General features: G+C 71.7%; 39 protein-coding genes and 2 pseudogenes. 14 read left to right on the forward strand and 27 right to left on the reverse strand.

Annotated features, from left to right (window positions below):
* A partial coding sequence (locus NP777_RS42205) for an SDR family NAD(P)-dependent oxidoreductase (RefSeq protein ID WP_449343560.1) occupies positions 1–9,331 on the forward strand: 9,331 nt, incomplete at its 5' end.
* Between the two features lie 58 nt (positions 9,332–9,389).
* Positions 9,390–10,583 carry a cytochrome P450 gene (locus tag NP777_RS48330; RefSeq protein WP_256655496.1) on the forward strand — a complete coding sequence of 398 codons (1,194 nt, stop codon included), beginning with the start codon at positions 9,390–9,392 and terminating at the stop codon, positions 10,581–10,583.
* A gap of 124 nt (positions 10,584–10,707) precedes the next feature.
* Here the strand turns inward: NP777_RS48330 and NP777_RS42215 are convergent, their stop codons facing one another.
* From NP777_RS42215 to NP777_RS42240, 6 genes are all read right to left on the reverse strand, one after another.
* Complete coding sequence (locus tag NP777_RS42215) at positions 10,708–11,139, reverse strand: hypothetical protein (RefSeq protein ID WP_256655497.1); 432 nt, start codon at positions 11,137–11,139, stop codon at positions 10,708–10,710.
* A 65-nt stretch (positions 11,140–11,204) separates the two neighbouring features.
* Positions 11,205–11,840 (reverse strand): DUF1775 domain-containing protein, encoded by a 636-nt coding sequence (locus NP777_RS42220; RefSeq protein ID WP_256655498.1) that lies wholly within the window; start codon positions 11,838–11,840, stop codon positions 11,205–11,207.
* 142 nt (positions 11,841–11,982) lie between these two features.
* Complete coding sequence (locus tag NP777_RS42225) at positions 11,983–12,492, reverse strand: pyridoxamine 5'-phosphate oxidase family protein (protein WP_256655499.1); 510 nt, start codon at positions 12,490–12,492, stop codon at positions 11,983–11,985.
* A gap of 44 nt (positions 12,493–12,536) precedes the next feature.
* Positions 12,537–14,021, reverse strand: coding sequence for an MFS transporter (locus NP777_RS42230; protein ID WP_256655500.1), 1,485 nt, complete (start codon positions 14,019–14,021; stop codon positions 12,537–12,539).
* Between the two features lie 130 nt (positions 14,022–14,151).
* Positions 14,152–14,640: a MarR family winged helix-turn-helix transcriptional regulator gene (locus NP777_RS42235; RefSeq protein WP_256655501.1), complete on the reverse strand. Its 489-nt coding sequence runs from the start codon at positions 14,638–14,640 to the stop codon at positions 14,152–14,154.
* Positions 14,641–14,748: 108 nt separating this feature from the next.
* A complete protein-coding gene (locus tag NP777_RS42240) occupies positions 14,749–15,603 on the reverse strand; it encodes a LysR family transcriptional regulator (RefSeq protein WP_256655502.1) in 855 nt (284 codons plus the stop codon).
* Positions 15,604–15,671: 68 nt separating this feature from the next.
* On the opposite strand from NP777_RS42240, the gene NP777_RS42245 reads away from it, so the two are divergent.
* Entirely contained in the window at positions 15,672–16,613 is a 942-nt protein-coding gene (locus NP777_RS42245) for an EamA family transporter (RefSeq protein ID WP_256655503.1), read from the forward strand.
* 164 nt (positions 16,614–16,777) lie between these two features.
* Here NP777_RS42245 and NP777_RS42250 read toward each other — a convergent pair whose 3' ends face one another.
* From NP777_RS42250 to NP777_RS42280, 7 genes are all read right to left on the reverse strand, one after another.
* Positions 16,778–17,548 carry a nucleotidyltransferase domain-containing protein gene (locus NP777_RS42250; protein WP_256655504.1) on the reverse strand — a complete coding sequence of 257 codons (771 nt, stop codon included), beginning with the start codon at positions 17,546–17,548 and terminating at the stop codon, positions 16,778–16,780.
* Positions 17,549–17,714: 166 nt separating this feature from the next.
* A complete protein-coding gene (locus NP777_RS42255; RefSeq protein ID WP_256655505.1) occupies positions 17,715–18,797 on the reverse strand; it encodes an SDR family oxidoreductase in 1,083 nt (360 codons plus the stop codon).
* Positions 18,798–18,845: 48 nt separating this feature from the next.
* Complete coding sequence (locus NP777_RS42260; RefSeq protein WP_256655506.1) at positions 18,846–19,304, reverse strand: MerR family transcriptional regulator; 459 nt, start codon at positions 19,302–19,304, stop codon at positions 18,846–18,848.
* Positions 19,305–19,436: 132 nt separating this feature from the next.
* On the reverse strand, positions 19,437–20,939 hold the full coding sequence (locus tag NP777_RS42265; protein WP_256655507.1) for an MFS transporter: 1,503 nt from the start codon (positions 20,937–20,939) through the stop codon (positions 19,437–19,439).
* Positions 20,936–21,577, reverse strand: a complete 642-nt coding sequence (locus NP777_RS42270; protein WP_256655508.1) for a TetR/AcrR family transcriptional regulator — start codon at positions 21,575–21,577, stop codon at positions 20,936–20,938. Before NP777_RS42270 ends, NP777_RS42265 begins: the two co-directional genes overlap by 4 nt.
* Before the next feature lie 138 nt (positions 21,578–21,715).
* Entirely contained in the window at positions 21,716–22,174 is a 459-nt protein-coding gene (locus NP777_RS42275; RefSeq protein ID WP_256655532.1) for a DUF6010 family protein, read from the reverse strand.
* 294 nt (positions 22,175–22,468) lie between these two features.
* The gene (locus NP777_RS42280) at positions 22,469–24,868 is read right to left on the reverse strand and encodes a beta-L-arabinofuranosidase domain-containing protein (protein WP_256655509.1); all 2,400 of its coding nucleotides are present in this window, start codon (positions 24,866–24,868) and stop codon (positions 22,469–22,471) included.
* Between the two features lie 182 nt (positions 24,869–25,050).
* On the opposite strand from NP777_RS42280, the pseudogene NP777_RS42285 reads away from it, so the two are divergent.
* Positions 25,051–25,758 (forward strand): annotated as a pseudogene (locus tag NP777_RS42285) (class I SAM-dependent methyltransferase); the annotation flags it as partial.
* A 198-nt stretch (positions 25,759–25,956) separates the two neighbouring features.
* Here NP777_RS42285 and NP777_RS42290 read toward each other — a convergent pair.
* Positions 25,957–26,703, reverse strand: a complete 747-nt coding sequence (locus tag NP777_RS42290; protein WP_256655510.1) for an SDR family NAD(P)-dependent oxidoreductase — start codon at positions 26,701–26,703, stop codon at positions 25,957–25,959.
* Positions 26,700–27,017 carry a hypothetical protein gene (locus tag NP777_RS42295; protein WP_256655511.1) on the reverse strand — a complete coding sequence of 106 codons (318 nt, stop codon included), beginning with the start codon at positions 27,015–27,017 and terminating at the stop codon, positions 26,700–26,702. Before NP777_RS42295 ends, NP777_RS42290 begins: the two co-directional genes overlap by 4 nt.
* A gap of 70 nt (positions 27,018–27,087) precedes the next feature.
* On the opposite strand from NP777_RS42295, the gene NP777_RS42300 reads away from it, so the two are divergent.
* Both NP777_RS42300 and NP777_RS42305 read left to right on the forward strand, forming a co-directional pair.
* Positions 27,088–27,987, forward strand: a complete 900-nt coding sequence (locus NP777_RS42300) for a LysR family transcriptional regulator (protein ID WP_256655512.1) — start codon at positions 27,088–27,090, stop codon at positions 27,985–27,987.
* Between the two features lie 37 nt (positions 27,988–28,024).
* Positions 28,025–28,879: a hypothetical protein gene (locus tag NP777_RS42305; protein ID WP_256655513.1), complete on the forward strand. Its 855-nt coding sequence runs from the start codon at positions 28,025–28,027 to the stop codon at positions 28,877–28,879.
* Between the two features lie 156 nt (positions 28,880–29,035).
* Here the strand turns inward: NP777_RS42305 and NP777_RS42310 are convergent, their stop codons facing one another.
* Positions 29,036–30,673: a glycoside hydrolase family 43 protein gene (locus NP777_RS42310; protein ID WP_256655514.1), complete on the reverse strand. Its 1,638-nt coding sequence runs from the start codon at positions 30,671–30,673 to the stop codon at positions 29,036–29,038.
* A 338-nt stretch (positions 30,674–31,011) separates the two neighbouring features.
* On the opposite strand from NP777_RS42310, the pseudogene NP777_RS42315 reads away from it, so the two are divergent.
* A pseudogene (locus tag NP777_RS42315) lies at positions 31,012–32,073 on the forward strand (pectate lyase family protein); the annotation flags it as partial.
* A gap of 19 nt (positions 32,074–32,092) precedes the next feature.
* Here NP777_RS42315 and NP777_RS42320 read toward each other — a convergent pair.
* A complete protein-coding gene (locus NP777_RS42320) occupies positions 32,093–33,295 on the reverse strand; it encodes an FAD-dependent monooxygenase (protein WP_256655533.1) in 1,203 nt (400 codons plus the stop codon).
* Positions 33,296–33,449: 154 nt separating this feature from the next.
* Here NP777_RS42320 and NP777_RS42325 point away from each other — a divergent pair, with 154 nt between their 5' ends.
* Entirely contained in the window at positions 33,450–33,968 is a 519-nt protein-coding gene (locus NP777_RS42325; RefSeq protein ID WP_256655515.1) for a MarR family winged helix-turn-helix transcriptional regulator, read from the forward strand.
* On the opposite strand, the gene NP777_RS47920 is transcribed toward NP777_RS42325, so the two are convergent.
* From NP777_RS47920 to NP777_RS42340, 3 genes are read right to left on the reverse strand one after another with little or no spacing between them, the layout of a single operon-like run.
* A complete protein-coding gene (locus NP777_RS47920) occupies positions 33,919–34,863 on the reverse strand; it encodes an FAD-dependent monooxygenase (RefSeq protein ID WP_308405377.1) in 945 nt (314 codons plus the stop codon). The genes NP777_RS42325 and NP777_RS47920 overlap by 50 nt on opposite strands.
* Positions 34,860–35,012: a hypothetical protein gene (locus NP777_RS42335; protein WP_256655516.1), complete on the reverse strand. Its 153-nt coding sequence runs from the start codon at positions 35,010–35,012 to the stop codon at positions 34,860–34,862. The genes NP777_RS47920 and NP777_RS42335 overlap by 4 nt, the downstream gene beginning before the upstream one ends.
* A complete protein-coding gene (locus NP777_RS42340; RefSeq protein WP_256655517.1) occupies positions 34,997–35,206 on the reverse strand; it encodes an FAD-dependent oxidoreductase in 210 nt (69 codons plus the stop codon). Before NP777_RS42340 ends, NP777_RS42335 begins: the two co-directional genes overlap by 16 nt.
* On the opposite strand from NP777_RS42340, the gene NP777_RS42345 reads away from it, so the two are divergent.
* Positions 35,205–35,696 carry a TetR/AcrR family transcriptional regulator C-terminal domain-containing protein gene (locus NP777_RS42345; RefSeq protein WP_256655518.1) on the forward strand — a complete coding sequence of 164 codons (492 nt, stop codon included), beginning with the start codon at positions 35,205–35,207 and terminating at the stop codon, positions 35,694–35,696. The two genes, NP777_RS42340 and NP777_RS42345, sit on opposite strands and share 2 nt — an antisense overlap.
* 12 nt (positions 35,697–35,708) lie before the next feature.
* Here NP777_RS42345 and NP777_RS42350 read toward each other — a convergent pair whose 3' ends face one another.
* The 5 genes from NP777_RS42350 to NP777_RS42370 form a co-directional block, all read right to left on the reverse strand.
* Entirely contained in the window at positions 35,709–36,182 is a 474-nt protein-coding gene (locus tag NP777_RS42350) for an SRPBCC domain-containing protein (RefSeq protein WP_256655519.1), read from the reverse strand.
* A 166-nt stretch (positions 36,183–36,348) separates the two neighbouring features.
* The gene (locus tag NP777_RS42355; RefSeq protein WP_256655520.1) at positions 36,349–37,095 is read right to left on the reverse strand and encodes a succinate dehydrogenase/fumarate reductase iron-sulfur subunit; all 747 of its coding nucleotides are present in this window, start codon (positions 37,093–37,095) and stop codon (positions 36,349–36,351) included.
* On the reverse strand, positions 37,092–39,050 hold the full coding sequence (locus tag NP777_RS42360; RefSeq protein ID WP_256655521.1) for a fumarate reductase/succinate dehydrogenase flavoprotein subunit: 1,959 nt from the start codon (positions 39,048–39,050) through the stop codon (positions 37,092–37,094). The genes NP777_RS42355 and NP777_RS42360 overlap by 4 nt, the downstream gene beginning before the upstream one ends.
* A 2-nt stretch (positions 39,051–39,052) precedes the next feature.
* Positions 39,053–39,781 (reverse strand): succinate dehydrogenase, encoded by a 729-nt coding sequence (locus NP777_RS42365; protein WP_256655522.1) that lies wholly within the window; start codon positions 39,779–39,781, stop codon positions 39,053–39,055.
* Positions 39,782–39,916: 135 nt separating this feature from the next.
* A complete protein-coding gene (locus tag NP777_RS42370; protein ID WP_256655523.1) occupies positions 39,917–40,498 on the reverse strand; it encodes a TetR/AcrR family transcriptional regulator in 582 nt (193 codons plus the stop codon).
* A gap of 258 nt (positions 40,499–40,756) precedes the next feature.
* Between NP777_RS42370 and NP777_RS42375 the strand changes: the two genes are divergently transcribed.
* Both NP777_RS42375 and NP777_RS42380 read left to right on the forward strand, forming a co-directional pair.
* Complete coding sequence (locus NP777_RS42375; RefSeq protein WP_256655524.1) at positions 40,757–42,583, forward strand: flavin-containing monooxygenase; 1,827 nt, start codon at positions 40,757–40,759, stop codon at positions 42,581–42,583.
* A 60-nt stretch (positions 42,584–42,643) separates the two neighbouring features.
* Positions 42,644–44,269, forward strand: a complete 1,626-nt coding sequence (locus NP777_RS42380) for a hypothetical protein (protein WP_256655525.1) — start codon at positions 42,644–42,646, stop codon at positions 44,267–44,269.
* 46 nt (positions 44,270–44,315) lie between these two features.
* On the opposite strand, the gene NP777_RS42385 is transcribed toward NP777_RS42380, so the two are convergent.
* Complete coding sequence (locus tag NP777_RS42385; RefSeq protein WP_256655526.1) at positions 44,316–45,278, reverse strand: zinc-dependent alcohol dehydrogenase; 963 nt, start codon at positions 45,276–45,278, stop codon at positions 44,316–44,318.
* A gap of 208 nt (positions 45,279–45,486) precedes the next feature.
* On the opposite strand from NP777_RS42385, the gene NP777_RS42390 reads away from it, so the two are divergent.
* Complete coding sequence (locus tag NP777_RS42390) at positions 45,487–46,116, forward strand: malonic semialdehyde reductase (protein ID WP_256655527.1); 630 nt, start codon at positions 45,487–45,489, stop codon at positions 46,114–46,116.
* A 494-nt stretch (positions 46,117–46,610) separates the two neighbouring features.
* Positions 46,611–49,493: a helix-turn-helix transcriptional regulator gene (locus NP777_RS42395; RefSeq protein ID WP_256655528.1), complete on the forward strand. Its 2,883-nt coding sequence runs from the start codon at positions 46,611–46,613 to the stop codon at positions 49,491–49,493.
* Positions 49,494–49,520: 27 nt separating this feature from the next.
* Here NP777_RS42395 and mhpA read toward each other — a convergent pair whose 3' ends face one another.
* Positions 49,521–51,071, reverse strand: coding sequence for a bifunctional 3-(3-hydroxy-phenyl)propionate/3-hydroxycinnamic acid hydroxylase MhpA (mhpA, locus tag NP777_RS42400; protein ID WP_308405378.1), 1,551 nt, complete (start codon positions 51,069–51,071; stop codon positions 49,521–49,523).
* A gap of 249 nt (positions 51,072–51,320) precedes the next feature.
* On the opposite strand from mhpA, the gene NP777_RS42405 reads away from it, so the two are divergent.
* Positions 51,321–55,017: AMP-binding protein (locus NP777_RS42405; protein WP_256655530.1), on the forward strand; the 3,697-nt coding region annotated here is incomplete at its 3' end.

Genomic DNA, 55,017 nt, shown 5'->3' on the forward strand with positions numbered 1-55,017 from the left:
GGGTTTGTCGCTGGAGGACGGTGCGCGGGTGGTGGCCTTGCGGAGCAGGGCGTTGCTGGCTCTGTCGGGTCGGGGTGGGATGGTGTCGGTTCCGGTTTCCGCCGACGTGCTGCGTGACCGTCCGGGGTTGTCGGTGGCGGCGGTGAACGGTCCGGTGTCGACGGTGGTGTCCGGGTCTGTTGAGGTGCTGGACGCGGTGCTGGCGGAGTTCCCGGGGGCCAAGCGGATTCCGGTGGATTACGCCTCGCACTCCCCGCAGGTGGCCGAGATCCAGCGGGAACTGGCGGACGCGCTGGCGCCGGTCCGGCCGCGCGGTGGACAGGTGGCGTTCCACTCGACGGTGACCGGACGGCTCACCGACACCTCCGAACTCGACGCCGACTACTGGTACCGCAACCTCCGGCACACGGTGGAATTCCAGAGCACCGTCGAAGTCCTGATGAACCAGGGCCACACCGTGTTCGTCGAGGTGAGCCCGCACCCCGTGCTGACCATCGGCATCCAGGAGACCGCCGAGACCGCCGATACCACGGACACCACCGACACCCCCACCGACATCGTCGTCACCGGATCGCTGCGCCGCGACGACGGTGGCCCCGCCCGCTTCCTCACCGCCCTCGGCGACCTCCACACCCGGGGCGTGGACGTGGACTGGCGCCCGCTCTTCGCCGGAGCCCGGACGGTGGACCTTCCCACCTACGCCTTCCAACGGGAACGCTTCTGGCTGAAGCCCGCGCGGCCGGTGACCCAGGCGTCGGGGCTGGGCCTCGGCGATATCGAGCACCCCCTGCTGGGCGCGGTACTGCCCCTGCCCGGGGACGAGGGCGGTGTGCTGACCGGACTGCTCTCCCTGGACGGACAGCCTTGGCTGGCCGACCACATGGTGCGGGACACGGTGGTCTTCCCCGGCACCGGATTCGTCGAACTCGCCCTTCAGGCCGGTCAGCACTTCGGCCACTCGGTGCTGGAGGAGTTGACCCTGCACACCCCGCTGGTGGTGCCGGACCAGGGCGGGGTCCAGGTACAGGTGGCCGTCTCGGCGGCGGACGAACGGGGCCGGAGGCCGGTCACGGTGCACTCGTGCCGCGCTGGGGAGTGGGTGCTGCACGCCTCGGGCACCCTCGGCGCCACCGGAGCCCCCGACATCACCGGGCCGCGCCCCGCCGAGGTGGCCCGGCTCATGGAGATCTGGCCGCCCGAGGGCGCGCGGAGCCTCGATGTCTCGGGGATGTACGCGGCGATGGCGGAGCGCGGCTACGGGTACGGTCCCGCTTTCCAAGGGCTGCGCGCCGCGTGGTCACGGGACGACGAGATCTACGCCGAAGTGGCTCTGGAGCCGGAGGCACAGGACGTGGCGGCGCGGTGCGGTGCGCATCCGGCCCTGCTCGACGCCGCGTTGCACGGCGTGGGGCTCGGCCGCTTCCTCACCGACCCCGGCCAGGCGTATCTGCCGTTCTCCTGGAGCGGGGTGGCGCTGCACGCGGTCGGCGCCTCCGCCATCCGCGTGGTGCTCTCCCCGGCCGGTCCGGACGCGGTGTCGCTGGAGGTGACGGACCCGGCGGGAGCGCCGGTGCTGTCGGTGGCGTCGCTCTCGTTGCGTCCGCTGTCCAGCGGGCGGATCGCGGACACCCGAGGGGTGGACCAGGACTCGCTGTACCGCGTGGACTGGGTCGAGATGCCGCTGCCGACTGCCCCGGCAGGCTCGGCCCCGGCCGAGACTGGCACGCCACCGACGTTCGACGCCCTGGTCGAATACGACGTTCTCGGCCCCGACACCCCCGTGCCCGACATGGCGGTGCTGCCGTGTGAGTCGGCCGGTGACGCGGTGTCCACCGTCGTGTGCCGGGCGCTCGCGGCGGTACGGCGATGGCTCGCCGACGAGCGCTGTGCCCGGTCCCGGCTGGCCGTGCTGACGCGCGGTGCGATGGCGACCGCTTCCGGCGAGAGCGTCGAAGACCTCGGCGCGGCAGCGGTCTGGGGCCTGCTCCGCAGCGCACAGGCCGAGCATCCGGACCGCTTCGTCCTCGTCGACCACGACGGCCACCAGGATTCCCGTACGGTGCTCGCCGCCGCGCTGTCCGCCGCGGCGGACGGTGGCCATGCGCATCTGGCGCTGCGCCGCGGCCGTGTCCTGACGCCTCAGCTCGCTCCGCTCCCCCCGACCGCGATCGCCCTGTCGGCCACCACACCGCCCGCCGCCGCCCCGACCCCGGAGGACGGGACACCGTGGCGGATGGACGTCACCAGTCAGGGCACGCTGGAGAATCTGGCCGCCGTCCCCTGCCCGGAGGCCGCCGGTGTCCTCGGCGCCGGACAGGTGCGGGTGGCGATGCACGCGGCCGGGGTGAACTTCCGGGACGTCGTCGTCGCCCTCGGCATGATCCCCGGCCAGGACGTCATCGGCAGCGAGGGTGCCGGCGTGGTGCTCGACATCGGCCCCGGTGTGTCCGGCCTGGCGCCCGGCGACCGGGTGATGGGTCTGTTCTCCGGGGCGTTCGGCCCCGTGGCGATGACCGATCACCGGCTGTTGGCGCGGCTGCCGGAAGGCTGGTCGTTCGCCGACGCCGCGGCCACGCCGGTGGTGTTCCTGACCGCCATGTACGGGCTGATGGACCTGGCCGGTCTGCGCCCCGGTGAAGCGGTGCTGGTGCACTCGGCGGCGGGCGGGGTGGGCATGGCCGCGACACAGGTGGCCCGCTGGCTCGGCGCCGAGGTGTACGCCACCGCGAGCCCCGGGAAGTGGGACGCGCTGCGCGCCGGAGGAGTGGCGGACGACCGGATCGCCTCGTCCCGCTCCCTGGAGTTCGCCGACCGCTTCGGCCGGGTGGACGTGGTGCTGAACTCGCTTGCGGGCGAGTATGTGGACGCCTCGCTCGGCCTGCTCGCCGACGGTGGCCGTTTCCTGGAGATGGGCAAGACCGACATCCGCGACGGTGAGCTGGTGGCCGCGGAGCACGGGGTGCGGTACCGGGCGTTCGACCTCATGGACGCGGGGCCCGACCGGGTCGGGGAACTGCTCCGGCTGCTGGTGTCGCTCTTCGAGCGAGGGATCTTCACCGCACTGCCGACCCGCGCCTGGGACGTCCGGCAGGCGGGTGACGCGCTGCGCTTCCTCTCGCAGGCGCGCCACATCGGCAAGCTGGTGCTGTCCATTCCGCAGCCGCTGCGGGAGGGGGACACCGTGCTGATCACCGGCGGCACCGGCACACTGGGCGGGCTGGTCGCCCGTCACCTGGTCGAACGGCACGGAGTACGGGACCTCGTCCTGGCCGGCCGGCGGGGGCCGGACGCCCCGGACACGGCCGAACTCGCCGCCGCCCTGCGCGAATACGGCGCCCAGGTGCGGGTGGTGGCCTGTGACGTGGCCGACCGGGACCAGCTGGCACGGCTGCTGGACACCGTCCCCGGCCTGCGGATGGTGGTGCACACCGCAGGTGTGCTCGACGACGGGGTGATCGAGTCGCTCACCCCGGAGCGGGTGCGCGAGGTGTTGAGGCCGAAGGTGGACGCCGCCTGGTATCTGCACGAGCTGACGGCCGGTCGTGAGCTGGCGGAATTCGTGGTGTTCTCGTCGGCCGCGGGTGTTCTGGGAAGCCCCGGGCAGGGCGCCTACGCGGCGGCGAACGCCTGGCTGGACGCGCTGATGGCGCACCGCCGGGCCGCCGGGCTGCCGGGCCTCTCCGTGGCCTGGGGGCTGTGGGCCGAGCGCAGCGGGATGACCGGCCATCTGTCGGACCGGGACCTCGCCCGGATGGCCAGGGCCGGTGCCACGCCTCTCACCACCGATCAGGGGCTCCGGCTCCTGGACAGTGCCAGGGCGGCCACCGAGGCGCTCGTGCTGGCCACGCCGCTGGACGCCGCGGCGCTGCGGGCACAGGCCGACGCCGGGGCGCTGCCCGCGCTCTTCCGCGGTCTGGTCCGTGCGCCGATCCGCCGCGCGACCGGCGCGGGCCCGGTGGAGGACGAGTCGTCGCTGCGGGGCCGGATGGCCGCGATGCCGGTCGCCGAGCGCGAACAACTGGTGCTGGACCTGGTCCGTACGCAGGTGGCGACCGTGCTGGGGCACGGCACCCCCGCCGCGGTCGACACGGCGCGTACCTTCGCGGAGACCGGCTTCGACTCGCTCACGGCCGTCGAGCTGCGCAACCGGCTGCGCACCGCCACCGGGGTCGGGCTGTCGGCCACCGCGATCTTCGACTATCCGACACCGGCGGTCCTGGCCGGCCATCTCCTCCGGGAGCTGGACGGCACCGTCGGCGAGGCCGTGGCACGGCCCGCCGCCCCGGCCGCCGCCACCGACCGGGACCCGATCGTGATCGTCGGAATGGCCTGCCGCTATCCGGGCGGAGTGACGTCGCCCGAGGAGTTGTGGGAGCTGCTCGCCACCGGTCGTGACGCGGTCGCGGATCTGCCGGACGACCGGGGCTGGGACCTGGACGGCCTGTACAGCGCCGATCCGGACAGCTCGGGCACCTCGTACGTCCGCGCCGGTGGCTTCGTGTACGACGCGGGCGAGTTCGACGCCGGCTTCTTCGGCATCTCGCCGCGCGAGGCGCTCGCGATGGATCCGCAGCAGCGGTTGCTGCTGGAAGTGGCCTGGGAGGCGGTGGAGCGGGCCGGTATCCCGGCGGCGTCGTTGAAGGGGAGCCAGACCGGGGTGTTCGTCGGTGCCGCCGCACAGGGCTACGGAACGGGGGCCGGGCAGGCGGCGGAGGGATCCGAGGGCTACTTCCTGACCGGTGGCGCGGGCAGCGTGGTCTCCGGCCGGCTCTCGTACACCCTCGGCCTGGAGGGGTCGGCGGTCACCGTGGACACCGCCTGCTCGTCGTCGCTGGTCGCGCTGCATCTGGCGGCGCAGGCCCTGCGGTCCGGCGAGTGCTCGCTGGCACTGGCCGGCGGGGTGACGGTGATGGCCACCCCGGGCATCTTCGTGGAGTTCTCCCGGCAGCGCGGACTGGCCGCCGACGGCCGCTGCAAGGCGTTCGCCGACGCGGCGGACGGCACCGGCTGGGGCGAGGGCGTCGGCATGCTGCTGCTGGAGCGGCTGTCCGACGCCCGCCGCAACGGCCACCGGGTCCTGGCGGTCGTACGCGGCTCCGCCGTCAACCAGGACGGCGCCTCGAACGGCCTGACGGCGCCGAACGGGCCCTCGCAGCAGCGGGTGATCCGGGCCGCGCTGGCCAACGCCGGGCTGGCCGCGTCGGACGTGGACGCGGTGGAGGCACACGGCACCGGCACCAGCCTGGGCGACCCGATCGAGGCACAGGCGCTGCTGGCCACCTACGGGCAGGAGCGCGAACGGCCGCTGCTGCTGGGCTCGATCAAGTCGAACATCGGGCACACCCAGTCGGCCGCGGGAGTGGCCGGTGTGATCAAGATGGTGCTGGCGATGCGGCACGGGGCGCTGCCCCGGACCCTGCACGTGGACGAGCCGTCAACCCATGTGGACTGGTCGGCCGGTGCGGTGGAGCTGCTGACCGAGCCCGCGGAGTGGCCGGGGACCTCCCACCCCCGCCGGGCCGGGGTGTCCTCGTTCGGGGTGAGCGGGACCAACGCCCATGTGATCCTCGAACAGCCACCCGTGGAGTCCGGGCCCGACCCGCGGCCGGTACCCGAGCGGGCCCCGGCGGTGGTGCCATGGGTGCTCTCCGGCCAAGGCGAGCGCGGACTGCGGGCGCAGGCCGCCCGGTTGCGGACCTTCCTGGCCGCGCGCCCCGAGTCCGACCCGGCCGACGTGGGCTGGTCGCTGGCCGCCACCCGTTCGGCGCTTTCGCACCGGGCCGCGGTGGTCGGGGCGGACCGGGCGGAGCTGCTGGACGGACTGGCCGCGCTGGCGGCCGGCGAGCCCGCGCCGGGCGTGGTCCTGGGCACCGCGGATCCGGGCCGGGTGGGCGTGCTGTTCGCGGGCCAGGGGACCCAACGGGTTGGTATGGGAAGGGAGTTGTACCAGGCGTTCCCGGTGTTCGCGGCGGCGTGGGACGAGGTGTGCGCCGCGCTCGACCCGCATCTGGACCGTCCGCTCGACGAAGTGGTGACCGACGCCACCGGCGCGCTGGACGCCACCACGTACACGCAGGCGGGCCTGTTCGCCCTCGAAGTGTCGCTGTTCCGGCTGGTGTCCTCCTGGGGCGTGCGGCCGGACTATCTGCTGGGCCACTCCATCGGCGAGCTGGCGGCCGCGCATGTGGCCGGTCTGTGGTCGCTGGAGGACGCCGCCAAGGTGGTGGCGGCCCGGGGCCGGCTCATGGGCGCGCTGCCGCCGGGCGGGGCGATGGTGGCCCTGGCCGCGCCGGAGGACCGGGTACGGCTGTTCCTGACCGACCGGGTCGCCCTCGCGGCCGTGAACGGGCCGTCGTCGGTCGTGGTGTCCGGGGACGAGGACGCGGTGCGCGGTGTGGCCGAGGCGTTCGCCGCCCGTGGGGTGAAGACGCGGCGGCTGCGCGTCGGCCACGCCTTCCACTCGCCGCTGATGGACGGGATGCTCCTCGCGTTCGCCGAGGTACTCGACACGGTGGACTTCCGCACCCCGCGGATACCGGTGGTGTCGAACCTCTCCGGTGTGGTGGCGGGGGAGGAGCTGTGCTCCCCCGCTTACTGGGTGCGGCAGGTGCGGGAGACGGTGCGGTTCGCCGCCGGGCTGGAGCGTCTGCGGCAGCTCGGCACGGGCACCTTCCTCGAACTCGGGCCGGACGGCACCCTCACCGCCTTGGCCCAGGCCCAGGTCACCGGGGCGGACGCCGAGTTCATCCCCACTCTGCGGGCCGACCGGCCCGAACCGGTCACGGTCACCACCGCCCTCGCCCAGTTGCACACCCACGGTGTGGAGCCGGACTGGTCCGCGGTCTTCCCCGGTGCCCGCCGGGCCGAGCTGCCGACCTACGCCTTCCAGCGCTCCCGCTTCTGGCTCGAGCCCTCCCGTGCCCCCGGCGACGCGGCCGACTTCGGGCTCGGCGCGCTGGACCATCCGCTGGTCGGTGCGAGGGTGCCGCTGCCCGACGCGGACGGTGTTCTGCTCACCGGCCGCGTCTCCGCCGACGACCACTCGTGGCTGACCGGTCGGCGGACGCTGGGGGTGCCGCTGTTCCCGGCGACCGGCTTCCTGGAACTGGTGCTCCAGGCGGGGCTCCAGTGCGACTGCCGGACGGTGGACGAACTCACCATCCATGAACCGCTCGTCCTCCCCGAGCGGGGCGGGGCCGAGGTGCAGGTGTCCGTCCGGGGCGCCGACGAGTCCGGCCGCCGTGCGGTCACCGTGTACTGCCGCCGCGACCAGCGGTGGGTCCGGCATGCCACGGCCGTCCTCGGCGCGGACCGGCCGCCCGCGCCGGAGCGGCGCCCCGAGCCCTGGCCGCCCACCGGTGCCCGGCCGCTGGACTCCGGCGGGACACCGGCGTGGCGCCGTGACGACGAGGTCTTCCTGGACATCGAGCTGCCTGATGAGGCCGCCGGGGCCGGGGCCGAACGCTGGGCACTGCATCCCGCCCTGCTCGAACAGGCGTTGCGCGGGGAGGCGCTGACGGGCCTGGTCACCGCGGCCGAGGGGACCCATCTGCCGTTCTCCTGGGCGGGGGTCACCCTGCACACGACCGGTGCCACGAGACTGCGAGCCACCCTCGCGCCCGTCGGCCCGGACACGGTCTCGCTCCACGTGGCCGACGCCGCCGGAACCCCCGTGCTGTCGGTGAACTCGCTGGTGCTCCGCCCGGTGTCCGGGCATCGGCTGCGCCAGGCCAACGCGGCACTGTTCCGGCCGGTGTGGGCTGCTTGCCGTACGCGGGCCGAATCGGACGCCGGCCCCGTCCGGTGGGGGCTCGTCGGCGACCCGGACACCTGGAAACCGGATACGCTCGGCACGCCGGTCGCGCTGTATCCGGAACTGTCGGCCATCGAGGACGTGCCGGACGTCATCCTCCTCCCGTGTGTATCCGAGGGCGGGACGGCGTCCGAGGCGGCCGTCCGCGTAGCCGAGGCCGTGCGGACGTGGCTGGCCGGGGAGCGGTTCGCCACCTCGCGTCTGGTGCTGGTGACCCGGGGCGCGCTCGCCACGGCGGCCGGTGACGATGTCGAGGACGTGGCCGCGGCCGCGGTGTGGTCGCTGGTCGAGCCCCTCCAGGCGGCCGGGGCGGGACGGCTGACGCTCGTCGACACCGATGTGTGCGATCTGCGGTTGCTGCCCGCCGCGGTGGCCGTGGGGGAGGACCGGGTCGCGGTCCGGGCGGGAGCGGTGCTGGTACCGGAGCTGGTACCGGCCCTGGTCACGCCGGTGGCCACCGAGCAGGATCCGCCCGCTTGGGGCCCGGGGACGGTGCTGGTCACCGGTGGGTCGGCCATGGCTGTCTCGCGGCATCTGGTCGCCGAACACGGTGTGCGCGACCTGGTCCTGGCCGGGGACGGCGACGCGGCCGAACTGACAGCGCTCGGAGCCACGGTCCGGCTCGCCCCGTGTGATCCGGCGGACGGTCAGGCGCTGGCATCGCTGCTGGCGGAGATTCCCGGACTGCGGAGCGTGGTGCACACCGCGGCCGACGCCCCGGAGCCGACCCGAGCCGGTGCGCTCTCCCCGGAATCCCTGCGGCCACAGCTGCGGTCGGGGGTGGCGGCGGCCTGGAACCTGCACCTGGCCACGCGGGGCCTGGAATTGGACCGCTTTGTGCTGCTCACTTCCGCCGACGCGGCGTTGTCCCCCGCGTACGCCGACGCGCTGGCCGCACACCGGCGGGCCGGCGGACTGCCCGCGGTGTCCGTCTCCACCGATCTGGGCCTCGCCCTGTTCGACGGGGCATGCGCCGCACCCGGGGAGGCGGTCCGGGTCACCACCGAAACGCCGGTCCCCGCACGCACCGCAGCGGGCCCGCGGCCGGTGGAACAACCCCCGGCGGCCGAGGCCTCCGCGGCCACGCTGCTGGAACGGCTGGCCGGGCGGACGGAGGACGAGCAGGACGAGATCCTGCTGGAGCTGGTCCGTGGCCAGGTCGCCATGGTGCTCGGCCATCCCGACGCCACCATGGTCGACCCGGACCGAGGCTTCGTGGACCTGGGCTTCGACTCGGTGGCGGCCGTGAAGCTCCGCAACCAGCTGGCCGGAGCCACCCGGCTCGAGCTGCCCGCCAGCCTCACCTTCGACCACCCCACGGCTGTCGACCTCGCCCGCCATCTGCGCGCCGAAATGCTGCCCGACGACGCGGCGGCCGCCATTCTCGTGCTCGAAGAGCTGAACAAACTCGACGATTCGATCCTCGTGCTCGACCCGGCAAGCGCGGCACGGGTGCGGATCTCCACCCTGCTCCAGGACCTGGCCGCGAAATGGGTCGAGCCGACGGATCGTCCATGACCACACACAACCACTTGACCACGCACAATCACTTGACGCGCATACGAGGGAGTCAGCAGTGAGCGAGACCTTGTCCCTTCCGGGGACCGTGAAGGCCGAGCGGCGTTGTCCGTACGACCCGCCGGAGGCACACCGCCGACTGCGGGACGCGGGCGAACTGGGCAAACTGGAGCTGCCCGGCGGTCTGGTGATGTGGTTCCTGACCAAGCACGACGACATCAGGGCCATGCTGGCCGACTCCCGGTTCAGCGGTGCGAGGGTGCCGTTCCCGGCGATGAACCCGGAGATACCGGCGGGCTTCTTCTTCTCCATGGACCCGCCGGACCACACCCGCTACCGCCGCACCCTCACCGCCGAGTTCTCGGTGCGCGGTGCGCGCGAACTGACCGGCCGGATCGAGCGGCTGGCCGACCGGCACCTCGATGCGATGGAGGCGGCGGGCACGAGCGCGGACCTCGTGGCGGCCTATGCCAGTCCGGTGCCCGCGATGGTGATCTCCGAGATCCTCGGCGTGCCGTACACCTACCACCAGAAGTTCGACCACGAGGTACGCACGCTCCGGGAGACCGGCGGCGACGATCAGGCCGTCGGCGCGATGGCGACCGCGTGGTGGGACGAGATGCGCGGATTCGTGCGTGCCAAGCGGGCCGAGCCCGGGGACGACATGATCAGCAGGCTGCTGCACGATGAAGTCGAGGGCGGTGCGCTGACCGACGAGGAGGTGGTCGGCATCGCCATGACCATCATTTTCGCCGGTCATGAACCCGTGGAGAACCTGATCGGCCTCGGCATGCTGGCGCTCTTCCAGGACCGTGAGCAGCTGACCCGGCTGCGGGAGAACCCCGACCTCATCGACAGCGCTGTGGAGGAGTTCCTTCGCTACTTCCCGGTCAACAACTTCGGCACCGTGCGCACCGCTACCGAGGATGCCGTGATCAATGGTCATCCCATCGCGAAGGGCGAGATCGTGGCCGGTCTGGTGTCCACCGCCAACCGGGACCCCGAGCGGTTCGCCGACCCCGACCGCCTTGTCCTCGACCGGTCGCACACCTCGCACCTCGCGTTCGGGCACGGTGTGCACCAGTGTCTGGGCCAGCAGCTGGCGAGGGTGGAACTGAAGGTGCTCCTGCAGCGGCTGCTCGTCAGGTTCCCCGCTCTGCGGCTGGCGGTGGCCCCGGAGGAGATCAGGTACCGGGAGAACACCTCGTTCTACGGTGTCCACGAGCTACCGGTGACCTGGGCGGCTGAGTAGCCGCAGCCGGGGCCGTAGGGCACGGTGCGGTCGGTGGCCGCGGGGTCCGGCGCGAATGGTCGCCGGATACCCGGCCACCGGCTCATCCGGTCCGGGGGACGGCCGTGCTGTGCGGCCGCGGATCTCAAGAGCCGAGCCGGCCACCGGTCAGCCGTGCCAGCGGGCGGCGACGACGAGCCGCGCGCCTGCGCAGGACGATCGCGGTGGTGGCGCCCGCCGCGGCGGCACCGGCACCGGCGACGGCTGCCAGGACCTTCCGGGCCTTGATCATCATCCAGGCCGAACCGGCCGCGGCTGCGGCCTTCTTGGGCGCCTCGGCGGCCACGGTACGACCGGTGGTCACGGCCTTCCCGGCGGCCACTTGAGCCTTGTCGGCGGCGACATGCGCGGTGTGCGCCGCGGTCGTCGCCGCGCCGGCCGCGGCGGTCTTCGCCGTGGTCTCCGCCTTGCCCGCGGTGTCCTTGGCCTTTTCCGCGGTCTCCTTGGCCTTGGTGGCGGTGGCCTTCGCGTTCACGGCGGTGCTCCGGGCAGTGTGTGCGTTCTTCTTCTGGGTCATGTTCACCGCGTTACCACTCGACCCGACAGCAAACCCGCGCCCTGGGGGGCATCGGCGCACTCGGCTCATTCGGTGTCCGAGCCACCCGAGTCGCCCGCGCCGCGCCGCTGCTGGAACAGCACAAAACCTCCGGCCAGGGCGAACAGGCAGACGCCGATGATGATGCCCACGGCGGGCCACGCGGAACCGCCGTCGGATGCCGCGGCCTCGAGCTTCAGCAGTGGCGCGGGATTCTCCGGCTCCGGCTCCCCGGCGCGGGCCACCTCGATCCACCGGGACACCTTGCCGCCCTCGTAGGTGTCCACGGTTTTGAGGGCCAGCGACGTGGTCTCGGGCAACTGCCGTACGACGACGCTGTGTTCGGCGTTCTCGCCGGGCGCGAGTGCCGGGCCGCCGACGGAGTAGCCGTCATCGGTGGGCTTCAGCTTCCAGCCCTTCGGGGCCCGCTTCAGCTTCACATCGCCGGGTTCGATGCCCTTGGGCAACACGGTCCGGATCTCGGTGAAACCGGCCGCCTCGTCCTCCGCCTCCGACTCGAACGTCAGCGTGACGTTCTTCGCCAGGGCGCGGGAGTCGGAGGCGCTCACCTCGGTGTGGGCCAGGGCGGGGGCCGCCGTGGCGAGGACGAACGCCGAGGCGGCGACGGCGAGTGCGCAGATCCGCCGCGGCCGCGGACGGGACGGCAGACGATGTGCTTTCACGGTATCTCTCCTCGTCCAAGGGGCGGCCACCCGAGCCCTCCTCACCGGTCACCCGGCGCGCTCACCAGGTGCGTTCACACTCCCCGGTACGTACGGTCCGGGCGCGATGTTCATCGTCGCCCAGCCGGTGGTCAGGTGGTGGTCAGGTGGTGGGCATGTCGAGGGCCGTTCCGTACAGACGGGACACCCGGATCCTGATCACGACCCGCCGGTCCGCCACCAACTGCTCCAGAAAGGCCGTCTCGTCGTGCGGTTCGGCGAAACCGGGCGTCATGGACAGCAGCTCCCGTCCGACCGGGTCCCCGGGGACGGCCGTCACCTCCGACACCTCCGCTTCGCCCTCGGCGACAGCGAACGACCAGCCGTCCGGGGCACCCACATGCACGGCGACATGAGGGTCGCGGCGCAACTGGCGCACCTTGAGCCGGTCGGCGGTCGAGGAGATGCGCAGCACGCGCTCCTCGGGGCTCCACTGGTGGATCACGGTCGACAGATGGGGGTGGCCGCTGCGCTTGACGGTGGCGAGCACACTGAACCGCTGGTCCCGCAGTGTCCGGGACAGCTCCTCCTCGGTGAGCACCCGGGGCGCGGGTCCGGCACCGGGCTTCGTCCCGGCGCCGTTGGCCGGGCTCTTGTCGTCGGTCGTCGTCATGAGGGTGAACCTTTCGCTGGTGGGGGTGGTGGCGGGGGAAGGGATCAGGCGGCGGTGACCGGTGTGGCGGGCGGTTTGGTGTCACGCGGCACGGCGGGGGGTTTCGGCGCACGCCCTCGCAGTACGGCGAACGCCACCGCGAAGGCCGCCACGATGAGCCCCGCTCCGACGGCGAAGGCCAGGTGATAGCCGCCGGTCAGCGCCTCGGCCCGCCCCTTGCCCCGGGCGAGCAGGGCATCCGTGCGGGAGGCGGCCAGGGTGGACAGCACCGCGACGCCCAGCGCCATGCCGATCTGCTGGGTGGTGTTGAACAGCCCGGAGACAAGCCCGGCCTCGTCCTCCTTCGCACCGGACATTCCGAGGCTGGTCAGCGCCGGGAGCGCCAGCCCGAAACCGGCGGCGAGCAGCATCACCGGGAGGAGGTCGGGGATGTAACGGGCGTGCACGGGGACGCGGATGAGCAGGCCGAGGACGCCGGTCAGGAGGACCAGCCCGGTCAGCAGCACCGCGCGGTCGCCGAAGCGGGCGCTGAGCCGCGCCGAGACGCCGAGGGACACCGCGCCGATGGCGAGGGCGGCCGGGAGCATGGCCAGACCGGTCCTGGTGGCGTCGTACCCCAGCACATTGCGCAGATAGAGGGCGACGAGGATCTGGAACGAGAAGAGCGCGGCCACCATCAGGAGCTGGACCAGATTGGCCCCCGCCACCCCGCGCGACCGCAGGATCCGCAGGGGCATCAGCGGGGTGCGGGCAGTGGCCTGGCGGACCAGGAACAGGGCGATCAGGAGGATCGAGACGGCGCCGAGGCCGAGCGTGTGCGCCGCCGCCCAGCCGTAGTCCGCCACCTTGACCACCGTGTAGATGCCCAGCATCAGCCCGGCCGTGACGAGCAGGGCGCCGAGGACATCGGCACCGGCCGCGAGGCCGGGTCCGCGGTCGGCCGGGAGGGCGGGTACGGCGACCGCGAGCGTCAGCAGTCCGATCGGCAGATTGATCAGGAAGATCCAGTGCCAGCTGAGCGCGTCGGTGAGAAGGCCGCCGAGCACCTGGCCGATGGATGCCCCGGCGGCGCCGGTGAAGCTGAACACGGCGATCGCCTTTGACCGTTCGGCGGGTTCGGTGAAGAGAGTGACGAGGATGCCCAGGCTGACCGCCGAGGCCATAGCGCTGCCGACCCCCTGGAAGAACCGTGCGGCGATCAGCGTCGCGGGGGAGGTGGCCACGGCCGCGAGCAACGAGGCCGCGGTGAACACCGCGGTGCCGGTCAGGAACACCCGCTTGCGGCCGATGAGATCGCCGATGCGGCCCGCGAGCAGCAGCAGACCGCCGAACGCGATCAGGTAGGCGTTGACGACCCAGCTGAGCCCGGCGGGGGAGAACCGCAGATCGCTCTGGATGGCGGGCATGGCCACGGTCACGATGCTGCCGTCGAGGATCACCATCAGCATGCCGGTGGCGATGACCCCGAGGGCCAGTTGGCGTGCCGGGGGGACGCGGGGAGACGTCGGGTCGGACGAGGTGGCGGACATGCGGACACTCCTGTCAGTAGGCGCGACAGGAGTGACCGTAGCAGATGGTTTTGTTGCAGACTATTTGTTTCGGCTCTACTTATGGCCGCACGGCGGGCCGCATGACGGTCCGCGCGGTGGTGTCTCCGCTCTACTTCTCGCGCTGCCGCGCCCTCCGGGCCGGGCGCGGGCTCTCGGCGGGCGTGGCCAGATGCCCCTCGGACAGTCTGGTCAACGCCCTTAGCAGCGCGGCGCGTTGGGTCTCGGGGAGCGTCGCGAGCGCCTCGCGGTGGACGCTGTCCACGATCTCCTGGCTCCGCTCGGCGATCCGCGCGCCCTCCTCGGTGACCGCGATGATCCGGGCCCGGCGATCCTGGGTCGAGGCGCGCCGCTCCGCGAGGCCCGCCTTCTCCAGGGCGTCCACCGTCACCACCATCGTGGTCTTGTCCATGTCGCCGATCTCGGCGAGCTGCGCCTGGGTGCGCTCCTCCTCCAGGGCGTGGACCAGTACGCAGTGCATCCGCGCGGTCAGCCCGATCTCGGCGAGCGCGGCCGACATCTGGGTGCGGAGGACGTGGCTGGTGTGGTCGAGGAGGAATGACAGGTCGGGTTCGGTCTTGGTGGGCGCCATGGCGGTCATGTGGCCCAGGGTAACAATTCGATCCGTACTGGATTATCCGGAACAGTCCATCTGGGGGTCCGAAGCGCCGGGGGTCCAAAGGGCCGGGGGTCCGGAGGGCCGGGTGGGTCAGCCGTTGCGGTAGAGGGTGGTGAGCAACTCGACCGCGGTCTGGGTGGCGGGGTGCGGGTCGTCCCGCCACCAGGCGAGGCGTACCGCGATCGGCTCGGCGTCGCGGACCGGCCGGTAGGCGATTCCGGGCCTCGGGTACTGGTTGGCGGTGGACTCCGCCGTCATGCCGACGCAGCGGCCCGCGGAGATCACGGTGAGCCAGTCCTCCACGTCGTGGGTCTCCTCCGTGGCCGGCCGGGAGTCGGGCGGCCACAGCTCCGCGGTGGTGGTGCCGGTCCTGCGGTCGACCAGCAGGGTGCGTCCGCTGAGGTCGGCCAGCCGGACCGAGCGGCGCCTGGCGAGCGGGTCGTCGGCGGCCACGGCGCACAGCCGCCGCTCCAGCCCGACGATGGCGGAGTCGAAGCGGCGCTCGTCGAGCGGCCTGCGCACCACCGCCAGATCGCAGGCGCCCTCCGTCAGCCCCGCGGTGGCGGAGTTGACGCGGACTAGGTGCAGCTCCGTCTCGGGGTACGCCTGCGCCCAGCGGCGCTGGAAGGCGGGGGTGTGACGGCCCAGCGCGGACCAGGCGTAACCGATCCGCAGATGGGCGTGGCCCGATACGGCCTCCCGGATCAGCCCGTCCACCTCGGCCAGCACCCGCCGGGCGTGTGCCACCACCCGCAGCCCGGTGCCCGTCGGGGTCACCTCACGGGAGGTCCGCCGCAGCAGCCGTGTGCCCAGGGCCCGTTCGAGCGCGGCCAGAGCCCGGGACACGGCCGCCTGGGAGACGCCGAGCGCGATGGCCGCGTCGGTGAAGGTGCCCTCGTTGACGATCGCCACGAGACAGCGCAGTTGCCGTAGCTCCACATCCATACGTTCAGCGTATAGATGGAGCGGCGAACGCATTTTGCGCATGCATGGGCCGGGCGCACGATCGACGCATGCGACTCGCCCCCGCGTCACGCACCCCGTCCATACGAGCGACGGAAACCGCACACCGGACCGCGCCGGCCCCTGCCGACTCCGACCCGGGCCTTGATCAACAGCCGACGGGACGGCGGTTCGCCGGGGTGGCCACGATGATCGGCAGCGGGCTGTCCAACCAGACCGGCGCCGCGATCGGGTCCCAGGCCTTCCCCGTCATCGGCCCGGTCGGGGTCGTCGCCGTCCGCCAGTACGTGGCCGCGATCGTCCTGCTGGCCGTCGGCAGGCCCCGGCTGCGGAGCTTCACCTGGTGGCAGTGGCGGCCGGTGGTGGGGCTCGCCGTGGTGTTCGGCACCATGAATCTGTCCCTGTACAGCGCCATCGACCGCATCGGCCTCGGCCTGGCGGTGACCCTGGAGTTCCTCGGTCCGCTCTGCATCGCGCTGGCCGGCTCACGGCGCCGCGTGGACGCCTGCTGCGCGCTGGTCGCGGCGGCCGCCGTGGTGACCCTCATGCGGCCGCGCCCCTCGGCCGACTACCTGGGCATGGGGCTGGGGCTGCTGGCCGCCGTGTGCTGGGCGTCGTACATCCTGCTCAACCGCACCGTGGGGCGGCGGATCCCCGGCGCCCAGGGGTCGGCGGCGGCCGCGGGGATCTCCGCGCTGATGTTCCTGCCGGTCGGGATCGCCGTCGCCGTCCACCAGCCGCCGACAGTGAGCGCCGCGGCGTACGCCATCATCGCGGGCGTCCTCTCCTCGGCCGTGCCGTACCTCGCCGACCTGTTCACGCTGCGCCGCGTGCCCGCCCAGGCGTTCGGGCTCTTCATGAGCGTCAACCCCGTCCTGGCCGCGCTGGTCGGCTGGGTCGGCCTGGGGCAGAGCCTGGGGTGGACGGAGTGGATCAGCGTGGCGGCCATCGTCGCGGCCAACGCGCTGAGCATTCTCACCCGGCGCGGCTGAAAGACCGGCGGGGGTGGCCCGGCGCGCCGGATGGCCTGGGGCCGGGGGCTCGCTGGACCTGAAAGCTGGACCCGGGGGACTGGACCTGGAGGATTGGACCTGGGGGCTGGACCTGTGGGCGCTGGACCCGGGGGCGGAGGCGTGCTCCGCCCCCGGGTCACCGCTCAGCCCGCGGCTGCGAACAGCGCCTCCGCGGCGGCGACCGCCTCGGCCACGGCGGTGGGCTCCGGCCGCAGCCCCGCCACGATCGCGTCGATCGCGCGCAGGTCCGCCCGCTGGAGGAGCCGCTTCTCGTTGGTGACCCACTCACCGCGCGCCGCCAGCACCGCGTGTGCCGTCTGCAGGGCGGCGGTCGCCACCGCCCCCGCGACCTCGGTGGCCTGGCCACGTGCCACGTACGCGGCCGAGGCGTACCGCAGCGTCAAGGCCGCGCGCCCCCGCCACACCGGGGGCGCCGCCTCGCGCAGCGCCTCCGGGTACTCGGGCCGGGGCAGAGTGCCCCGCAGCACCTGGTTGAGGGCGAGTTCGGCCACCACCAGATAGCTGGGGATGCCCGCGAGGTGGAACATCAGGGGCTCCCAGTGGAAACGGCCCTGCCGCGACTCGGCGAGTTCGTGCTCCACCACCTCGAGATCGCGGTAGTGGATGTCCACCCGCCGTCCGTTGATGGTCAGCCAGGCGCCCCCGTTGAAGACACCACCGCCCCACTCGCCGAGCGCGGAGACCTCGCCGTCCCAGCCGACGGCCCGCAGCGTGGCCGGGTCGAAGCCGCCCCGGTAGTAGAGGGCCAGGTCCCAGTCGCTCTCCGGGGTGTGGGTGCCCTGCGCACGCGAGCCCCCGAGGGTGACGGCGCGCACGGCGGGCAGGGCGGCGAGTCGCTCGGCGACATCGTCGAGGAACATGTCGTCGGTCATGCGGAACATGTCGTCGGTCATACGGATCCGATCGTGTGAAGTGGATGACGGGTGCCGCGGGCACACCGAACACCCGCCGGAGCACAGGCTCTGACGGCGGCGTTCATACGGATCGGTGTGCCGGGTCATCACTCCATGACGCCGACCTTACCGCCCCCGTCAGAGGGCGGCAGCGGCCAGGGGCGGATCAGCCCTTCACCAGGCCCAGGCGGAACAGGCTCTCCGCGGTGTCGAGGATGGTCGTCACCGGGTCGCGCGGGGTCCAGCCGAACACGGAACGCGCCTTCTCGGTGCGCAGGATCGGCACTCGCTCCGTCACGCCGACCGCTTCCCGCGCTCGTTCGTCGTCGAACTCCCGCGTGGGCACCCGGGCGGCGCGCTCGCCGAGGTGCTCGGCCAGCACCTGGGCGATCCACAGGAAGCTGACGGCCCGGTCGCCGCTGGCCAGGAAGCGCTGTCCGGCCGCGGCGGGACGGGCCATGGCCCGGAGGTGGAGCTCGGCGACATCGCGTACGTCCACCAGGCCGAAGTGTGCGCGGGGGACGGCCGACATCGCCCCCTCCAGCATCGCCCGGATGTGTTCCGTCGAGGCGGACAGCCTGGGGCCGAGTGCCGGACCGAAGATCCCGGTCGGGTTGATCACCGTCAGTTCGAGGCCGTCCCCCTCCTTCGCCACGAAGTCCCAGGCGGCCAGCTCCGCGATGGTCTTCGAGCGGATGTAGGGCGGGTTGTCGTCCTCGGGGTCGGTCCAGTCGCTCTCGTCGTACTCGTCACCGTCCTTGCGGCTGTAGCCCACCGCGGCGAACGAGGACGTCATCACGACCCGCTTCACACCGTGGTCCCGTGCGGTCCTCAGCACCCGAAGGGTCCCGTCGCGCGCGGGGACGATCAGGTCGTCGGCGTTGTCCGGCTGGACGGAGGGAAACGGTGACGCGACGTGGTGGACGTGCGTACACCCCGCCATCGCGTCGTCCCAGCCGTCATCCGTGGTCAGGTCGGCGCTGACGATGTCGAGCCGCCCGCCGGGATCGACACCGGAGGCCGCGACGGCCGACCGGACGCTCGTGGCGGCGCCGGCGGCGGCGCTCGTGGCCGGGCCGTGTGGACGGACCGTGGTGCGGACCCGATGGCCGCTCCGCAGCAGGCCGCTGATCACATGGGTGCCGACATAGCCGCTGCCTCCTGTCACCAGGACGAGTTCGCCACTATCGGCGTCGTCATGGGCGTCGGCGCCGGTATCAGCGGACACGGGGGTTGTCTTGCTTTCCATGGGGTGCTTCGGATTCCTTCCCGAGTGTGTTTCCGGCAGCTGTGTTTCTCACGGCTGCAGCGCGTCGATGACGTCCGTGAGTTCGTCGATCGCCCGGTACTCGGCACCGGCGTCGGCCCGCTCCCGCGCGTCCCACAGGTCCGACTTGAGCCGCAGATAGCGCAGGCGGACCTCCATGAGCGCCATCTCCCGCTCCAGGCGGTCCGCGTTGCGTTGGAAGAGGTCACGCAGGGGAGCCGCGCCCCGCGCGCCCTCGTCGAGGTGGCTGAGGTAGGCACGCATGTCCCGCACGCTCATACCGGTGGATCTCAGGCACCCCAGCGCCTTGATCGTCTCCACCACGCGCGGGTGATAGCGCCGGTGGCCACTGTCCCGGTCGCGGTCCACGGCGGGGATCAGGCCGATCTTCTCGTAGTAGCGCAGTGTCGGCTCCGAGAGGCCACTCAGCCTCGACACCTGCTGGATGGTCATCGGGGAGCCTCGGACCTCGGTCTCTGTCTCCGTCATACGACGAGCATCCGACACTTGAAGCGCTTGAGGTCAAGTGGGCGCTTGAAGTCATTGAGGCCGGCTGAGCGCTCGAGACTGGCTGCGCGCTCGAGACCGGCTGCGCGCTCGAGACCGGGTGGACGCTTGCGATCAAGCGTCCTGATCGGCCTTCCGCGCCGCCGCGGAGACGGCGGGCGGGGGAGTGGGCGCGCCGGGGCCCTTCCCGGCCGTGGCGATGGGGATGTCGCGCATGAGGAGCAGCGCCCCGAGGGCGAGCAGCCCGGCGGCGCCGCCGCTCCAGGCGACGGTGGAGCCGATGGCCGTGGCGGTGGGCGCGGCCGCGCCGGAGTGGCCGATGAGGGACTGGGCGCCGGCCAGGCCGACCGCGCCCCCGATCTGCTTGGTGAGCGCGGAGCCCGCGGTGGCGGTGCCCATGTCGGCGCGCGGGACGGCGTTCTGGGTGGCGATGGTGAGCCCGCCCATGGCCGGTCCGGCGCCGAGCCCGACGAGCAGCAGCAGAACGGACGTCAGCGCGAGCGGGGTCGTGGCCCGCAGGGCGACGAACGCGGCGGTACCGGCGGTGAGCAGCCCCGCGCCGATCAGCAGGACCGGCTTGACGTGCCCGCTGCGCAGCACGGTGGCGGCGGTGAGCCGGTTGCCCAGGGTCATGCCGATGAGCAGGGGGAGCAGCAGCAGACCGGAGGCGGTGGCCGAGTGGCCGCGGATGTGCTGGAAGTACAGCGGCAGGAAGATCCCCACCGGCAGCGCGGCGACCTGGAAGAAGAAACCGGCGGTCAGCAGGGCCGGGTAGGTGCGGTGCCGGAACAGCCGCAGGGGCAGCACGGGGACGGCGGCCCGCCGCTCCACCGGTACGAGCGCGGCGAGCAGCGCCAGACCGCCGAGCAGACAGCCCAGCACGGCCGGGTCCGTCCAGGAGGGCGTGTGTCCGGCGGTCGCGTTGCCCTTGAGGCTGAGGCCCGTCAGCGCGAGCGAGAGCCCGGCGGCGAGCAGGAGGATCCCCGCCACGTCGAGTCGGCCGGACGGCGGGGTGGCGGGACGGCGGTCGGGCAGGGCCAGGGCGATGATGGCACCCGCGGCCAGCCCGAGCGGGAGGTTGAGCCAGAACGCCCAGCGCCAGCCGATGTGATCGGCGAGTAACCCGCCGAGGAGCGGGCCGCCCACCATGCCCAGGATCATCATGGCGGCCATCGCCGTCTGCATCCGGATCAGGCCCCGCGGGCGGGACGGCGGGTGGAGGTCGCGGACCAGTGCCATGCCGAGGGTCAGCAGGGATCCGGCACCCAGGCCCTGGAGCGCGCGGGAGAGGATCAGAGCGGGCATCGAGGTGGACAGGCCGCAGGCGACCGAGCCGATCAGGAAGACGGCGAGCCCGCCGATCAGCAGCCGGCGGCGGCCGTGGAGGTCGGAGAAGCGGCCGTAGACCGGCACGCTGACCGAGGAGGTCAGCAGATAGGCGGTGACGAGCCAGACGTACCAGGAGTCCCCGCCGCCGATCTGCTCGACGATGCGGGGCAGCGCGGTGCCCACCACGGTGCCGTCCAGCATGGCCAGGAAGGCGCAGCCCAGCAGGGCGAGGGTGACCAGGGTCCGGCGGCGGGGCGGGAGCGCTTCGTACGCGTCGGGTCCGGTCACCGGGTCTCCCCGGGCGCCGCGAGCGCACCGTGCAGGAAGAGGTCCACGACTTCCTCGGTGGTCAGCGGGTCGGGGGCGCCCAGCCGCCCGGCCGACATCAGCGTCAGCTGGAAGGCGTCCGCGAGCCGTTCCGGGGCGAGCCGCAGGCGGTCCCGGTCGGGCTCGAACAGCGCGGCCAGCGCGGCACGCGGCCGGGCCAGGCTCGCCTCGCGGTCCGGGAGGCGCCCGTCCTTGCCGGGTTTGGGCGCCGTGCGCTCCAGCCGCCCGGCCGCCGCGAGCGCTCCGGCCACCGCGCCGATGCGCGCCATGTGCCCGCGCACCACATCGGCCGCCTCGGCGAGCCGGTCGGCCAGCGGCTGGTCCAGGGCGATCGACTCCAGATGGGCCACGGTGTCATCGGGCCGTACGGCCTCCGCCATACAGGCCGCGAGCAGGGCGTCCTTGTCCTCGAAAACCCGGAAGATGGTGCCTTCGCCGATGCCCGCGGCCCGGGCGATCTTCGCGGTCGTCACGGAGGCGCCGTATTCGACGACGAGGGGGAGCGCCGCGGCGACGATCATCGCGCGGCGCTGATCGGGATCCATGGCCGGGGCACGGCGACGGGGCGGGGTGGAGGGGGTATCCGGCTTCTCTGTCATACCGGATACCGTACGGAGTGAGTACTCACTCCGTCAATGTGCGGCGCCGGCACGCACTCGTGGGCACCCGAGCCACCGAAGTGCCCCTCGCCGAGGGCTGATTGGCCGAACTGCGGCGGGCCGGTGGCGCCGAGGCCCTCATCCGTTTCCCGCCGCCCGCCCGGCGGACAGGGAGTCGGGCAGGGCGGCGGCGGCCGGTTGTTCCTCGGGCCGTCCCTTGCGGAAGAACCGGAGCAGCGACGGGCCGCCCCGGAAACACCACAGCGCGATGACCGGATCGCAGATCGCACAGCCCAGGGACGAGCCATGGGCGAAGGGGACGATGGGGTTGCCCTTGATGTGGTGCACGATGTCCCACGCGGTGTGCAGCAGCCAGCCGATGCCGATGAAGGTCCATGACTCCAGGCCGCGGTAGGCCACGTAGGTGGCGACCACGGTGAAGGCGAACTCCCAGCCGTCCAGGCCGCCGCCGCTGAGGTAGGCGGCACCCGCTCCGCCGACCATGATCGCGTTGAAGCGCCGGCGGTGGGGTTCGCGGATCAGGGACATCAGGAGGGCGTAGAGGACACCGATGAAGACCGGAGCGATGTATTGGATCATGCGGATGAACTTCCTGCGGGTGACGGAACGTTGGCCGCCGGGCACGGTGAACCGCACCGTCGGTGCCACCTCCACGTACGGGTCGGTGGCGCGACCGGGAACCGGCGTGGCGACGGTTCACCACGCTAGATCCGCCCCCGGTCGCCCCACAGGGCCATTTCCGACACGTTCCAACGGATAATCGCCGGGTCCGGATAATCGCCGGTCCGGAGCATCGCCAGGCCCGGACCATCGCCAAGCCCGGACCATCGCCGGGGCCACGGCCTCCGCCCGGCCCCGCTCAGGGCCCGATCACACCAGCCGCCACAGATGGTCATCGGTTCCGTTGTCGTCGTACTGCACCACCTGGGCGCTGTTGGCGGTGGACATGCCGTCGACGCCCAGCACCTTCTGGCTGTTCTTGTTGAGGACGCGGAACCAGCCGTCGCCGTTGTCCACCTTCCGCCAGAGGTGATCGGCCGTGCCGTTGTCCTCGTACTGGACGACGATGGCGCTGTTGGCGGTGGACATCCGGTCCACGCCCAGGACCTTGCCGCTGTGGCCGTTGCGGATCAGGAACCAGCCGTCGCCCCGGTCGATCCACTGCCAGGCGTGGTCGCCCGTCGGTGTGTTGTCGAACTGCACCACGCGGGCGCTGTTGGCCGTGGACATCCCGTCGACCGCGAGCACCTTGCCGCTGTGCTTGTTGAGCAATCGGCGGAAGGGCGGCTCCGGAGTCCAGGCCCGGCCGTCCGGCGAGACCGTCGGAAAGCAGGTGACGCGCAGCCGGGCGGCGCCCATGGGGATGAGGGTGACCGTCTCGGCCGGTGCGTCGGTACGGGCCGGGCTCTGCTGCAGCGGGGTGACCACATGCTCGTCGTCCGAGACCCACTCCGGGATGCGGCGCGCTCGGGCGGTCATGCGGACCGGGGTGGACCCGTGGGTGAAGGGGTTGGCGGCGAGCGGACCGTCGTCGCGGGTGAAGGTGGGGAGGGCGCCGGGGGCGAGGCCGTAGTTCCACGGCGTGGTGGCGTGCACTTCGTACTCGGGGAAGGCGTCGGTACCGGCGTAGCGCACGAAGTCCTCGCCGATGCGCAGCGAGTACGTCAGCGGGCCGTGGTCGACGCTGACCGCGCCGTGCTGCGCCGACCAGGTCCGCAGGGTGGTGCGCTGCGGCAGGCGGACCGTCACCACATCGCCGTCCGCCCAGCTCCGGTCGACCTTGACGAAGGCCGGGCCGCCGCGCGCGGCCACCGCCCGGCCGTTGACCTCGATCCGGGGGTTCTGGCACCAGCCGGGGACCCGGAGATGGAGCGGGAAGGCCACCTTCCCGGGGGTGGCCAGGGTGAGGGTGATGGTCTCGTCGAACGGATAGTCGGTGTCCTCGGTGACGGTGACCGTCGTGCCACCGGCCACCTTCGCGGTCACCCGGCACGCGGCGTACAGGGAGGCGGCGAGCCCCTTGTCGGGCGTGGCCAGCCACAGCTCCTCGGTGAAGTACGGCCAGCCCATGCCGTAGTTGTGCGGACAGCAGCGGTACTGGTCGACGCCCGGCTGGTACGACTGCATCGCGAAGCCGTTCTGGAACTGCCCCTGGGACTTCACCGCGTCGTTCAGATCGATGCTGTTGGCACTGGTGATGTAGTGGGTGCCGGTGCCCTGGGGGTCGAGCGCGGCGGGCAGCATGTTGAACGCCAGGTCCTCGCACCGGTCGGCCCACACCGGATCGCCGGTGATCCGGGTCAGCAGCTCATGGCTGGCCATGAACTCGACGATGCCGCAGGTCTCGAAGCCCTGCCGGGGGTCTCCGAAACCCGGGCGGTAGTTCTCGTCCCCGGCGATGCCACCGCCCGGGAACTGGCCGTATGCGCCGAGCACCGACGCATAGGCGCGGTAGGTCGCCTGTCTGAGCTCGGCGGAGCCGGTGAGCTGGGCGTACTGCGCGGGCTCGCGGAAGCCCTGGGCGATATTGACGTTGTGCGGGGTCGGGATGGTGTCGACCCAATTGGCGCCGTACGTGTGCATCTTCTGGACGAGGTCGAGGAGGAACGCCTCGCCGGTGCGGCGGTGGAGCCACATCGCGGTGTCGATCCCATCGCCCCAGCGGTAGGAGACCCAGCTCGAGTCGAAGGCGCCCGGACCCTGCGCGTTCATGAAGCGCAGGAAGCGGGTGAGGAAGGGGACGATGCGCTGGTCGCCGGTGAATTCCTCATGGGTGCGCAGGGCCATGAGGAGGGGGAGGAACGGCCAGAAGTCGGGCCCGCCGTTCAGCTTTGTCCGCAGGGAGCGCGGTCCGAAGAAGCCGTCGCTCTGCTGGGTGGCGAGGATGGCGTCGATCCACTGATGGGAGTTCGCGAGCGCCGCCTGGTCACGCGTCGCCACCGCCAGCGGGACGTAGCCACGCAGCCAGTAGGGCACCTCCTCCCAGCCGTCCCGGTCCGGGTGGGTCCACCCGGTGGCGTTGATGTCGAGGAAGTGCGAGCGCTCCTCGTAGCGGCCGCAGAGGCCGTGGAGCTGGAGGCGCAGCTGCTCGGCCAGCCAGCCGCGCGGGGTGACGCTCCCGGACGGGAGCCGGTCGAAGGCGTCGGGCAACGGGGCCCTTGGCCGCTTGGCCGGGGCTGCCACGGCGTCCGTGGCCAGGTGTCCGGTGAGTGCGGGGGCGCCGAGGGTGAGCGCGCTGGTGCGGAGGAAGCGACGTCGATCGAGGGGCATCGTGCGGCTCCTGTCGGTGGAGTGACGAGGAAGACGGGTGGTGCCTGACATCGTTGTCGCGCATCACAGCACGCCACCGGCGCGCTGTCCATAAGTTCGACAGGGCGCGCTGCCCCGGTGGGCTCTGTGCTGAGCGCGCTGCCCCGGTGGGCTCTGTGCTGAGCGCGATGCCGGTGGGCTCTATGCTGAGCGTGATGTCCGCACCTCGGGGCCAGGGCCCCACCTTCCGCGAACTCGTCGTCCAGGCGCTGTCCTCCGTCGAGCGTGGCTACGACCTGCTGGCCCCGAAGTTCGACCACACCGCGTACCGGACGTCGGCCTCGGTGCTGGACTCCGTGACCGGCGCCCTCCGCCCGCTCGGGCCCTTCGGCAGTGGCCTCGACGTGTGCTGCGGAACCGGCGCGGGCATGGGCGTACTGCGCCGGGTGTGCCGGGAACGGATCACCGGCGTCGACTTCAGCGCGGGCATGCTGGCCGTGGGCCGGGACCGTACCCGGGCGGTGCCGGACGCCCCGCGCACGGACTGGGTGCGCGCCGACGCGTGCGCCCTTCCGTTCGGGCCGGTCTTCGACCTGGCGGTGAGCTTCGGGGCGTTCGGCCACTTCCTGCCGCGCGAGCGGCCCGAGCTCTTCGCCCAGGTCCACTCGGTGCTCCGTCCGGGCGGCCGGTTCGCCTTCCCGATCGTGGCACCGGCCCGCCCGGGGTCCCGGCCCTACTGGTCGCTGCTGGCGTTCGACACCGCGATGCGGGTGCGAAACGCGGTGTGGCGGCCGAGGTTTGTGATGTACTACCGGACCTTCCGGCTCGGGGATGTGTGGAAGGAGCTGATCGGGGCCGGGTTCGAGGTCGAACTGCGTCCGCTGGAGGACCTCGGCCGCCGGGCGGACGGCTGGTGGTGGCCACCCGGCCGGTGTGAGCGGGCGCCACGCCACCGAGCCGTCGCCCGGCACGCTGTCCGGGCCGTGCGGGAGCCGTCTCCCGGCACGGCCTCCAGACGGTGCGGGAGCCGTCTCCCGGCACGGCCTCCAGACCGTGCGCGATCCGCGGGAACGCCTCGGTGGCCATGTGCTCCCCGACCCCGACGGCCCCTACGCCCGCCGCCCGCCGTCGACCGACAGCGCGATCCCGGTGACGTAGGACGCGGCGTCCGAGCAGAGCCAGACCGCCGCGGCCGCGGCCTCATGAGGCGTGGCCAGTCGGCCGAGTGGTGTGATCGCCTCCTGCATGGCGAGCATGTCGGTGCCGGCCGCCACCCTCTCCAACCCGGGAGTGCGGGTCGGGCCGGGGCAGACGGCGTTGACCCGGATGTCGCGCGGCGCGTAGTCGACCGCGGCGACCTTGGTGAGCCCGACGATGCCGTGTTTGGCGGCCACGTAGGCGGGAGCGCTCGGGATCGCGTACAGGCCGCCGTTGGAGGCGACGTTGACGATCGCGCCGCCGCCTTCGAGCAGGGGCAGCTCGTACTTCATGCACAGGAAGGTGCCGGCCAGGTTGACGTGGACCACGCGCTCGAACTCGTCCAGGGGCATCCGGTCGAGCTGCCGGTGGTGCGAGGACAGACCGGCGTTGTTCACGGCGAAATCGAGTCCACCGTAGGCCGCGACCGTGCGCTCGACGGCCTCCCGTACGGACTGCTCGTCGGCGATGTCGACGCGGACGGACAGTGCCTCCCCGCCGTCCTTCCTGATCATCTCGGTGGTCTCGGCCGCCGTGCTCTCGTCGATGTCGAGCACGGCGACCGCGGCGCCGGTCCGGGCGAACTCCAGCGCCGTGGCGCGGCCGATGCCACTTCCGGCGCCGGTGACCAGACCCACCTTCCGGGTCGTGTCGCTCATATCAGCGGCTCGTGGTTCGCCCAGGCGACCCTGTACGGGTGCCGCGACTGCCAGCGCTCGATCACCTCGTGCATACCGGGCGCGGTGAACGCCTTCGCCAGCGCTGCGGTGTCGGCCACGGCCACCTGCACGATCGCGGTCGCGATCAGCGCCGGAATGGCCTCCTCGCCGGGGACGGGAAGGTGGCGCCGGGTCACGACCGAATGTACGAGGCCGGAGTCGAGCATGACCCGTTCGATGTCCGCGAGGTATTGGTCGAGTTCGGTTTCTGGTAGCGGCTGATCGAAGGAAACGATCATCGTGTGGTAGATCATGCCTCGATTTTTGGGGGTGCGTGCCGCCGGTGTCCAAGACCGGTTCGGAAACCGGCGATAACCTGGAGGCATGATCGAACTGGAGACCCGCGAGCTCGAGTACTTCCTGGCGGTCGCCGACGAGTTGCACTTCGGCCGGGCCGCCGTCCGGCTCTCGATCGCCCAGCCGGCGCTCTCGAAGGCGATCCGGCGGATCGAGACCCGGCTCGGTGTCCCGCTCTTCCTCCGGTCCAGCCGGCGCGTCGAACTCACTCCGGCCGGGGAGGCGTTGCGGGAGCACGGGCGGCATGCGCTCAACGCGGTCGGCGCCGCCGTCCGGAACGCCCGGCGCGCCGGGGAGCCCCAGGCCCATCTGCGGCTTGTGATCAAGCCAGGGGGCGACGCCGGTCTGCTGTCCGGGATCCTGGCCGGGTACGCCGGCCGGCCCGACGCACGCCGGGTGGACATCCTGTTCAGCGGCCCCGCCGACCGCTCCGACTTCCTGCGCGACGGCCGGGCCGATGTCGGCCTGCTCTACGCGCCGTTCGACGATCTCGACGGCCTGGCTCACGAGACGCTGCACACCGAGGACCGCGTGGTCATCGTCCCGTCGGGGCACCGACTGGCCGGGCGCGCCGCGGTACACCTGTCCGACCTGGAGGGCGAGACGCTGCCGCGCTGGAAGGGGGTCCCCGGAGGCGACGGCACCGGGCCCGAGGTCGCCGACGTGGTCCAGATGCTCCACATGATCACGGTGAGCCGGATGATCGGGGTGCTGCCCCGCTCGCTGGTCGAACCGGTCCCGGCCGGCCTGGTCTGTGTCCCGGTGGCCGACGCGCCGCCCAGCCGCCTCGTGCTCGCCTGGAATGAACAGGACCGCCGGCCGCTGGTCGCGTCGTTCGTGGCGGCCGCGCTCACCGCCCGGGGCGGTTCCGAAACTCCCCGAAGGCCGCACACGACGGCAACCGAAGCGGCTGTGGCGGCGACTTGAAGGCTGACAACTTGTCAGCCACTCAAGGGAGTTCACAGTGCGCTCATTCCTCGCGCGCCTGGCCACCGTGCTGGCCGCCTTGGCCGCGCTGGTCGCCGCGCCCGGTGTCGCGACGGCCGCCCCGTCGCGGGTCGCCGACGACTGGAACCCGCCCGCGAACCTCGTACAGCCGCTGGGTGAGGTGTGGAACCACGTCGAGTCGACCTATCCGGATCTCTACGGCTTCCGCAATTACGGCTGGGATCAGGTCATGGCCAACAGGGGAAGCGTCAACTACTGCGTCCGCTGGGAGTCGGACGCCCCGGTCAGCGCCGCGCTGCGCGACCAGATCCACGCCGCGCTGAAGAAGCAGTTCGCGAAGTGGATGGCGGCCATGGTGGAGAACGGCAAGGGCCACAACGCCTGGCCGTACACCAGCGTCCCGGTCAACATCGTCGGCTGGGCGGTGAAGAACCGCTCGACGCTCCAGTGGACCGACAACTCGGTCGACATCTACGCCGGAAACCTCGACAGCGGTGGTGCCCCGCAGTGTTCCCCCGACTGCGGCCGCTTCTTCCACCAGGACGGCAACTACTCACGCTGCCCGGGCGGTGCGGCCCGCCACTACGACCAGTCGCTGTGGCTGACGAAGGGGTTCCAGGGCGGGGCCGGCGGGGACTGGGGCCAGCGCGTGGGACAGGAGTACTTCACCGGTGCGCTGAACCAGGAGAACATCCACATCTACCTGCATGAAGTCGGCCACACCTTCGGCCTCGACGACTTCTACGACTGGAGCCCGACCGGCCAGTGCTGCTTCCTCATGAAGGCGGGCAGCGCCACGCAGATCACGGAGTTCGACACGTGGATGCTCCGTGACTTCTGGCGCCACCTGAAGAACCGCTACGGCCTCTGAGCGCTTCCCCTGCCCTTGGCGGGCAGGGGAACTCGGCCCGCTCAGAAGTCGCATTCGCGACGCCAGGTGAGGCTGGTGATGGTGGCGTGGTCACCGGTGATCAACGTGTAGTCGCCCGGGGCCGGGGTTGAAGTGGAGACATCTGTCGTACGTCCGTTACGAGGAAGTCGGACCCACCCGGAACCAGTCGAACGCCGCCACATCGCCCGTGCCGCTGGTCGCCACGCCACCCGTGCGTCCGGTCGCCACGCCACCCGTGCCACCGGTCCCCGGACCGGTGGCGAAAAGCCCCAGCGTCGCCCCGATCCACTTGCCCGCCGTCGCCGGGAACGGCGCCCCGAGCGGTGTGAACCCCCGCCCGTCCACATCGGCCGCGAACTGGCACACCGCACCCGGCCGCACACTCACCCGGAGCCGTACGCCCGAACGCCCCCTCCGCAGCGGCACCGGCGTGACGGCGTCCACCTCGTCGGCGTCCTGGGCCGCGGTGCGGCATACGAGGACGGTCCGGTCACCGTCGTGGCGCAGGCCCACCCAGGCGTAGGTCCCGCCCAGGACCACCAGCCCGGCCCGGGACCCCGCCGTCGCGGTGGCCAGGCTCATCGACGTCGTCGCGGTGAACGACTCGGCGGGCAGCCGCTGGCCCAGCACATTGGGCAGCAGCCGGAGGTCATCGCCGACCGGGCTCGGTCGGCAGACCAGCGCGAGCCGGCTCGGGAAGCGGCGCAGCGACCACCACGCCGGATCGGCGTTCGCCTGCCACATCCACTGCTTCCCCAGCTCCGCGCCGGTGAACTCGTCGCTGGTGGCCGGTGCGGTCACCTCCGTCCGCCCGTTCACCCGCGGCTTGGTGTTCACCAGCACCGGCGCGCCCCGGCCGCTGCCGTCGTCGGTGCCCATCACCGGCCAGCCGTCCGTACGCCATCGCATCGGCTGGAGGTGTACCACCCGTCCGTACGCCCCGCGGTCCTGGAAGTGCAGGAACCAGTCCTCGCCGCCCTCGGTGGTCACCCACGCTCCCTGGTGCGGCCCGTTGACGGGGGTGTCGCCCTGGGCGAGCACGATGCGGTCCTCGTACGGGCCCCAGACGGAGCGGGAGCGGAACGCCGACTGCCAGCCGTTGGTGACGCCTCCGGCCGGGGCGAAGATCCAGTACCAGCCGTCCCGCTTGTAGAGCTTCGGGCCCTCCAGCGTGGTGTAGCCGGGCAGGTCATCGCCGTTGATCACGATCCGGCCCTCGTCGAGCAGAGCGGTCCCGTCCGGGCTCATCCGGTGCAGGGTCAGCCGGTTGTTGATGCCGCTGCGGCTCTTCGCCCACGCGTGGACCAGATACGCCTGCCCGTCGTCGTCCCACAGCGGACACGGGTCGATCAGCCCCTTGCCCGGTTTGACCGGGCGCGGTGTGCTCCAGGGCCCTCGCGGGTCGGTGGCGGTCACCATGAAGATCCCGAAGTCGGGATCGGGGTAGAAGATCCAGAACCTGCCGTCGTGATGGCGCAGGGCCGGGGCCCACACGCCTTCGCCGTGTCTGGGCTCGCTGAAGTGGTCCTTGGGCAGCAACTCGGTCAGGGCGTGTCCGATGACGGTCCAGTTGACCAGGTCGACCGACCGCAGCACGGGCAGCCCGGGAACGCGGTTGAAGGTGGAGGCGACCAGATAGAAGTACGGGCCCACCCGGATCGCGTCGGGGTCGGACCAGTCGGCGTTGAGCACGGGGTTCTGATAGCGCCCGTCGCCGAGGTCCGCCACCCAGGGCAGGTCCGCCCGGGACGGCTCCGGCCCGTCTGGCGTCACCGCGCCACCCGCCCCAAGTGGTCCGTGGGGCCCTGGTGTTGCCGAAGCCGGGGTGGTGCCGCCGATGGCGCCGAGCACCGTCGATCCGGCGACCGCGCCGAGGCCGGTCCGTAACACCTGCCTGCGACCGTGTTCGCTCAATGTTCCCTCCGGGGCGGCTCATGGGTGTGGTGCGTCCGTCGGCAAGCGCTTGCTGCCGGAGTCTGTCAGCGCGTCGCGGCGTGGGCAAGACGGGGCCGGAATCCGCCACAGGACGATGGGCCCGTCCCGGCAACCTCCTGGTGCGCGGTGGCGACAGTCGCACGGCAGGAGTCGTCGAGCAGTGGGAGTGAGGGGCCATGGAAGCCGAACGTCGAGGGGCGGGGCGCGGCAGGCGTCGTGTGCTGGGGGCGGTCGTCGGAGTTCTGACCTTGGCCGGCGCGGTCGCGCTGCCGGGGCAGGGAGCGTTCGCCGAGGGCGGGCGGGGACCGGCCGCCGCGTCCTGGAAAGCCGATGCCGCCGACGGTTTCGCCTCCGTCAACGCGCTGGGGCAGAACGGTACGTACGGGGGCCGGGACGGCCGTACGGTCACCGTGCGCACCCTCGCCGACCTCGAGAAGTACGCGACCGCGTCCGAGCCCTTCGTCATCGTCGTGGCCGCGGCGATCACCATGGACCCCAAGGGCAAGGAGATCAAGGTCGCCTCGGACAAGACGATCGTGGGCTCGGGCACATCGGGCCAGATCGTGGGCGGTGGCTTCTTCCTCGGGCAGGGCGTGCACAACGTCATCATCAGGAATCTGACGATCCGTGACTCCTACGAGGGCACCTGGAACGACAAGGAGCACGACTGGGACGCCATCCAGATGGACGGCGCCCACCATGTCTGGATCGATCACAACGAGCTGCGGCACATGGCCGACGGACTGATCGACAGCCGTAAGGACACCACCTACCTCACGGTGTCCTGGAACCGGCTCCAGCAGAACAACAAGAGCTTCGGGATCGGCTGGACGGAGAACACCACGGCCGACATCACGATCCACCACAACTGGTTCCGCGAGAGCGAGCAGCGCAACCCGTCCGCCGACAACATCGCCCACGCCCATCTGTACAACAACTACCTGCAGGACGACCCCGGCACGGACATCAACTCCTCCTACGGCAACTACGCCCGGGGGAACACCAGGATGGTGCTGGAGAACAGCTACTTCCAGGGCTTCGAGAGCCCCGTCATCAAGGACGCCACCGCCACCCTGGTCCAGCGCGGCAACGTCTTCGTCAACACCTCCGGCCGCAACGAGAGCGGTGGCACCGCGTTCGACCCGAAGGCGTACTACTCCTACTCCCTCGACCCCGCCGACCGGGTGCCGTCCATCGTGGGCTCCGGCTCGGGCCCCACCTCGGCCATCGGCGCCACCGGCTGACGCGGCGCCGTCCTCATGGGGCGTCGGAGCCGTCGTAGCCGGGGAGGGTCAGCGCCGAATGCGCGTCCCGGCCCGCTCCGCTGAGTGCGGCCGACGGCTCGCGGAGCGCCCTGTTGCGCCGGGCCAGGTCCTCGGCGGTGCGAGGGGAGACGCCGGCGCCGCCTGTGCCGGCGAGGGCCTGGTTCATCTCCACGAACGACCGCACGGTGCGCTCGTACCCCTCGAAGGCGTCGTCGTGGTGGGCGTGTGCGGCCAGTTCACCGGCGAGGACGTACGCGCCGACCAGCGCCAGACTCGAGCCCTGGCCGGAGAAGAACGACGGCGCGTAGGCGGCGTCGCCGACCAGGGCGACCCGGCCCGTGGACCACCGTGGCATATGGATCTGGCTGACCACGTCGAAGAAGAGGTCGTCGCTGTCGCGCATGGCGGCGACCATGCGCGGAACCTCCCAGCCGTATCCGGAGAACACCTCGGCCACGAGGCCGCGCTGGGCGGCGGGGTCACGGAAGGCGTCGAAGGGCGGTTCGGGGCGCAGGAAGCTGAGGAAGGCGTGGACCCGGTCGTCGTCGCGGGGTGCGTAGAGGACGGCGGTCCGGCCCGGGACGTTCCAGGTGAGCCCCTCGTGCGCGAGCCCCAGGTGGTTGGGCATGGTGAATCCGGCGAAGCAGTGGTCGAGGTAGCGGTGGTAGCCCTCCTCGGGGCCGAAGGCCAGGCTCCTGGTGTGCGAATGGATGCCATCGGCGCCGATGACCAGGTCGAAGGTGCGCCGGGCACCGCCGCGGAAGGTCACGTCCACCCCGCCGTCGTGGTCGTGGAGGGTGGCGATGGAGTCGTTGAAGAGGATCTCGACGTCGTCACGGATGGCGCGGTAGAGGATCTCGGTGAGCTCTCCGCGCGGGATTTCGAGGTCATGGCCCTCCTCGCCGCCGGAGATGGCCTCGGGCCGGATGGCGGCGATCGGATCGCCCTGCTCGTCGAGAAAGGAGATCCGGCGGATGCCGACGTGGGCGTCCCGGAGCCGGGGGAGCACCCCCATCCGCCGGACCACCTCGACCGCGGTGCCGCGGATGTCGATGGGGTAGCCGCCACCGCGCGGTGCGGCCGCCTTCTCGACGAGGGTGACCGCGAAGCCGTACCGGTGGAGCCAGTAGGCCAGCGCGGGACCGGCGATGCTGGCGCCGGAGACCAGGATCGTGCGCCGCGGTGCGGTGTTCATGGCGCCCATGGGCGCTCCTCTCCGGCCCTCCCGCCGGGAGGGCTCCGGTCGCATACCTAACTCAGGTATCCTTTTTGATGGCGTGAAAAGCCCCGGGGATGCGGGGTCGATGAGAAGACTATATACCTAACTTAGGTAGATGTGGAGGCAGGGCATGACCGCCGAGGAACCGGAGGCCGGGCGGGGCGGCGACGGTGAACACGTCCTGCTGGCCATGCTGCCCCGGCTGACGCAGCTCAGCGGCGCCGTGAACCGGGGCCAGGTGGCCGAGCGCGCCATGGAGGCCGCCGGGCTGTCCGTGGACCGCCCCGCGATGACGGTGCTGGTCGCCCTGCACGTTGCGGGCACCCCACTGCGCGTGGGGGAGATCGCCGCGCGGATGCAGGTCGTCGGACCCCATGTCACCCGACAGGTCAATGAGTTGGTGCGGCGGGGGCTGGTCCGCCGGGTCACCGATCCGGACGATCAGCGCGCCCGGCTCATCGAGCCGACCGCCGAGGGAGCGGCCGCGACCGAGCGCTATATGCGGACCGTCCTCGGCTGGTTCAGCGATGCCCTGACCGGCTGGAGCCCCCATGACCGTGAGGTCTTCGGCCGCCTGCTCGCACGCTTCGTCGACGACCTCACCGCCCACCTGGACTCCTTCGGCGACGGTGACGATCGGCACGTATGAGCTGACCAGGGCGGTCCGCGCCGTCCGCGCGGCCTACGGGGTCGCCGTCGCCCTCGCCGTCGATGGCCACGGTGCGCACCGCGGGGTGCGGTGGCCGGGGCCGTACCCCGAATCCGTAGAGCGTCCAGTGCCCGCCGCGCTGGAGGTCGAACAGCCGCACTCGCCGCCCGTCGGCCCGGTGGCAGCGAGCGTCCGGTGCGCGGTCCCCGGCGCTCGGCCCCTCCGCATCGGCGGGCCCGGCGGGGGCGAGCGGCCCGCCGCGGTAGGTGTGGCCCATCTGCAGCATCCGCTCGGTGTCCGCGCCGTGTTCACCGATGCCCTGTCCCATGAGACGGGAGGACAGGCCCAGTACGGCCGCCGCCACCGGAAGCCGCTCGGCCTGGTAGGTGTCCAGGAGTGAAGCGTCGGCGCCGTGGAGCACGGCGGCCAGCTTCCAGCCGATATTGACGGCGTCCTGGATACCGGTGTTCATGCACTGGCCACCGGCGGGGGAGTGGACGTGTGCGGCGTCCCCGGCGAGGAAGACCCGGCCCACGCGGTAGCGGTCGACCATACGGACGTTCAGCCGCCGGCGCGAGAGCCATGTGGCCTCGCGCAGCCGCACCGCGTCCGGTCCGATCAGCGTGTCCACGATGTGCGATAAGGACTCGAGGGTCGGTGCGCCGGTGTCGCCGGGGGTGACGGGCGCCTGGATCTGGAAGGTGTCGGTGGCCGGCAGCGGGCACAGCGCGACCGAACCGCCCTGGGCATCCTGCCCGATGTGCCAGTGGTCGCGGTCCGAGCCGTCCAGCCGGACATCGCCGAGCAGCATCCGCTCGTCCTCGTCGGTCTCGCCGAGGAACGCGACATCCAGCAGGCGCCGGACCGTCCCCGAGCCGCCGTCGGCGCCGATCACATAGCGGGCCGTGGCAGAGTGCGCGCGTACGGGCTGTCGGGCGTCGGCTCGGCGCCGCCGCTGAGGTCCATGTCCCGGAAGGTGCCGTCGGCGTCGTGGAACCGGACCGGCAGGTGGAAACGGCCGAGGGTGATCAGGCGCCGCGCCACTCCGAGGTTGTCCAGGACTTCCAGCGTGCGTGGTTGCGGACCCTTCCCGCGCGAGCCGCTGAAGGGGGCGCCGCCCTGTCGACGACGCGGACGCTGACGCCGCGTCGGGCGAGTTCGCAGGCGGCGGTGAGGCCGGTCGGACCGGCGCCCACGACCAGCACATCACAGTCGGCGGCGGGGGCGGTGGTGTCCATGGTGGCGCGCCAGGTGTCGGACCCGCCCCCGAGCGGCGACTGGCGTGCCGATCTCACCGAAGCGGCCCACCGGATCCGCCAGATGACCCTGCGCCACCCCTGGCTGGCCCGACACGCTCTCAACGCCGAGGACTTCGGGCCGGGCGCGCTGGCGATGACGGAGTCCACCCTGGGCCTTCTGGACGGCCGCGGACTGGACACCGGCGACATGCTCGACGCCTGGTGGACCCTGCTCGCGTTCGTCCAGGGACATGCCTTCGCCGAGGCCCGCCGGCACGAGGCCCGACAGCGCCGTGCCGACGAGCGCGAGACCGGCGCGCCCGCGCCGTCGTTCCTGGACAAGGCCGCCGAGAGCGGCGAGTACCCGCTCTCCACGCGCGCCCTGCGGGAGGCTCCCCGGCCCACCGATCCGCGGGACGCCTTCGATCGCCGCCTGGGCCATGTGCTCGACGGCCTGGCCCAGGCGTTCTTCGAGCGCGACCGGCGGTAGCCGCGGGGCCTCTTACCGAGACGCCCGGCCCGCCTCGACGAGCGCGGCCAGCTTGTCCAGGGCCATGCGCTGCCCCAGCTCGTTGTCGGCGGCCGGTACGGCGTCGGGGATCCCCTCGTGCAGGAGATGGACCTCCGTACCGCCGCCCTCCGCGTCGGTGAGCGTGGTCGTCATCGTCATCGTGGAGCGCAGGGCGGGGTCCGCGGACTCGAACTCGAGCACCTCGACCACCTCCTCGTCCGGCACCAGCCGGGTGAAGCGGCCGTGGTAGGTGTCCGTATGGCCGCCCGACTTGCCGGTGCTCGCCGGGTCGTCGTAGACGAGGGAGATACGGAAGGTGCCCCCTTCGCGGGGGTCGAACTCGTGCACCCGGCTGGTCATGCCCTCGGGCACCCGCCAGGCCGCGACGGCGCTCGCGTCGAGGAGCGCCCGGTAGACGGCGGGACGCGGAGCGTTCACCCGCCGGGAGAGTCGCATGGTGTACATGCGCTCAACCTAGTGGCTGGGCGGCGGATGGATGAGCCGATGGCGGCGGAGCCGCCGCCCCGGAGGTGCGGGCGGCGGCGGAGGTCCAGCGTCCGGAAAGACCTCCGCCGCCTGGACACCCCGTCCACGGAGCGTTGTCGAGGGGTGCCGTTCTGGGGGAGTGGGGTCAGCGCTTGACCTTGCGGGACGCCCGCAGCCACTCCTTGTTCATCGCGGTGATCGAGAACAGCGGGATGCCCTTGGGACAGGCCGTGGCGCACTCACCGGCGAGGGTGCAGCCGCCGAAGCCCTCGGCGTCCATCTGGGCCACCATGTCCAGCACCCGGGTCTCCCGCTCCGGAGAGCCCTGCGGCAGCACATTGAGATGGTTGACCTTGGCCGAGGTGAACAGCATCGCGGCGCCGTTGGGGCAGGCCGCCACGCAGGCGCCGCAGCCGATGCACTCGGCGTGCTCGAACGCGTAGTCCGCGTCCGCCTTGGGCACCGGAGTGGCGTGTGCCTCCGGCGCGGACCCGGTCGGGGCGGTGATGAAGCCACCGGCCTGGATCACCCGGTCGAACGCGGAGCGGTCCACCACCAGGTCCTTGATGACCGGGAAGGCGGAGGCGCGCCACGGCTCGATGTCGATGGTGTCGCCGTCCCGGAAGGACCGCATATGGAGCTGGCAGGTGGTGGTGCGCTCCGGACCGTGGGCGTCACCGTTGATCACCAGGCTGCAGGCACCGCAGATGCCCTCACGGCAGTCGTGGTCGAAGGCCACCGGCTCCTCGCCCTTGACGATGAGCTCCTCGTTGAGGACGTCGAGCATCTCCAGGAAGGACATGTCCTGGGAGACGCCGTCGAGCTCGTAGGTGGCCATGGCACCGGGGGTGTCGGGGTTCTTCTGGCGCCAGACGCGCAGGGTGAGCTTCATGCGTAGCTCCGCTGAGTGGGGTGAACGTAGTCGAAGGTCAGCTGCTCCTTGTGGAGCACGGGGGCGGCGCCGGTGTCGGTGAACTCCCAGGCGGCGGCGTAGGAGAACTCCTCGTCCCGGCGGGCCGCCTCACCGTCGGGGGTCTGGGACTCCTCGCGGAAGTGGCCGCCGCAGGACTCGGCCCGGTGCAGGGCGTCCAGGCACATCAGCTCGGCCAGCTCCAGATAGTCCACGATCCGGTTGGCCTTCTCCAGCGACTGGTTGAACTCCTCGCCGGTGCCCGGCACCTTGATCCGCCGCCAGAACTCCTCGCGGATCTGCGGGAGGCGGTCCAGCGCCTTGCGCAGCCCCTCGTCGGTGCGGGCCATGCCGCAGAACTCCCAGACCAGCTCGCCGATCTCGCGGTGGAAGGAGTCCGGGGTGCGGTCGCCGTCCACGGCCAGCAGCCTGGTCAGCCGGTCCTCGGTCTCCCGTACCGCCTCCACGGCCGCCGGGTGCGAGGCGTCGACCTCGTCCTTGTGCGGGTTGCGGGCCAGATAGTCGTTGATCGTCGACGGCAGGACGAAGTAGCCGTCGGCCAGGCCCTGCATCAGCGCGGAGGCGCCGAGCCGGTTGGCGCCGTGGTCGGAGAAGTTGGCCTCGCCGATCGCGAACAGCCCCGGCACGGTGGTCTGCAGGTCGTAGTCGACCCACAGCCCGCCCATCGTGTAGTGGATCGCGGGGTAGATGCGCATCGGGACCTCGTACGGGTTCTCCGCCGTGATCCGCTCGTACATGTCGAAGAGGTTGCCGTACTTCTCCTCGACCGCCTTGCGTCCCATCCGGGCGATGGCGTCGGCGAAGTCCAGATAGACGCCCTGGCCACCGGGTCCGACGCCACGGCCCTCGTCGCAGACGTTCTTCGCGGCGCGGGAGGCGATGTCGCGCGGCACCAGATTGCCGAACGACGGGTAGATCCGCTCCAGGTAGTAGTCGCGCTCGTCCTCGGGGATCTCGGCGGGCGGACGGGTGTCGCCCTTCGCCTTGGGCACCCAGATCCGGCCGTCGTTGCGCAGCGACTCGCTCATCAGGGTCAGCTTGGACTGGTGGTCCCCGGAGCGCGGGATGCAGGTCGGGTGGATCTGGGTGAAGCAGGGGTTGGCGAAGTACGCGCCGCGCCGGTGCGCCCGCCAGATGGCGGTCGCGTTGGAGTTCATGGCGTTCGTCGACAGATAGAAGACGTTGCCGTAGCCGCCGCTGGCCAGCACCACCGCGTCGGCGAAGTACGTGGAGATCCGGCCGGTCACCAGGTCGCGGGCGACGATGCCACGCGCCCGCCCGTCGACCACGATCAGGTCCAGCATCTCGGTGCGGGCGTGCATCTCCACATTGCCCGCCGCGATCTGGCGGGACAGCGCCTGGTAGGCGCCGAGCAGCAGCTGCTGGCCCGTCTGGCCGCGGGCGTAGAAGGTGCGGGAGACCTGCACACCGCCGAAGGAGCGGGTGTCCAGCAGCCCGCCGTACTCCCGGGCGAAGGGCACGCCCTGGGCCACGCACTGGTCGATGATCTCCACCGAGATCTGCGCCAGGCGGTGGACATTGGACTCGCGGGCGCGGAAGTCGCCGCCCTTGACGGTGTCGTAGAACAGCCGGTGGATCGAGTCGCCGTCGTTGCGGTAGTTCTTCGCCGCGTTGATCCCGCCCTGGGCGGCGATGGAGTGGGCCCGGCGCGGCGAGTCCTGGTAGCAGAACTGGACCACGTGGTAGCCCTGCTCGGCCAGGGTGGCGCCGGCGGCGCCACCGGCAAGACCGGTGCCCACCACGATGATGGTGTGCTTGCGGCGGTTGGCGGGATTGACCAGCTTGGCCTCGAAGCGGCGGGTGTCCCAGCGCTCGTTCACCGGCCCGGAGGGGGCCTGCTCGTCCTGGATCGGCTCGCCGACGGTGTACTCGGTGTATTCGCTGTACGAGGTCATGGTCAGCTCACCACTCCGGTCATGACACCGACGGGTATGGAGATGAACCCGGCGGTGAGAACGATGGCCAGGGCGTTGGCGATGGCCTTGAGGGCGCGGTCACGGGTGTGGTTGCCCGCGCCGAGGGTCTGCGCGGCGCTCCAGAAGCCGTGCCGGACGTGCATGCCCATGGCCAGCATCGCCACGATGTAGATGACGTTCCCGTACCAGGTGGAGAAGGTGTCCACCACGTTCTGGTACGGATGGCCCTCCTGGAATCCGCCGGAGTGCGTGGTGCCGGTGGTGAGGTCCAGGATGTGCCAGACGATGAACAGGCCCAGGATCACCCCGCCCCAGCGCATGGTCCGGGTGGCATAGCTCATCCGTGGCTTGGTGTGGACGTACTTCTGCGGGCGGGCCTTGATGTCGCGACGGCTCAGCTGGTAGGCGGACACGGCGTGCAGGATCACCGCGGCCAGGAGGACGATACGGGCGATCCACAGGCCCCACTCATGGTGCAGAACCGGGGCTCCCATGACACGCAGCCAGTGCCCGTAGGCGTTGAACTCCCCGGGGCCGAAGAAGATCTTCATGTTCCCGAGCAGGTGGGCGCAGAGATAGCCGATCATGATCAGACCGGTCACGCCCATGACGATCTTCTTGCCGAGGGTCGATTGCCAGAAACCGAACGCCATGGACGGCCGCCGCTCCGCCCGCGTCGGACGCTGCTCCGGCCGCGTTGTCAATGCCATGAACACGACGGTAGAACCGCGTGGGTCAAAAGGGCCAAGATATGATTCTGATCATCTCGATAGGTGATGGCTATCGAAGGCCGCTCGGATCCGGCCACGCTTGCCGTTGTCGCCCGTACGGCCAGGGAAAACCGGTCAGCGGAAGCCCTCGCGGGTGATGGCGAGCGCCTGCCGGAGGAGGTCCACGGTGTCGCGCTCGCGGCGTTCGAGGGCCGTCTGCCCGACGACGCGGAAGGCGGCGAGGAGGGTCGCGGCGAGGACCTGGGCCCGCAGGGACGTGTCCGGCCCCGCCGGGAGGCGCTCCTCGACGGCCACGGCGAGCTCGCGTTCGGCGGCGGCGTAGGTGGCGACCAGCTCGGGCAGCAGCGCCGGGTGCAGGCGCAGGGTCCGGTAGCGCTCCGCCTGCTCCGGGTCGTCCGTGAACTCGGTGGAGTGCTGCTCGGCGGCCCCGATGACCGCCGCCGTCAGGGATTCCCGCGCCGGGCGGGCGCGGATGAGCTCGACCAGCCGGACCGTGTGCGCCCGGTCGTGGTGCAGCAGCGCCTGCTCCTTGCTGGCGAAGTAGTTGGAGAAGGTGCGCCGGGAGACGGCGGCGGCATCGGCGATGGCCTCCACCGTGAGGCTCTCGACGCCGTGCTCCGCGGCGAGGCGCACGGCGGCGTCGTGCAGTGACTGGCGGGTCGCCGTCTTCTTGAGTTCACGCAGGCCGGTAGTCATCGCGGATGAGCATAACGGGAGACGGCTGATTCTTTCCCATTGAGAAATCTTGCGCACTGGGAATGTTTCTGTGAGGCTGAGCCCACGCCGCCGGCCGGCCGAGGCCGATCAGCCGTCGGCCGGCCGGCCGAGGCCGGTCGGTTCGCGGACCGAGCCGACCGATCAGCCGCCGGACAACGCCACCCCGGATGGCTTCCGAGTTCCGGACGGCGGCCGAGCCCCGCACACCTTCCGACGCCAGAGGCCCGAGGACCCCCTATGCCCACCCCCCATCGCCCGCCCACCGCCGCCACCTCCACGGACACCGAGGAGCTGGGATTCGACCCGGACGTCCTGCGGGCGAAGTACCGGGCCGAGCGCGACCGCCGGATCCGCCCCGACGGCAACAAGCAATACCGGCGCATGGCCGGCGAGTTCGGCTCGTACGCCCAAGACCCGTATGTGGAGCCGGGGTTCACCCGGGAGCCGCTGCGCGACCGGGTCGAGGTGCTGATCATCGGTGGCGGATTCGGCGGTCTGCTCGCCGGTGCGCGGCTGCGGCAGGCCGGTGAGCGGGAGATCCGCGTGATCGAGCAGGGCGGGGACTTCGGTGGGACCTGGTACTGGAACCGCTATCCGGGTGTCCAGTGCGATATCGAGTCCTACGTCTATATGCCCCTGCTCGAGGAGGTCGGCTACGTACCACGGTGGCGCTACGCGCCCGGCGAGGAGATCAGACAGCACGCGCGGGCGATCGGGCGCCACTTCGACCTCTACCGCGATGTCTGCTTCCAGACGCGGGTGACCGAACTCCACTGGGACGACACCGAGTCGGAGTGGACCGTGCACACCGACCGGGACGACCGCATCCGGGCGCGCCATGTGATCATCTCCAGCGGAACACTCAGCCGGGCGAAGCTCCCCGGCATCCCCGGGATCGAGACCTTCCAGGGGCATACGTTCCACACGAGCCGCTGGGACTACGACTACACCGGCGGCGACGCGAGCGGCGGTCTGCGCGAACTGGCCGACAAGCGCGTGGCCCTCATCGGCACCGGCGCGACCGCCATCCAGGCCGTGCCACATCTGGGGCGGGACGCCGAGCACCTGTATGTGTTCCAGCGCACGCCGTCCTCCGTCGACGTGCGCGGCAACCGCCCCACCGACGAGGGCTGGGCCGCGTCGCTCACGCCCGGCTGGCAGCGCCGCCGCAGGGACAACTTCCTCGCCGTCGTCACCGGTGACCAGGCGGACGAGGACCTGGTGGGCGACGGCTGGACGAGCACCGCGCGGCTGCAGCAGAAGCTGATCCCGACCGACAGCTACGCGGAGCTTCCGCCCCAGGAGCGCGAACGCCTCTACGAGCTGGCCGACTTCCAGAAGATGAACGGAATCCGCGACCGAGTGGACTCCATCGTCGAGAACACGGCGACGGCCGAGGCCCTCAAGCCCTGGTACCGCTATATGTGCAAGCGCCCCACGTTCAGCGACACCTATCTGGACACCTTCAACCGGCCCAATGTCACGCTGGTGGACACGGCCGACCACGGGGGAGTCGAGCGCATCACCGAGAAGGCCGTCGTGGTCGGCGGGACCGAGTACGAGGTGGACTGCGTCATCTTCGCCACCGGCTTCGAGGTCGGCGTCTCCGGTGTCACCTCCGGACTCCTCCCGGTGCACGGCCGGGGCGGTGTCACCCTGACCGAAGCCTGGAGCGGCGGCCCGAAGACACTGCATGGCTTCTACAGCCACGGCTTCCCCAACCTCTTCCAGCTCGGCCCGGTGCAGAACGCCAGCGCGGTCAACTATGTGCACATCCTCGATGAGCAGGCCATTCATGTCGCAGAGGTGCTCGCGGAAGCGCGCAAGCGCGGGGCCCGGTATGTCGAGCCGACCGCCGAGGCCGAGTCGGCGTGGCGCGCCACGATCCGTGAGAAGGCGGCGGACCTGTACGCCTTCCACGCGGAGTGCACCCCCGGCTACTACAACAACGAGGGCATGCCGAGGGAGCGCAGCGAGTCCTTCGGCGACGGGCCGATCGCCTTCCATGAACTGCTCAGGCGCTGGCGCGCGGACGGCGGCATGGACGACGTCCTGGTCCCCTGACGCCGAAGTGCGCCATTCACGTATGAGACACCGATGTTCGCCACCGCACAAGGAGCGACGATGTATCCAAGCCGGTTCGACGACACCGGCCGTACGCGGGCCACGAGCGACCGGCTGGAGGTGCGCCGACTCACCCGGGCGAACCGGCTGTGGGGTTCCAACGGCGTCACCTTCGGCCCCGACGGGCGGCTGTACGTGGCGCAGTTCCTCGCCGGGCAGATCAGCGCCGTGGACCCGGCCTCGGGTGACGTCGAGGTGGTGGTGCCGCTCGACGGCCCGGTGGAGGCGCCGGACGACCTGGCCTTCGGGGCGGACGGCTCGATGTACATCGCCGATCTGACCCCCGGCCGGGTGTGGCGGCGCGGCTCCGAGGGCGAGTACACGCTCGTCTCCGACCAGGTGTCGGTGCCCAACGGCATCACCTGCGTCGGCGACCGCCTCTTCGTCAACGAGATGAAAATGAACGGCCGCCTGATGGAGCTGTTCCCGGACGGCGGCGACCCGGCGGTGCTGACCGACGGCCTGGCCCTGGGCAACGCGATGCAACTCGGCCCGGACGGCTGTCTGTACTACCCGCAGATGATGCGCGACCAGGTCTGGCGGATCCCGCCCGACGGCGGGGTGCCCGAGCTGGTGGCCGAGGAGGTGGACGACCCGGTCGCGGTGCGGTTCGACCGGGGTGGCGTCCTCGTCGTCCTGTCCCGTGGCAGGGCCGGGCTGGTGACCCGTATCGATCTGGACACCGGGGCCCGCTCGGTCGTCGCCACCGGCGTCGTGGGGCTGGACAACGCCGCGTTCGACCATGAGAACCGCATGTTCGTGTCCAGCTTCGCCAGTGGCGGGATCGCGGAGGTGCACACCGACGGCCGGACCCGGGTGGTGGTTCCGCAGGGGTTCGACGGGCCCTTCGGCATCACGGTCGACCTCGGTGGCACGGTGTACGCGGCCGACCACTTCCGCCTGGCGAGCCCGGACGCCACCGGCCCCGACGGACAGGAGCCCGGTGTCGTCACCCATGAGCTGATCTACGCCGTGCACAATGTCACCGCCGACGACGGCCTGCTCCACCTCACCTCACAACTCGGCGATGTACGCACCCACGACCCCGTGAACCGGACCACGCGGGTGCGCGCGACCGGGCTGGACCAGCCCACCGGAATCGCCGTCGCACCGGACGGCGCCCTCGTGGTCGCCGAGACCGGTGCCGGCCGCATCCTGCGCATCGATGACACCGACACGCTCAGTGTGCTCGCCGAGGGACTCGACCACCCCCTGGACGTCGCCTTCGACGGCCAAGGGCGCTGCTACGTCAGCGACGACCGGCGCGGTGCGGTGCTCCGGCTGGAGGACGGCGAGGCGGTGGCCGTCGCGGAGGGGCTCGGCGAACCGCAGGGGCTGGCCGTGCGCGGCGACGAGCTGTTCACGGTGGAGGTCGCGCACCGGCGGCTGCGGGCGATCTCGCTCGCCACGGGCGGGAGCAGGATCGACGCCGAGGACCTGGCGGTCGGCCTGCCGCCCGGCATCACCCGCACCGAACCCGAGCCGATCCCCGGAGTGCCCGGCCGCCCACGCCAGTTCGCCGGGCTCGCCGTCGCCCCGGACGGGGACCTTCTCGTATCGGCCAACGGGGAGGGGAGTGTGCTGCGGCTGGCACCACGGTGCCGCGCCACGTCGGTCGGCGCCTGAGTCCGTCGGCCGCGCCCGCCGCCAGGGCGGTCACCGTTCCGACGGCTCAGGACAGGTCGACCCACACCTTTCCCGACGCGGTGTACGCCGCGGTGAACGCCTCCTGGACGTCGTCGAGGGGGTAGCCGTCGCTGACCACCGCGCCGAACCGGGGTGGGGTCCGCGATTCCAGGGCGCCGACGGTCCGCGCGAAGTCCACCGGATGGTCGTAGATCATGCTGCCGATGAGGGTGATCTGGCCCGCCACCAGATCGCGCGGCGAGACCCCGAGCGGGGCGGTGTTCATCCCGATCAGCACGGCGGTGCCGTGTTTGGCGAGCCGTCGCAGCCCCTGCTCGACGACGCCGGGGGCTCCGGAGGTCTCGAAGAGACAGGGGAGCCCGTACGCGTCCGCCGGCAGGGGCGTCGCGCCCAGGGAAGACGCGCGGTCGAGCCGGGCCTCGTTGGGCTCCTGGACGAACACCGTCACCCCGTGGGCGACCAGTGCCTGGCACAGCAGCAGGCCCTGGGAACCGGCCCCGACCACCAGACAGCTCTGCCCCGGCGCGATCCCCGAGCGCCGCATCGCCGCCCGTGCCACCGTCGCGGGCTCCACACAGACCAGGTCCTCGAGGGGCAGATCCGGGGCGACCGGCCATACGAACGCGGCCGGGGCCACCACGTAGTCACTCAGCAGACCCGGGACGGTCAGTCCCACGGCGGCCCGGCCCGCACAGGCCGACGTCCGCCCGGCGCGGCAGGGTTCGCAGGTCAGACAGCAGTAGTCCGGTTCGATGGCCACGTCCTGGCCGATGCGCAGACCGCTGACCTCACGGCCGAGCTCGACGATCCGCCCCGCCCCCTCGTGGCCCAGGATCCAGGGCAGGCTCGGCGGCGGCCGGCGTCCCGCGTGCACCGCGAGGTCGGAGCCGCACAGCCCCGTGCCGCGCATACGGATCAGCACGTCCCCCGGGCCGCAGGACGGCTCCGGCACGGACACCACGGACAGCGCGCCGGGCTCCGTCAGCACGGCGGCCCTCAAGGGATCGCCTGCTTTCCGATGGGACGCGCCGTCGGCATCATGCCAAGAGCGTGCCACACATGATCCGCGCGGCGGTAGACCACACCACCTCGCCCCACACCACCTGCCCAGCTGACCGAGTCCCCGGCCACCGCGCACCTCGTAAGCGTACGCTGTGGTCGCAATCGACTTACCCGAGTGAGGAGTTGGAACGGCCATGTCGGACAGCACCCTGGCCCCCGATATCGATCAGGCCCTGTACGCACTATCCCCCGAGGGGCGGAAACTTCTCTTCACCGAGGCCAAGACGGCCTATGACTTCAGCGACAAGCCGGTGGGCGACGACCGTCTGCGGGCCATCTACGAACTGTTCAAATGGGCCCCGACGTCGGCGAATATCAATCCGCTGCGCATTCTGTTCGTACGCACCGAGGAAGGAAAGCAGCGGCTGCTGCCCGGAGTGGCGCAGCCCAATCAGGAGCAGACCGCATCGGCTCCGGTCACCGCGGTGCTGGCCGCGGACACCCGTTACCCGGAGTATGTCCCGTTCCTCGCGCCGTCCAACCCGCAGTTACAGCAGATGCTGGAGGCCAACCAGGAACTGCGCGAGTCCCACATGGACTTCAACGCCGTACTCCAGGCGGGCTACTTCGTGCTCGCCGTCCGCGCGGCGGGGCTGGCCGCCGGGCCGATGAAGGGATTCAACGCCGAGGCGGTGGACAAGGAGTTCTTCCCCGATGGCCGGTGGCGGTCGCTGCTGCTGGTCAACATCGGCTACCCGAGCCCCGAAGCCTTCCGGGACCGGCTTCCGCGCCCCTCGTACGAGCAGGCGGTACAGCTGGTCTGACGGCGGCGGAGTGATGTGAGGCGCCCACCTCCATGGGATCAGGCCACCTCGGCCGCGGTGACCTGATCCCCCTTCGCGCCGGCCCCCACGCCGCCCGTACGGTGCCTTCCCACGGCGACGAGGGCCACGTAGCATCGGCCGAAAAGCGCGGCGTGATCGTTTCGTGATATACAACTCATTCGCTTGACAGCGCGGTGCGCCGGGACCTACGCATAGGACCCGAGAGTGCCCCCTACCCGGTGCATGTCGCCCCCTACTCGGTGCATGTCACAGCCGCCACACGCTGTTCGCATGCTGTTGAAACACAAGACTCCGGCCGGCTCGCGTCTTTCCCTCATCCATTTCTCTCCCGCTGGCGGTGGGCCACGGGCATCAAGGGTGGACAACGCACCTGTGCCGCTGAGGAGTTCTGCCTGCTCGTCATGCGCTTTCGCGCGGGCACGCCCCATGAAGCGGCCGCGCGGATGGAGGAATGTCAGAAAGCGGGGTGCCCTGTGAGCTTGTTGGAATGCCACGATTCCACGGTCGGCGCCGGTCGGCCGGCGATCGGTTTCCGGAGGGACCAGGAGGACCGGGCGGACGAGGGGGACCGCGCTCCCGGCGGGGCGCTTCCCGACCTGGTCGAGCGCGATGACATCCGGGCCGTCCTGGATCGGCTGCTCGCCGATGCCACGGGAGGCAAGGGGCAGCTGACCGTCGTGGACGGGCCGCTGGGAAGTGGCAAGAGCAGGCTGGTGCACGAGTTCCTCGAATCCCTCGAACCGGGCGGCGCCCGCGTCCTGAGAGCCACCGCCTCGCTCCGGGAGCACCTGCTGCCGTACGGCGTGGTGACCCAGCTCTTCCACGGCATGACGATTCCGCCGCCCAGCCGGGACCGGGTGCGCGCCCTGCTCGCCTCGGCGGTCGAACACACCGTCACCGACGGGCGGTTAGCCGGGGGCGGCTGGGAGACGCGAGTCGTCGACGTCTTCCAGAAGCTCACCATGGAGCTGGCCCATCTCGCCGAGACCACCCCCCTGGTGATCTGCGTCGACAACGCCCACTACCTGGACCCGCCCTCGCTGCACTTCCTCGCCGGCATCGTTCCGTGGCTGCATTCCGCCCGTATCCTGGTGCTCCTCACCGATGACCACACCCTGCGATGGCCGCGTTCGCCCCTGCTGGCCGGGCTCCTCTCGCAGAGTCCCAACGCCCACCGGATCGCCGTGCGGCCCCTGAGTCGCAGCGGAGTCGACGCCCTGGCCGTCCGGCTGCTCGGACCGCATATCGCCTCCCCCCGGCTCACCGCGGAGTTCCACCGCATCAGCGGCGGCAACCCCCTGGCCGTCCACGCCTTGATCATCGATCAGCAGGCGGGCGGCGCCTGCTATCCCGATGGCTACGGACGGGCGCTGCTCGAGCTCGTGGCGCACTCCCGGCCGTCGATGCTGTCCGTGGTGCGCGCCCTCGCCGTGCTCGGCGGCGCGGCGCCGGTGGCGGACGTGGCCCGGCTGGCCGGGGTGGATGCCACGGTGACCGGCTGGGCCCTGCACGCCCTGGCCGACGCCGGACTGCTCACCAAGGGCCAGGCGTTCCGCCATCCGGTGGCCGCCACCGCCGTACTGGACGACATGCCCGCCGACAGCCGGACCGCACTGCACCGCGCGGCCGCCGAGCTGCTGCACGAGGCCGGGGCGCCCGCGCTGACGGTGGCCGGGCAGTTGCTGAGCGCCGGGGACGCCGATGCCGACTGCGCCACCGAGGTCCTGGTCACGGCCTCCGACGAGGCGCTGGCGACCGGCGATGTGAGCACCGCGCTCAGCTGTCTGGACCTCGCCCAGCACACCCGGGCCGACGACCCCACAGCGGCACGCATCCGCGCCCGGCTCAGCAGGCTGGAGTGGCAGCTGAAACCCCAGGTCGCCGTCCGCCATCTCCGCCCCCAGCTGCGCGACTTCGCCGCGGGCCACCTGGACCGCCGGGAGGTCTCCGAACTGGTGCTGGGCCTGGCCAAGGCCGGTGCCCTCGATGAGCTGACCGCCCTGCTGGACGCCCTGCGCACCCGCGCCCACCGGGGCGCCGGCTCCGGAACCGAGGACATCCGCCCCCTGACGAACTGGGCGGCGATGGCGTACCCGCTCCACACCGGGCTGCGGAAACTGGCCCACTCGGTGGCCGCCGCCACCCCGGAGGCCGCCCCCTGCCACGACCCGTGGCTGCCCTCGGCGGTCGCCCTGGCCGACGATCTGACCCGCGGCGGCAACGACCAGCTGACGCACCGCGCCGAACTGCTGCTGCGCACCTTCCACCTCGACCACGGCTCACTGTGGAACGCCGAATCCGGAGCGCTCGCCCTGCGCACGCTGCTCCACGCGGGCCGCTTGGACGAGGTCGTGGCCTGGTGCGAGAAGCTCGAGACCGAGGCCGCCGCCCACCATGCCGTCGCCTGGCAGGGGAAGTTCCTCGCCATCCGCGCCGAGGCCCAGCTACGGCAGGGACACCTGATCCCCGCCCACGACCTGGCGGCCCGCGCCATGGCCCTCGTACCGCCCCAGGGCTGGGGCATCGGCCTGGCCGGGGTGCTGGGCTGCGCCATCCTGGCCGCCACCCGCTCCGGCAGGCTGGAGCAGGCGGAGAAGTACGTGGCGCAGCCGATCCCCGAGCAGGCCCTGCACAGCCGCCACGGCGCGCACTATCTGCACGCCCGGGGCCACTACCGGCTGGCCACCCACCACTCCCAGGCCGCGCTCGCGGACTTCCTGGCCTGCGGCAGATTCGCCGAGGCCTTTCAGACGCCCGGCGCCGACGTGGTTCCGTGGCGCACCAGCGCGGCCGAGGCATGGCTGGCGCAGGACGACCAGGACCAGGCCAAACGTCTGGTACGGGAGCAGATGGCCCGGCTGCTGCCGGGCCCCTCGCGGGCCCGCGGGCTGTCCCTGCGCACCCTGGCGGCGGTCAGCCGGATCACCCGCCGCCCGCAACTGCTCACCGAGGCCGTCGACATGCTCAAGGACAGCGGCGACGACTACGAGCTGGCGCGTGCGCTGATCGACCTCAGTATCGCCTTCAAGGCCACCGGGGACCAGCGCAACGCCCGCCGGGTGGCCCATCGCGCCTGGTACCTGGCGAAGCAGACCGGGGCCGAGCACCTGTGCCGGGAGGCCGCGCTCGACCCCATCGACCCCGAGGCCGCGATGTCCGCGGATCAGCGCCAGGACGGGCTGTCCGCGCTCACCACACAGGAGCGGAGGATCGCGCTCCTGGCGGCCAAGGGCTACACCAACCGCGAGATCGCCGCCAAGCTCTACATCACCGCGAGCACGGTCGAGCAGCACCTCACGCGGGTGTTCCGTAAAGTCAACGTCAAGCGGCGGCAGGATCTGCCGCACTTCCTCTAGCCTTCATCTCACCGCGGTCACTTCAACTCACTTCGACAGCCCGGACCTGAACTGGCCGACCAGCGCGGTGAGTTCGCGTGAGGTGCGGGCCGCGCCGTAGATGTGGTGGTCCGGGCGCACCAGCAGGAACCGTGCCCGTGCCGCCTTCAGAAGCGGCAGATACACCTCGTCGACGTCGATGACGGCGCCCGGCGCCGCCCCGGCGCCCTCCGCCACCAGGTGCACCACCCGCGTACCGAGTCCGGTGAGGAAGCTCAGCTCGGACCCCTCCAACGCCACGGCCGGATCCGCCGACCCCAGCAGCACCGGACCGGTGCCCACCACCTCGTCGAACAGCCCGGTCACGCCCTCGTGCCGCACCCGGCCCTGGGGCATCACCTCCCCGGCCGGTGGCACCGGCGCCGTGCCGATCCCGGTGTACAGCAGGCCGGTCCGCAGCGGCGGACCGGCGGCGCCGTGCTGCCCGCCGCGGCCGGTGCCGGCGCCGCCCGCGAGCAGCGATGCGTCCCGGCTCGCGGCGGTGGCGGCGTCGGTCACACACAGCACTCTGCCCAGCCGCACCGCCGTGTCGATGGCCTCCCGCACATGGCCGATGCGCTCATGCGGATACGTGTCCAGCAGCCCCTCACCGGCGGCGCCCCGCAGCACCAGATCCAGCTTCCAGGACAGATTGAGCACGTCCCGGATGCCCGCGCACATGCCCTGACCGGTGAACGGCGGCATCAGATGGGCGGCGTCCCCGGCCAGCAGCACCCGCCCCCGCCGCCACTCATCCGCCCAGGCGGCCTGGAAGCTGTAGACGGTGTGCCGGTGCAGGGTGGCGTTCTCCGGGGTGACATCGAAGCGCTCCAGCAGCCGCCAGGCCGTCTCCGCCCGGTTCAGCTCGGCCACGCTCTCCCCGGGCAGCCGCATGAACTCCCAGCGCCTGCGCCCCGGTCCGCTGCCGACCGCCGTCGTCGGCCGGGCCGGATCGCAGTACTGCACATTGAGCGGGGAGAACACGCGTGGTTCGTGGAGCACCACATCGCACAGCAGCCAGTCGAAGGAGAAGCCGAGATTCGTCCGGCGCACCCCGATGTGGTCGCGGACGAAGCTGTTCGCCCCGTCGCACCCGACCACCCAGGAGGCGCCGCACCGCAGGCCGCTGCCCGCCGTGTCCGTCGCCGTGAGCTCCACCCCGGTGCCGCTGTCCACCAGGTCCGTCGCGGCGTAACCGCGCAGTACCCGCAGGTTGGGCAGCCGCTCGGCGCGGGCGCACAGCACCGCCTCCAGCGCCGGCTGGTGCATCGTGGTCGTCTCCGGCCAGCCGTGCGCACCCCGCTCGGCCAGCTCGACCCGCAGCAGGGACCTGCCCTCGGCGTTGCGCCAGTCGTAGGCGTCGGCCGGCAGACCGATCTCCGGATACGAACCGGCCACCCCCAGCGACGCCAGCGTCCTGGCCGTCTCACCGTCGAAGCTGGTCGCCCGCGGCAGTGTGTACGGGTCTTCCCACCGCTCCACGGCCAGCACCCGCCACCCCCGGGTGGCCAACAGGATGGACAGCACCTGACCGATGGGTCCGTAACCGACGATGAGCACATCCGCAGCCGGCGTGTCCGACCCCCGCCCAGAGCCCGCAGAGCGCATCCGCCCCTCCCTCCTCCGGTGCGGCGAACCTACCAGCGGAGGCCGAACGGACCGGGACAAAGGGGGTTTGGTGATCACGAAGTAAGGGGGGATGAGGGGGGTGAATCAGGGGATTCTCCTAGTTTTCCGGTGTGAAGCTGGAATGGGTGAAGCCGCTGACGCGTCACCTGGAACCCTGACCGCAGGGAGGGGAGAGGTGGCATGCTGCGCGCCGAACTGATCCGACCGATCCAGGACCTCCTCACCGAACAGAGCCGCCGCTTCGGCGCCAAGACCGCTTACGCCGACGCCCGGCGCGCCATCAGCTACGCCGAGCTGGAGACGCGCACCCGCCGACTCGCCGGCCATCTGGCCGGGCTGAGCCTGCTGCCGGGCGACCGCGTTGCCATGTACCTCGGCAACCGTGTCGAGATGGTGGAGAGCTACTTCGCCGTCGTCCGCGCCGGGGGAATCGGTGTCCCGGTCAATCCGCATGTCTCCCAGGCCGAACTGGAGCATCTGCTCACCGCCTGCGGCAGCCAGGTCGTCATCACCGACTCCGCCCACTTGCCGCTGCTGCGCCGACTCGCCCCCGGGGCGAGTCCGCTGACCGTACTGGTGGTGGGCGAGGAACCGGTCCCGGCGGGCTGCCTGTCCTACGAGCGGTTCGCCACCACCGAGCCGGACACACCGGCCCGCGACGACCACGGGCTCGACGACATCGCCTGGATGCTCTTCACCTCCGGCACCACCAGCAAACCCAAGGGTGTGCTCGCCACCCAGCGCAACTGCCTCTGGTCCGTCGCCGCGTCCTACGTACCCGCGCTCGGCCTCACCGCCGAGGACCGTGTGCTCTGGCCGCTGCCCCTGTTCCACAGCCTCTCCCACATCGTGTGCGTGCTGGCCGTGACGGCGGTCGGAGCGACCGCCCGGATCACCGACGGACACTCCGCCGAGGACGTGCTGGAGCTGTGGGGCGAGGACCGCTCCACGGTCATCGCCGGAGTCCCCACGCTGTACCACTACCTCGTCCGCGCCTCCAAGGCGCCCGGATACACCGCCCCCGGCCTGCGGGTGGGCCTGGTCGGTGGCGCCGTGACCACGGCGGCGCTGCGGCGCTCGGTCGAGGACGCCTTCGGGGCCCCGCTCATCGACGCGTACGGCAGCACCGAGACCTCCGGTTCGATCGCCGTCAACTGGCCCACCGGGGCCAGGGTCGAGGGCTCCTGCGGACTCCCCGTCCCCGGCCTCGCGCTGCGGGTGGTCGACCACCGCACCGGCCTGGACGTGCCCGACGGGACCGAGGGCGAGGTGTGGGTCCGCGGCCCGAACGTCATGGCGGGCTACCACAACCAGCCCGAAGCCACCGCCGAGGCGCTCCGGGACGGCTGGTTCCACACCGGCGACCTCGCCCGCCGCGACCGGGACGGCTATCTGACGGTCACCGGACGGCTCAAGGAACTCATCATCCGCGCCGGGGAGAACATCCACCCCGTCGAGGTGGAGGACGTCCTGCGGACAGCGCCCGGTGTGGCCGACGCCGCCGTGGTCGGCAAGCCGCACGACGTCTTCGGCGAAGTCCCGGTGGCCTTCATCGTGCCCGCACCCGGCGGCTTCGACCCGGCCCAGGCGCTCGCCCTGTGCCGGGAGCGGCTCTCGTACTTCAAGGTGCCCGAGGAGCTGTACGAGATCGAACGGATCCCGCGCACCGCGACCGGCAAGGTCACCCGGCACCGGCTGCTGGACGGCCCGGCACGGCTGCGTGCGGTGGGCAACGCCTACCATGACGCGCTCTTCCGCACGAGGTGGGTACCTCAACCGTCCGCTCTTCAGCCCTGGCCCCGCCGTTGGGCGCTGCTCGGCCAGCATGCCCCCGGGCTCGTCGGCCTGCTGGGGGCCTCCGGCGGTACCGAGCTGGGCGAGCACATCGACATGGCCGGCCTGAGAGCGGCGGTGGCCGCCGGAAGCCCCCCGCCCGCCGTGGCACTGCTGTCGGCCGCCGCGGACACCACCGAGGGTGTCCTGATGGACGTCGAGACATGGCTGGCCTCCGCCGAGCTGTCCGATGGGCTGCTGGTGGTGGCCACGCGAGGTGCCGTGGCGACGACCGCGGGCGAGGACGTGCCGAATCCGGAACAGGCCGCGCTGTGGGGGCTGGTGCGCTCCCTGCAAGCCGCTCATCCCGGCCGTATCGCCATCGTCGACCTCGACGAGCCGGATGACGCGGCGTGTGCCGGTGCACTGGTGGCGGCGGTGGCGTCGGGCGAGCCCCAGAGCGCGGTGCGCTCGGGCGTCGTGCTGCTGCCGCGCCTTGAGCGCGTGGCCTTGGACGCGGGCCTGGGCCTGGGTCCGGATGCCGAGCGGAATGTGCCCGTGGCCTTCGACCCCCATGGCACCGCCGTCGTCACCGGAGTGGACACCCGGCGCGGCGCCGCGATCGCCCGGCATCTGGTGACCGGTTACGGCGTCCGACACCTGTTGCTGATCGCTCCGCCGGGGCAGGGCGGCCTGGCCAACGAGCTGTGTACCCAGCTCGCCGACGCCGGAGCCGATGTCCGGCTGGTCGAATGCGCCCTGGACAACCGCACCAAACTGAGGCGGGCGCTGGCCAAGGCCGGCAGCCCCTTGAACGTGGTCGTCCACGCCTGGGAGGCCGTGGACGAGCCGTCGGACGGGCGCGTGGCAGCCGAGGCCAGAACGCTGTACGAGCTGATCCGGAACGCCGATCTCACCGCGTTCGTGCTGTCCTCCTCGACCAAGGGGTCACTGGGCGCGGCAGGGGAGACCACTGAAGCCGCCTCCGCCGCCTTCCTCGACGCCTACGCCCAGCATCTGCGGGTGCGAGGGGTACCGGCCCAGTCCATCGCCTGGGGTCCGTGGGAGGGAGAGACCGACGAGACGGCCGGCGCTCTGAGCCCTCGGGAGGCCCTCGCGGCGCTGGACGCCGCCCTGGCCGTGGACGAGGCCCAACTCGTCGCGGTGAAACTCGACCCGACCGCCGTGCCGACCGGGACGACCTCCCCGTTGCTCCAGGACCTGATCGACGTCCCGGCGCGCACCGCCACCGTGGACGAGGCCGCCACGGTGGCTCTGCGGGAACGGATATCGGACGCGCACGAGGCCGATCGGGACCGGCTGCTCACCGATCTCGTCCGCGAACACCTGGCCGACCTGCTGGGCCTGGCCGACAAGCACGCCGTCGAGCCCGAGCGGGCCTTCACCGACCTGGGCCTGACCTCGGTCACGGTGGTGGAGCTGCGCAACCGGCTGAGCGAGGCCACCGGGCTGCGCCTGCCCGCCACCTCCGCCTTCGACCACCCCACCCCGGTGGCGTTGGGGAGCCTGCTGCGGCGGGAACTGCTCGGCGGTGCGGAAGTGGGGCCGGAGGTGCCGACCGCCTCGGTTCCGGCCCCGGGTTCGGCCATGGTCGCGGGCGCCGGCGTGGGCGTGGCCGATGACCCGATCGCGATCGTGGGGATGGCGTGTCGGCTGCCGGGCGGGGTCGGGTCGCCGGAGGAGTTGTGGGAGCTGGTTCTCGCAGGTGGTGAGGGCATCGGGGAGTTCCCGGCGGATCGGGGATGGGATCTGGAGCACCTCTTCGATCCGGATCCGGATCACGCCGGGACGAGCTATGCGCGGCGGGGCGGGTTTCTGTATGACGCGGGGGAGTTCGACGCGGAGTTCTTCGGGATCTCGCCGCGTGAGGCGCTGGCGATGGACCCGCAGCAGCGGTTGCTGCTGGAGACGTCATGGGAGGCGTTGGAGCGGGCCGGGATCGATCCGGTCTCGTTACGGGGCCAGGACGTGGGCGTCTTCGCCGGGATGATGCATCAGAACTACGGCGTCGGCTCCACCGAAGGGGCGGATTCCCCCGCCGGTCTGGAAGGCCACCTGATGACCGGCACCTCGGCGAGCGTGG

This window comes from Streptomyces rugosispiralis, from assembly GCF_024505145.1.
GTDB lineage: Bacteria > Actinomycetota > Actinomycetes > Streptomycetales > Streptomycetaceae > Streptomyces > Streptomyces rugosispiralis.

What these genes read in the sequence shown, in the direction of transcription:
- NP777_RS42215 (WP_256655497.1), bottom strand. Translation starts at nt 11,139, where the DNA reads ATGACCCAGAAGAAGAACGCACACACTGCCCGGAGCACCGCCGTGAAC.
- NP777_RS42225 (WP_256655499.1), bottom strand. Translation starts at nt 12,492, where the DNA reads ATGACGACGACCGACGACAAGAGCCCGGCCAACGGCGCCGGGACGAAG.
- NP777_RS42230 (WP_256655500.1), bottom strand. Translation starts at nt 14,021, where the DNA reads ATGTCCGCCACCTCGTCCGACCCGACGTCTCCCCGCGTCCCCCCGGCA.
- NP777_RS42235 (WP_256655501.1), bottom strand. Translation starts at nt 14,640, where the DNA reads ATGACCGCCATGGCGCCCACCAAGACCGAACCCGACCTGTCATTCCTC.
- NP777_RS42240 (WP_256655502.1), bottom strand. Translation starts at nt 15,603, where the DNA reads ATGGATGTGGAGCTACGGCAACTGCGCTGTCTCGTGGCGATCGTCAAC.
- NP777_RS42245 (WP_256655503.1), top strand. Translation starts at nt 15,672, where the DNA reads ATGCGACTCGCCCCCGCGTCACGCACCCCGTCCATACGAGCGACGGAA.
- NP777_RS42250 (WP_256655504.1), bottom strand. Translation starts at nt 17,548, where the DNA reads ATGACCGACGACATGTTCCGCATGACCGACGACATGTTCCTCGACGAT.
- NP777_RS42255 (WP_256655505.1), bottom strand. Translation starts at nt 18,797, where the DNA reads ATGGAAAGCAAGACAACCCCCGTGTCCGCTGATACCGGCGCCGACGCC.
- NP777_RS42260 (WP_256655506.1), bottom strand. Translation starts at nt 19,304, where the DNA reads ATGACGGAGACAGAGACCGAGGTCCGAGGCTCCCCGATGACCATCCAG.
- NP777_RS42270 (WP_256655508.1), bottom strand. Translation starts at nt 21,577, where the DNA reads ATGACAGAGAAGCCGGATACCCCCTCCACCCCGCCCCGTCGCCGTGCC.
- NP777_RS42280 (WP_256655509.1), bottom strand. Translation starts at nt 24,868, where the DNA reads ATGCCCCTCGATCGACGTCGCTTCCTCCGCACCAGCGCGCTCACCCTC.
- NP777_RS42290 (WP_256655510.1), bottom strand. Translation starts at nt 26,703, where the DNA reads ATGAGCGACACGACCCGGAAGGTGGGTCTGGTCACCGGCGCCGGAAGT.
- NP777_RS42295 (WP_256655511.1), bottom strand. Translation starts at nt 27,017, where the DNA reads ATGATCTACCACACGATGATCGTTTCCTTCGATCAGCCGCTACCAGAA.
- NP777_RS42300 (WP_256655512.1), top strand. Translation starts at nt 27,088, where the DNA reads ATGATCGAACTGGAGACCCGCGAGCTCGAGTACTTCCTGGCGGTCGCC.
- NP777_RS42320 (WP_256655533.1), bottom strand. Translation starts at nt 33,295, where the DNA reads ATGAACACCGCACCGCGGCGCACGATCCTGGTCTCCGGCGCCAGCATC.
- NP777_RS42325 (WP_256655515.1), top strand. Translation starts at nt 33,450, where the DNA reads ATGACCGCCGAGGAACCGGAGGCCGGGCGGGGCGGCGACGGTGAACAC.
- NP777_RS42345 (WP_256655518.1), top strand. Translation starts at nt 35,205, where the DNA reads ATGGTGGCGCGCCAGGTGTCGGACCCGCCCCCGAGCGGCGACTGGCGT.
- NP777_RS42340 (WP_256655517.1), bottom strand. Translation starts at nt 35,206, where the DNA reads ATGGACACCACCGCCCCCGCCGCCGACTGTGATGTGCTGGTCGTGGGC.
- NP777_RS42350 (WP_256655519.1), bottom strand. Translation starts at nt 36,182, where the DNA reads ATGTACACCATGCGACTCTCCCGGCGGGTGAACGCTCCGCGTCCCGCC.
- NP777_RS42355 (WP_256655520.1), bottom strand. Translation starts at nt 37,095, where the DNA reads ATGAAGCTCACCCTGCGCGTCTGGCGCCAGAAGAACCCCGACACCCCC.
- NP777_RS42360 (WP_256655521.1), bottom strand. Translation starts at nt 39,050, where the DNA reads ATGACCTCGTACAGCGAATACACCGAGTACACCGTCGGCGAGCCGATC.
- NP777_RS42365 (WP_256655522.1), bottom strand. Translation starts at nt 39,781, where the DNA reads ATGGCATTGACAACGCGGCCGGAGCAGCGTCCGACGCGGGCGGAGCGG.
- NP777_RS42370 (WP_256655523.1), bottom strand. Translation starts at nt 40,498, where the DNA reads ATGACTACCGGCCTGCGTGAACTCAAGAAGACGGCGACCCGCCAGTCA.
- NP777_RS42375 (WP_256655524.1), top strand. Translation starts at nt 40,757, where the DNA reads ATGCCCACCCCCCATCGCCCGCCCACCGCCGCCACCTCCACGGACACC.
- NP777_RS42380 (WP_256655525.1), top strand. Translation starts at nt 42,644, where the DNA reads ATGTATCCAAGCCGGTTCGACGACACCGGCCGTACGCGGGCCACGAGC.
- NP777_RS42390 (WP_256655527.1), top strand. Translation starts at nt 45,487, where the DNA reads ATGTCGGACAGCACCCTGGCCCCCGATATCGATCAGGCCCTGTACGCA.